Annotated in this window: 55 protein-coding genes and 1 pseudogene (1 of these 56 only partly in view); 22 read left to right on the forward strand and 34 right to left on the reverse strand. The window is 62.6% G+C overall.

What is annotated here, in order from left to right; all coding sequences use genetic code 11:
- Window positions 1-241 precede the first annotated feature (241 nt).
- From WKW79_RS17335 to WKW79_RS17345, 3 genes and pseudogenes are all read left to right on the forward strand, one after another.
- Window positions 242-490 (forward strand): annotated as a pseudogene (locus tag WKW79_RS17335) (VOC family protein); the annotation flags it as partial.
- A gap of 79 nt (window positions 491-569) precedes the next feature.
- Complete coding sequence (locus WKW79_RS17340) at window positions 570-959, forward strand: VOC family protein (RefSeq protein ID WP_340336429.1); 390 nt, start codon at window positions 570-572, stop codon at window positions 957-959.
- A gap of 8 nt (window positions 960-967) precedes the next feature.
- Window positions 968-1,522 carry a hypothetical protein gene (locus WKW79_RS17345; protein ID WP_340336430.1) on the forward strand — a complete coding sequence of 185 codons (555 nt, stop codon included), beginning with the start codon at window positions 968-970 and terminating at the stop codon, window positions 1,520-1,522.
- A 21-nt stretch (window positions 1,523-1,543) separates the two neighbouring features.
- On the opposite strand, the gene WKW79_RS17350 is transcribed toward WKW79_RS17345, so the two are convergent.
- From WKW79_RS17350 to icd, 20 genes are all read right to left on the reverse strand, one after another.
- Entirely contained in the window at window positions 1,544-2,059 is a 516-nt protein-coding gene (locus tag WKW79_RS17350; RefSeq protein ID WP_340336431.1) for a GNAT family N-acetyltransferase, read from the reverse strand.
- A 2-nt stretch (window positions 2,060-2,061) separates the two neighbouring features.
- Window positions 2,062-2,367 carry a putative quinol monooxygenase gene (locus WKW79_RS17355; protein ID WP_340336432.1) on the reverse strand — a complete coding sequence of 102 codons (306 nt, stop codon included), beginning with the start codon at window positions 2,365-2,367 and terminating at the stop codon, window positions 2,062-2,064.
- Window positions 2,368-2,392: 25 nt separating this feature from the next.
- Window positions 2,393-3,835 carry an exodeoxyribonuclease I gene (gene sbcB, locus WKW79_RS17360; protein WP_340336433.1) on the reverse strand — a complete coding sequence of 481 codons (1,443 nt, stop codon included), beginning with the start codon at window positions 3,833-3,835 and terminating at the stop codon, window positions 2,393-2,395.
- A 2-nt stretch (window positions 3,836-3,837) separates the two neighbouring features.
- Complete coding sequence (gene cls, locus WKW79_RS17365; protein WP_340336434.1) at window positions 3,838-5,283, reverse strand: cardiolipin synthase; 1,446 nt, start codon at window positions 5,281-5,283, stop codon at window positions 3,838-3,840.
- Window positions 5,284-5,360: 77 nt separating this feature from the next.
- Entirely contained in the window at window positions 5,361-7,682 is a 2,322-nt protein-coding gene (gene clpA / locus WKW79_RS17370; protein WP_340336435.1) for an ATP-dependent Clp protease ATP-binding subunit ClpA, read from the reverse strand.
- 54 nt (window positions 7,683-7,736) lie between these two features.
- Window positions 7,737-8,096: an ATP-dependent Clp protease adapter ClpS gene (clpS, locus tag WKW79_RS17375; RefSeq protein ID WP_213959357.1), complete on the reverse strand. Its 360-nt coding sequence runs from the start codon at window positions 8,094-8,096 to the stop codon at window positions 7,737-7,739.
- Window positions 8,097-8,753: 657 nt separating this feature from the next.
- A complete protein-coding gene (locus tag WKW79_RS17380) occupies window positions 8,754-11,459 on the reverse strand; it encodes a DEAD/DEAH box helicase (protein ID WP_340336436.1) in 2,706 nt (901 codons plus the stop codon).
- Window positions 11,460-11,479: 20 nt separating this feature from the next.
- Window positions 11,480-13,174, reverse strand: coding sequence for a site-specific DNA-methyltransferase (locus tag WKW79_RS17385; protein WP_340336437.1), 1,695 nt, complete (start codon window positions 13,172-13,174; stop codon window positions 11,480-11,482).
- Window positions 13,175-14,002: 828 nt separating this feature from the next.
- Window positions 14,003-14,614 (reverse strand): hypothetical protein, encoded by a 612-nt coding sequence (locus WKW79_RS17390; protein ID WP_340336438.1) that lies wholly within the window; start codon window positions 14,612-14,614, stop codon window positions 14,003-14,005.
- Between the two features lie 14 nt (window positions 14,615-14,628).
- Complete coding sequence (locus tag WKW79_RS17395; protein WP_340336439.1) at window positions 14,629-14,829, reverse strand: hypothetical protein; 201 nt, start codon at window positions 14,827-14,829, stop codon at window positions 14,629-14,631.
- 13 nt (window positions 14,830-14,842) lie between these two features.
- The gene (locus WKW79_RS17400; protein ID WP_340336440.1) at window positions 14,843-15,544 is read right to left on the reverse strand and encodes a hypothetical protein; all 702 of its coding nucleotides are present in this window, start codon (window positions 15,542-15,544) and stop codon (window positions 14,843-14,845) included.
- Between the two features lie 466 nt (window positions 15,545-16,010).
- Window positions 16,011-16,352, reverse strand: coding sequence for a hypothetical protein (locus WKW79_RS17405; RefSeq protein WP_340336441.1), 342 nt, complete (start codon window positions 16,350-16,352; stop codon window positions 16,011-16,013).
- On the reverse strand, window positions 16,352-16,921 hold the full coding sequence (locus tag WKW79_RS17410) for a hypothetical protein (RefSeq protein ID WP_340336442.1): 570 nt from the start codon (window positions 16,919-16,921) through the stop codon (window positions 16,352-16,354). The genes WKW79_RS17405 and WKW79_RS17410 overlap by 1 nt, the downstream gene beginning before the upstream one ends.
- A gap of 2 nt (window positions 16,922-16,923) precedes the next feature.
- Window positions 16,924-17,421 (reverse strand): hypothetical protein, encoded by a 498-nt coding sequence (locus WKW79_RS17415; RefSeq protein ID WP_340336443.1) that lies wholly within the window; start codon window positions 17,419-17,421, stop codon window positions 16,924-16,926.
- Window positions 17,422-17,883: 462 nt separating this feature from the next.
- Complete coding sequence (locus tag WKW79_RS17420) at window positions 17,884-19,779, reverse strand: primase-helicase family protein (RefSeq protein ID WP_340336444.1); 1,896 nt, start codon at window positions 19,777-19,779, stop codon at window positions 17,884-17,886.
- A 763-nt stretch (window positions 19,780-20,542) separates the two neighbouring features.
- Window positions 20,543-20,740 (reverse strand): helix-turn-helix transcriptional regulator, encoded by a 198-nt coding sequence (locus tag WKW79_RS17425; protein WP_340336445.1) that lies wholly within the window; start codon window positions 20,738-20,740, stop codon window positions 20,543-20,545.
- Window positions 20,737-20,925 (reverse strand): hypothetical protein, encoded by a 189-nt coding sequence (locus WKW79_RS17430; RefSeq protein WP_340336446.1) that lies wholly within the window; start codon window positions 20,923-20,925, stop codon window positions 20,737-20,739. The genes WKW79_RS17425 and WKW79_RS17430 overlap by 4 nt, the downstream gene beginning before the upstream one ends.
- A gap of 240 nt (window positions 20,926-21,165) precedes the next feature.
- Window positions 21,166-21,462, reverse strand: a complete 297-nt coding sequence (locus tag WKW79_RS17435) for a hypothetical protein (RefSeq protein WP_340336447.1) — start codon at window positions 21,460-21,462, stop codon at window positions 21,166-21,168.
- A complete protein-coding gene (locus WKW79_RS17440; RefSeq protein ID WP_340336448.1) occupies window positions 21,459-22,784 on the reverse strand; it encodes a tyrosine-type recombinase/integrase in 1,326 nt (441 codons plus the stop codon). The genes WKW79_RS17435 and WKW79_RS17440 overlap by 4 nt, the downstream gene beginning before the upstream one ends.
- A gap of 191 nt (window positions 22,785-22,975) precedes the next feature.
- Window positions 22,976-24,235, reverse strand: a complete 1,260-nt coding sequence (icd, locus tag WKW79_RS17445; RefSeq protein ID WP_340336449.1) for an NADP-dependent isocitrate dehydrogenase — start codon at window positions 24,233-24,235, stop codon at window positions 22,976-22,978.
- Window positions 24,236-24,435: 200 nt separating this feature from the next.
- Between icd and WKW79_RS17450 the strand changes: the two genes are divergently transcribed.
- The gene (locus WKW79_RS17450) at window positions 24,436-24,774 is read left to right on the forward strand and encodes a cell envelope biogenesis protein TolA (protein WP_340336450.1); all 339 of its coding nucleotides are present in this window, start codon (window positions 24,436-24,438) and stop codon (window positions 24,772-24,774) included.
- A gap of 194 nt (window positions 24,775-24,968) precedes the next feature.
- On the forward strand, window positions 24,969-25,421 hold the full coding sequence (locus WKW79_RS17455) for a DUF192 domain-containing protein (protein WP_340336451.1): 453 nt from the start codon (window positions 24,969-24,971) through the stop codon (window positions 25,419-25,421).
- 65 nt (window positions 25,422-25,486) lie between these two features.
- Here the strand turns inward: WKW79_RS17455 and WKW79_RS17460 are convergent, their stop codons facing one another.
- Together WKW79_RS17460 and xseA are read right to left on the reverse strand one after the other, a co-directional pair.
- Entirely contained in the window at window positions 25,487-26,068 is a 582-nt protein-coding gene (locus WKW79_RS17460; RefSeq protein ID WP_340336452.1) for a superoxide dismutase, read from the reverse strand.
- 84 nt (window positions 26,069-26,152) lie between these two features.
- Window positions 26,153-27,433, reverse strand: a complete 1,281-nt coding sequence (xseA, locus tag WKW79_RS17465) for an exodeoxyribonuclease VII large subunit (protein WP_340336453.1) — start codon at window positions 27,431-27,433, stop codon at window positions 26,153-26,155.
- Window positions 27,434-27,756: 323 nt separating this feature from the next.
- Between xseA and WKW79_RS17470 the strand changes: the two genes are divergently transcribed.
- From WKW79_RS17470 to adk, 6 genes are all read left to right on the forward strand, one after another.
- Entirely contained in the window at window positions 27,757-28,389 is a 633-nt protein-coding gene (locus WKW79_RS17470; protein ID WP_340336728.1) for a MotA/TolQ/ExbB proton channel family protein, read from the forward strand.
- Window positions 28,390-28,473: 84 nt separating this feature from the next.
- On the forward strand, window positions 28,474-28,899 hold the full coding sequence (locus WKW79_RS17475) for an ExbD/TolR family protein (RefSeq protein ID WP_340336454.1): 426 nt from the start codon (window positions 28,474-28,476) through the stop codon (window positions 28,897-28,899).
- Window positions 28,900-28,902: 3 nt separating this feature from the next.
- Entirely contained in the window at window positions 28,903-29,883 is a 981-nt protein-coding gene (gene lpxK, locus WKW79_RS17480) for a tetraacyldisaccharide 4'-kinase (protein WP_340336455.1), read from the forward strand.
- Complete coding sequence (locus tag WKW79_RS17485; protein ID WP_213959820.1) at window positions 29,864-30,046, forward strand: Trm112 family protein; 183 nt, start codon at window positions 29,864-29,866, stop codon at window positions 30,044-30,046. Before lpxK ends, WKW79_RS17485 begins: the two co-directional genes overlap by 20 nt.
- A 35-nt stretch (window positions 30,047-30,081) precedes the next feature.
- A complete protein-coding gene (kdsB, locus tag WKW79_RS17490) occupies window positions 30,082-30,873 on the forward strand; it encodes a 3-deoxy-manno-octulosonate cytidylyltransferase (RefSeq protein WP_340336729.1) in 792 nt (263 codons plus the stop codon).
- Between the two features lie 132 nt (window positions 30,874-31,005).
- Window positions 31,006-31,662, forward strand: coding sequence for an adenylate kinase (gene adk, locus WKW79_RS17495; RefSeq protein ID WP_340336456.1), 657 nt, complete (start codon window positions 31,006-31,008; stop codon window positions 31,660-31,662).
- A 46-nt stretch (window positions 31,663-31,708) separates the two neighbouring features.
- Here adk and WKW79_RS17500 read toward each other — a convergent pair whose 3' ends face one another.
- On the reverse strand, window positions 31,709-32,701 hold the full coding sequence (locus WKW79_RS17500; protein ID WP_340336457.1) for an asparaginase: 993 nt from the start codon (window positions 32,699-32,701) through the stop codon (window positions 31,709-31,711).
- Between the two features lie 74 nt (window positions 32,702-32,775).
- On the opposite strand from WKW79_RS17500, the gene lexA reads away from it, so the two are divergent.
- The 4 genes from lexA (at window position 32,776) to WKW79_RS17520 (ending at window position 36,176) form a co-directional block, all read left to right on the forward strand.
- Complete coding sequence (gene lexA / locus WKW79_RS17505) at window positions 32,776-33,462, forward strand: transcriptional repressor LexA (RefSeq protein WP_340336458.1); 687 nt, start codon at window positions 32,776-32,778, stop codon at window positions 33,460-33,462.
- A 112-nt stretch (window positions 33,463-33,574) separates the two neighbouring features.
- Complete coding sequence (locus WKW79_RS17510) at window positions 33,575-33,889, forward strand: hypothetical protein (protein ID WP_340336459.1); 315 nt, start codon at window positions 33,575-33,577, stop codon at window positions 33,887-33,889.
- 125 nt (window positions 33,890-34,014) lie between these two features.
- Window positions 34,015-35,022, forward strand: coding sequence for a D-2-hydroxyacid dehydrogenase family protein (locus tag WKW79_RS17515; RefSeq protein WP_340336460.1), 1,008 nt, complete (start codon window positions 34,015-34,017; stop codon window positions 35,020-35,022).
- On the forward strand, window positions 35,019-36,176 hold the full coding sequence (locus WKW79_RS17520) for an MFS transporter (RefSeq protein ID WP_340336461.1): 1,158 nt from the start codon (window positions 35,019-35,021) through the stop codon (window positions 36,174-36,176). The genes WKW79_RS17515 and WKW79_RS17520 overlap by 4 nt, the downstream gene beginning before the upstream one ends.
- A 145-nt stretch (window positions 36,177-36,321) precedes the next feature.
- On the opposite strand, the gene WKW79_RS17525 is transcribed toward WKW79_RS17520, so the two are convergent.
- Window positions 36,322-38,613 carry a tetratricopeptide repeat protein gene (locus WKW79_RS17525; protein ID WP_340336462.1) on the reverse strand — a complete coding sequence of 764 codons (2,292 nt, stop codon included), beginning with the start codon at window positions 38,611-38,613 and terminating at the stop codon, window positions 36,322-36,324.
- Between the two features lie 85 nt (window positions 38,614-38,698).
- Between WKW79_RS17525 and WKW79_RS17530 the strand changes: the two genes are divergently transcribed.
- The 5 genes from WKW79_RS17530 to WKW79_RS17550 are packed head-to-tail and all read left to right on the forward strand — an operon-like array spanning window position 38,699 to window position 44,176.
- Complete coding sequence (locus tag WKW79_RS17530; RefSeq protein ID WP_340336463.1) at window positions 38,699-40,219, forward strand: 3-hydroxyacyl-CoA dehydrogenase; 1,521 nt, start codon at window positions 38,699-38,701, stop codon at window positions 40,217-40,219.
- A gap of 8 nt (window positions 40,220-40,227) precedes the next feature.
- Entirely contained in the window at window positions 40,228-41,007 is a 780-nt protein-coding gene (locus WKW79_RS17535; protein WP_340336464.1) for an oxepin-CoA hydrolase, alternative type, read from the forward strand.
- A 57-nt stretch (window positions 41,008-41,064) separates the two neighbouring features.
- Entirely contained in the window at window positions 41,065-41,784 is a 720-nt protein-coding gene (locus WKW79_RS17540; RefSeq protein WP_340336465.1) for a Crp/Fnr family transcriptional regulator, read from the forward strand.
- Between the two features lie 4 nt (window positions 41,785-41,788).
- Window positions 41,789-42,874, forward strand: coding sequence for a phosphotransferase (locus tag WKW79_RS17545; protein ID WP_340336466.1), 1,086 nt, complete (start codon window positions 41,789-41,791; stop codon window positions 42,872-42,874).
- Between the two features lie 30 nt (window positions 42,875-42,904).
- Window positions 42,905-44,176, forward strand: coding sequence for an acyl-CoA dehydrogenase family protein (locus tag WKW79_RS17550; RefSeq protein ID WP_340336467.1), 1,272 nt, complete (start codon window positions 42,905-42,907; stop codon window positions 44,174-44,176).
- A gap of 84 nt (window positions 44,177-44,260) precedes the next feature.
- On the opposite strand, the gene WKW79_RS17555 is transcribed toward WKW79_RS17550, so the two are convergent.
- From WKW79_RS17555 to WKW79_RS17575, 5 genes are all read right to left on the reverse strand, one after another.
- Window positions 44,261-44,740, reverse strand: coding sequence for a GNAT family N-acetyltransferase (locus tag WKW79_RS17555; RefSeq protein ID WP_340336468.1), 480 nt, complete (start codon window positions 44,738-44,740; stop codon window positions 44,261-44,263).
- A gap of 13 nt (window positions 44,741-44,753) precedes the next feature.
- The gene (glmM, locus tag WKW79_RS17560; protein ID WP_340336469.1) at window positions 44,754-46,088 is read right to left on the reverse strand and encodes a phosphoglucosamine mutase; all 1,335 of its coding nucleotides are present in this window, start codon (window positions 46,086-46,088) and stop codon (window positions 44,754-44,756) included.
- On the reverse strand, window positions 46,085-46,939 hold the full coding sequence (gene folP, locus WKW79_RS17565) for a dihydropteroate synthase (protein WP_340336470.1): 855 nt from the start codon (window positions 46,937-46,939) through the stop codon (window positions 46,085-46,087). Before folP ends, glmM begins: the two co-directional genes overlap by 4 nt.
- 64 nt (window positions 46,940-47,003) lie before the next feature.
- Entirely contained in the window at window positions 47,004-48,923 is a 1,920-nt protein-coding gene (ftsH, locus tag WKW79_RS17570) for an ATP-dependent zinc metalloprotease FtsH (RefSeq protein ID WP_340336471.1), read from the reverse strand.
- Between the two features lie 172 nt (window positions 48,924-49,095).
- Window positions 49,096-49,764, reverse strand: a complete 669-nt coding sequence (locus WKW79_RS17575; protein ID WP_340336472.1) for an RlmE family RNA methyltransferase — start codon at window positions 49,762-49,764, stop codon at window positions 49,096-49,098.
- Between the two features lie 82 nt (window positions 49,765-49,846).
- On the opposite strand from WKW79_RS17575, the gene WKW79_RS17580 reads away from it, so the two are divergent.
- Entirely contained in the window at window positions 49,847-50,326 is a 480-nt protein-coding gene (locus WKW79_RS17580; RefSeq protein ID WP_340336473.1) for a YhbY family RNA-binding protein, read from the forward strand.
- Window positions 50,327-50,356: 30 nt separating this feature from the next.
- Entirely contained in the window at window positions 50,357-51,097 is a 741-nt protein-coding gene (locus WKW79_RS17585; protein WP_340336474.1) for a glycosyltransferase, read from the forward strand.
- A gap of 4 nt (window positions 51,098-51,101) precedes the next feature.
- Here the strand turns inward: WKW79_RS17585 and WKW79_RS17590 are convergent, their stop codons facing one another.
- The 5 genes from WKW79_RS17590 to carA form a co-directional block, all read right to left on the reverse strand.
- Window positions 51,102-51,536 (reverse strand): DUF4149 domain-containing protein, encoded by a 435-nt coding sequence (locus WKW79_RS17590; RefSeq protein WP_340336475.1) that lies wholly within the window; start codon window positions 51,534-51,536, stop codon window positions 51,102-51,104.
- 5 nt (window positions 51,537-51,541) lie between these two features.
- Window positions 51,542-52,018: a transcription elongation factor GreA gene (gene greA / locus WKW79_RS17595; protein WP_340336476.1), complete on the reverse strand. Its 477-nt coding sequence runs from the start codon at window positions 52,016-52,018 to the stop codon at window positions 51,542-51,544.
- Between the two features lie 64 nt (window positions 52,019-52,082).
- Window positions 52,083-52,952 (reverse strand): Kdo hydroxylase KdoO, encoded by an 870-nt coding sequence (locus WKW79_RS17600; protein WP_340336477.1) that lies wholly within the window; start codon window positions 52,950-52,952, stop codon window positions 52,083-52,085.
- Between the two features lie 170 nt (window positions 52,953-53,122).
- Window positions 53,123-56,347 carry a carbamoyl-phosphate synthase large subunit gene (carB, locus tag WKW79_RS17605; protein ID WP_340336478.1) on the reverse strand — a complete coding sequence of 1,075 codons (3,225 nt, stop codon included), beginning with the start codon at window positions 56,345-56,347 and terminating at the stop codon, window positions 53,123-53,125.
- On the reverse strand, window positions 56,340-57,120 hold the 3' portion of the coding sequence (gene carA / locus WKW79_RS17610) for a glutamine-hydrolyzing carbamoyl-phosphate synthase small subunit (RefSeq protein WP_340336479.1). The gene runs 404 nt beyond the window's last position; only the last 781 of its 1,185 coding nucleotides appear in the window; its start codon lies off the right edge, out of view; the stop codon is at window positions 56,340-56,342. The genes carB and carA overlap by 8 nt, the downstream gene beginning before the upstream one ends.

Here is a 57,120-nt window from a genome sequence, read left to right on the forward strand (position 1 = left end):
GTGACGCGCTCGATCTCCCGTTGGCTCGCGCCGGCGGCTAACAAGGTCCAGATGGTCGTCTGCAAATGCGGCTTCAAGACATTCACTCCGTCACCCCCTCAGTGCTGAGGAGGCAGAAAGTAGCGTCTTGCCCGCAGGTGACTCCGGCCAATGCCGGCGCCGCCTACACCCTCACAGCTCGATGGCTGGGGTGGAGGAATTTACGTGTCGATGGGTGGGGGAGTTTGGGTGTCGTTCGGGGGTGCCCGTCGATGGTGAACTGGGCCGCGCCGGCGGTGCAGCACCCGGAAAGGAGGCGCGCAACCTCGATCACTTCTGCGTGCGCGTCGAGCCCTTTGACGAGGCAGCGATCCGCGAGCACCTCCGCGCGCACGGCGTCGAGGCCGGGCCGGTCGAATCGCGCTACGGCGCGGAAGGCGACGGCCTTTCGCTCTACCTGGACGACCCCGAAGGCAACGTCGTCGAACTCAAGGGCCCGCCCTCGACATAGCGGTACCCGGAAGACTCTGTCGCACCCCACATTCCCTCCCAAAAGCGCAGAATGAGCGCCGCAATGAAAGGGGAATGCCATGCTCCTGAATGATGCGCCCGTGACAACGATGCTGCCGGTCAAGGACCTGGAACGTGCCCGGCAGTTCTACGAAGGCAAGCTCGGCCTCAAGCCCGAGGGATTGAAGCCCGATGGCAAGTTCACCTACCGCTGCGGCGGCACCACCCTGGCCTTGTTCCCCAAGGACGGGGGCACCAAGGCCGACCACACTACGGTGAGCTTCCAGGTCGAGGACATCGCGAGCGCCATCGCCGGCTTGAAGCGCGCCGGCGTGGTGTTCGAGGACTACGACTACCCCGACTTCAAGACCGTCGAACACGTCTGCGTGCTGGGCTCCGAGAAAGCGGCGTGGTTCCTCGACACGGAAGGCAACATCCTCTGCCTGCACGAAGACATTCCGCAGCATTGACTCCTGCGATGACGATGAATTCACGGCTGGCTTCGATCCTCTGTGCTCTCGCCCTCGCGGCCATCCCCGCGTGCGCCATGGCCCAGGACGGCATCTGGAAGGACCGCTACGGCCGCCCCGTCCCCCAGACCGAATCCCGGCGCACGCTCAATGGCCTGGGCGGCTGGGTCGTCGTCACGCCCGACACTGACTGGGAAGAGAAATGGGCCAGGCCATCGGTCATCGGCCCCGTGTTCACGCAGGCGAAGAAAGTCCCCAAGGGCAAGCCGGTGTTCGTCCTCGTTTTCCTCGGAAATCCCGAGGTAGGTGCGGACGGCCGGGCGGACGTGAGTTGCGACCTCAATGTCACCGGGCCGGACGGCAGAAGCCTCGTGCAGCAAAGCATCGCCTGCTTCCAGGGCGTCCCGGGCGGTGCGCGAAACAGCATGTACCTGTCCAAGCCCGTGCTAGGCATCACCAGCGAGCCCTCGGACCCGAGCGGCACCTGGACGGTTCAGGTCTCCCTCAAGGACAAGCTGAGCGGCACGGCGCTGCCGCTGAAAACCACGTTCATCGTGGAGTGATCACCGCTGCCACAGCGCCCGTCATTCGTGCAGCAGAAGCCACATGTGGACCTTCGACACGAAGCCGCCGTCCACCGCCACCGCCATCGGCTCCACGCCGAAAGGCACGAAGCCGACGCGCTCATAGAGCGCCTGCGCCGAGGCATTGCCTTCGGTCACCGTGAGCTGGACCAGCCGGACACCGTCGCGCTGGCGCGCCGCATCGATGGCCGCGTCGACGATCAGCCCCCCGAGACCGAGCTTCCGAAATGCCGGCGCCACGTACATGCCGAAGAAATCGGCCTTGTGGCGCGCCTTCTCCCGTGTCTCGAAAGACAGGCCCGCCACGCCTGCCAGCGTGTCGTCTGCGAACGCGCCGAACACGACGTCCTTCGCAGCCGGCTCGACAGACAGGCGCGCCTCCCACCATGACATCGGCAGCGCCGCGCGCTCGCCGACACTGGACGTGAAAGCATCCGGATGCCGCGCGTAGCCGTCGAGCATCAACGCCCGGTAGGCCGGCGCATCCGACGGCACCAGCCGCCTGACCACTGGCACCGTCACAGCTTGGCAGGCTCGACGGGCTGGGCGTCGTAGATCTCGATGCTCGGCGGCTCGACCGCCAGCGCGCCGACCGCCTTGGCAAAGGCGCGCGATGCCGGCACCACGAAATGCGCCTTCAGCGCCGCCGCATCGGCCCATTGCTCAAAGAACACCAGACGCTGCGGATTCTCGGTATCGCGGAACACCGCATGCGAGATGCAGCCCGGCTCCGCCCGCGAGCGCTCGACGTGCTCGTTGCTCAGCCGGAGCACTTCATCGAAGGTCGCGGCGCTTGCGACGATGGCGCCAGTCACGAGGATCACGTTGGTGTCTCCTTGGAAAGTTTCTTCAATGCTCGGGGGCAATGGCTTCCGCGTATTCGTACAACTCGCCCAGGATCGCCTCGGCCCGTTCATCCGCCGTTGCCGCCAGCGTGTCGATCTCGGCAAAGTACTGGTCGACGTTGAGCGCCCCGCCCTCACCCTCGATCAGCTTGGCCGCCCGATGCGCTTCCCAACGCTCGCTTTCCTCTGCATCGAGGGTGTCGGCGAAGTTGCGTGCCCGGTAGCGGAACAGCAGTTCCTCCAATCGCGCATCGTCGAAGCCGGTCCGCGCATGGGCAAGATCGGCCCCCGAAAGGCTGCGCAACTGGTTCAGCCGGCGGCGATCGGCATTGCCGACGAAGCCGCCGTACAGATCCTCGTCAACATCCGGCTTGCCCTCGACCGACGGGCGTTTGAAGACTTCCGGCCAGATCGCGCTCATGTCGGGCAGCCCCGCCGCGATCTCGGCATGCCGCATCGCCTGGTCCATGTCGATCTGCCAGCGCTGTGCCATCTCCGGCACCAGCGTCTTACGATTGCCGACCACCATCGGCGACTTGTTCAGATGGATCGACTTCACCGGCAGCCGGGTCATGCCTTCGGGCAGGTCTGCGGTGCGCGAGAACAAGCGCTGGCGCAAGATGGCCACGTCGATGTTCGGCAACTCGCTCGGATCGTGGGCCAGGTCCCAGGCCAGCAGTTCGTTCTTGTTGGTCGGATGGCTCGCCAGCGGCCACATCACGGCCAGGCAACCGCGCTCGACCGGGAACATGCCCGACACATGCAGGAAGGGCCGCGCCGTCTCACGCGTCGTCGGAAAGCCCAGCTCGACGGCAACCTGGTCCTTCTTGTGCAGGCGCAGCGCGAAGTCGAAGAGACGCGGCTGTCTTGAGCGGATCAGCCGGGCCAGCGCGATGGTGGCGCGCACATCGGACAGGGCATCGTGGGCCGCCTCATGCACCAGGCCATTCGCACGCGCCAGGTCTTCCAGCTTGAAGCTCGGCTTGCCATCCGCCTTCAGCGGCCACTGGATGCCATCCGGACGCAAGGCATAGGTCAGCCGCACCACATCCAGCAGGTCCCAGCGCCCGCAATCGTTCTGCCACTCGCGCGCATACGGGTCAATCAGGTTGCGCCAGAACATGAAGCGCGTGATCTCGTCGTCGAAGCGGATCGTGTTGTAGCCCACGCCGATGGTTCCGGGCTGCGAGAACACCTGCTCGATGCGCGCCGCGAACTCGTTCTCCGGAATACCACGCTCCAGGCAGGTTTGCGGCGTGATGCCGGTGATGAGGCAGGACTCCGGGCTCGGCAGGAAGTCCGGCGCCGGCTTGCAGTAGAGCATCAGCGGCTCGCCGATCTCGTTGAGTTCCGCATCGGTGCGGATGCCGGCGAACTGCGCCGGTCGGTCGCGACGCACATTGGCCCCGAAGGTTTCGTAGTCGTGCCAGAGAAAGGTGTGGGGCATGGTCAGAGAAGAGGTGAAAACAGTCGCGCCGTGGCATCGCCAAGGCGCCTCCAGAAGGCTTGGCGCCGCGCGCTGCGCACGGGTGACGAGCTGTGCAGGTCGGTCTCGAATTGCGCCGCCAGGGGCTTCAGCAATGCCGGGCCATAGACCACCGCCATCACTTCGTAGTTCAGGCGGAAGCTGCGATTGTCGAAGTTGGCGGTGCCCACCATGGCGCAGTTGTCATCGACCACCAGCGTCTTCGAGTGGAGCATGCGCTCCTTGTATTCCCAGACCTTCACGCCGGCAGCCAGGAGTTCGTCGAAATACGACCGCGCGGCGGCGCTCACGATCAGGGAATCGCTGCGACGCGGCACCAGCACGCGCACATCCACGCCGCGCAGCGCCGCACTGGTGAGCGCCATCAGCGCCGGCTCGCCCGGCACGAAATACGGCGTGGTGAGCCAAGCCCGGTGCGTCGACGAGTTGATCGCGGACAAGTGCACGCGATGGATCGCCTCCAGCGAGTTGTCCGGCCCGCTCGTGACGATCTGCACCGGGATCTCGCCGGGCTCGACCTCCGGCATCAGGTCGACCAACTTTTCATGGAGTTGCCGCAGGTGCTCTCCCGTGGCGTAGGTCCAATCCTCGATGAAGGTGATCTGCAGCCAGCGCACCGCCGTGCCCTCGATGCGCACATGCACGTCGTGGTACGCATCGGGGCGCGTGCGCCTGTCCTCCGCATCCGTGATGTTGACGCCGCCGGTGAAACCCACCAGCCCGTCGCACACCACGATCTTGCGGTGGGTGCGGTAGTTGGTCACCGGACGCAGCCGCCGGCCGATGCGCGTGTCGTGGAACAGCGCCACGTGGATGCCTGCCTCCAGCATCGGCGCCATGAACTTGCGCCCGATCCGCTTGGAGCCCAGCGCATCCAGCAGCAGGCGCACCGCCACGCCCTCCTTCGCCTTGCGGATCAGCAGGTCGCGCAACGCGGTGCCGATGTGGTCGGGCTCGAAGATGTAGTACTCGATGTGCACATGGTGGCGCGCCGCCGCGATGGCTTCGAAGATCGCGTCGAAGGTCTGCGCACCGCCCGACAGCAGGTCGACCGACTTGGCGCTCGACACCGGTAGGCCGCATGCGGCAGTGCCCAGCGCCGCCATCTGGCGCAATGCCGGCGGCGCCGATTGCACGACATGCCCGAGCCGCGCCAGGTCGTCCGTGCTGTAGGAACTGACCCGGCTGCGCAAGCGCTTGATCCGCTGCTTCCTCAGCCGCTGCGGCCCCAGGAAGTAGTAGATGACGAAACCGCCGAAGGGGATGAACGCCAGCGACAGGATCCACCCCAGCGTCGACACTGGCGCGCGCTTCTGCATCACGATCCACACCGACAGCACCGCGATATAGCCGCTCCAGGCCAGCGAGAGGCCGGTCTTCCATTCGTGGCTGAGTTCGGGCAGGTTCAAGGCAGTAGGTCGCAGGCGGCAAAGAAAAAGGTCGGGAGCGAATGCTACCGACCTTGGGTCCGAGCGCTGGGATCGTATCAGCCGGTCGCCGCTTCCTCGGCTTCAGGCTTCGACTTGCCTTCCTTCTTCGGCAGCGGCGTGATGTCGAGCACCACTTCTTCCTTGTCGTCGAGGTCCACCGTGAGGCGGCCACCGTCGATCAGGCGTCCGAACAGCAACTCGTCGGCCAGCGCACGACGGATCGTGTCCTGGATCAGGCGTTGCATCGGGCGGGCGCCCATCAGCGGATCGAAGCCCTTCTTCGCCAGGTGCTTGCGCAGCACGTCGGTGAAGGTGACATCGACCTTCTTCTCGGCCAGTTGCGTTTCCAGCTGCAGCAGGAACTTGTCGACCACGCGCAGGATGATCTGCTCGTCCAGCGCCTTGAAGCTCACCATCGCATCCAGCCGGTTGCGGAATTCCGGCGTGAACAGGCGCTTGATGTCGCCCATTTCATCGCCCTGCTGGCGCGGGTTGGTGAAGCCGATGGTCGCCTTGTTCATGGTCTCGGCACCCGCATTGGTGGTCATCACGATGATCACGTTGCGGAAGTCGGCCTTGCGCCCGTTGTTGTCGGTCAAGGTGCCATGGTCCATCACCTGCAGCAGCACATTGAAGATGTCCGGATGCGCCTTCTCGATTTCGTCGAGCAGCAACACCGCGTGCGGCTTCTTCGTGATCGCCTCGGTCAACAGGCCGCCCTGGTCGAAACCGACGTAGCCCGGAGGCGCGCCGATCAGCCGGCTCACCGCATGGCGTTCCATGTACTCCGACATGTCGAAGCGGATCAGCTCGATGCCCATGATGTAGGCCAGTTGCTTCGCCGCCTCGGTCTTGCCAACGCCGGTCGGGCCGCTGAACAGGAACGAGCCAATCGGCTTGTCCGCACGGCCGAGGCCCGAACGCGCCATCTTGACCGCCGAGGCCAGCACTTCGAGTGCCTTGTCCTGGCCAAACACCACGCTCTTGAGGTCGCGCTCGATGTTCTGCAGCTTGCCGCGGTCGTCGTTGCTGACGTTGGCCGGTGGAATGCGCGCGATCTTCGCGACGATGTCCTCGACCTCGGTCTTGCTGATGGTCTTCTTGCGCTTGTTCGGCGCGAGGATCCGTTGGGCAGCACCGGCCTCATCGATCACGTCGATCGCCTTGTCGGGCAGGTGACGGTCGTTGATGTACTTGGCGCTCAGCTCGGCCGCAGCCTGCAGGGCCGCCACCGCGTACTTCACGCCATGGTGCTCTTCGAAGCGCGACTTGAGACCCTTGAGGATTTCAACAGTTTCCTGCACGGTCGGCTCGCCCACGTCGACCTTCTGGAAGCGCCGCGACAGTGCCGCGTCCTTCTCGAAGATGCCGCGATATTCGGTGAACGTTGTCGCGCCAATGCACTTCAGCGCGCCGCTCGACAGCGCCGGCTTCAGCAGATTCGATGCGTCCAGCGTGCCGCCCGATGCCGCACCGGCGCCGATCAGCGTGTGGATTTCGTCGATGAACAGGATCGCGTTCGGCTTGTCCTTCAGCGACTTGAGCACGCCCTTCAGGCGTTGCTCGAAATCACCGCGGTACTTGGTGCCAGCCAGCAGCGCGCCCATGTCCAGCGAGAACACGTTCGACTCGGCCAGGATTTCCGGCACTTCGCCCTGCGTGATGCGCCAGGCCAGGCCTTCGGCGATCGCCGTCTTGCCCACGCCGGCCTCACCGACCAGCAACGGGTTGTTCTTGCGCCGGCGGCACAGGATCTGGATCACGCGCTCGACTTCGTAGTCGCGCCCGATCAGTGGATCGATCTTGCCGTCCTTGGCCGCCTGGTTGAGGTTCTGGGTGAACTGCTCGAGGGGCGAAGACTTCTCGTTCTTCTCGCCGCCGTTGTCCTCGCTCTCGTTGGAGGACGATTCGCTGCTGCCCTTGGCGGCTTCCGGCGGATCGCTCTTCTTGATGCCGTGGGCGATGAAGTTCACCACATCGAGGCGCGTCACCCCTTGTTGGTGCAGGTAGTACACGGCATGCGAGTCCTTCTCGCCGAAGATCGCGACCAGCACGTTCGCGCCCGTCACTTCCTTCTTGCCGTTGCCGGTGGACTGCACATGCATGATGGCGCGCTGGATGACGCGTTGGAAGCCCAGCGTCGGCTGGGTGTCCACGTCGTCCGTGCCCGCGACCTGCGGCGTGTTGTCCTTGATGAAGTTGGTCAACGAGGCCCGCAGGTCGTCGACGTTCGCAGAGCAGGCCCGCAGCACCTCGGCGGCACTTGGGTTGTCCAGCAGGGCGAGCAACAGATGCTCCACGGTGATGAACTCGTGGCGCTGCTGCCTGGCCTCCACGAAGGCCATGTGCAGACTGACTTCCAGTTCTTGGGCAATCATGTGATTTCCTTTTTGCCTTGCTGTAAATAGGTGCCAGATGGGTTGGATTGCAATTTATTCAACGGGTTCGCTGACGCACTGCAATGGGTGGCCCGCCTGGGCCGCCGCTTCCATCACCTGATTGACCTTTGTCGCCGCCAGGTCGCGCGAGAACACGCCGCACACACCCCGGCCATCGAGGTGGATCTTGAGCATGATCTGGGTCGCGGTCTCGCGGTCCTTGTTGAAGAATTCCTGGATCACGACGATCACGAACTCCATCGGGGTGTAGTCGTCGTTGAGCATGACCACCTGGTACATCTGCGGTGGTGCGGTTTTCTGCGGGCGCCGCTCCAGGACGACCGCGTCGCCGTCGTCGCGCGCCGGCTTGCGCACGGGGGGCGTTTTCGGAGTCGAGGGGATTCTGGTTGCCATAAAAATGATTCTATAGATCGAGCAAGCGCCATGCCGGCCCAAGAGGAATTGGTGGCGTCTTCCCGACATAACAAGGGCCGGGTCGCGTGAAAGACGGCACGGGTGGACTGAATGTTCACAAAAAAACCCCGGTCCCTTGCGGGCCACCGGGGTGTCTTGAGCGGTGGTTGCCGACGAACGCCGGCAACACTTGTCTCACATGTTCTCGATCAGAACCTATGGTTCCACCTGACGGAGGTGGCGCCTAGACCTGTTCCCCTCCGGAAGCCCCTCGCCGTGTTCGGAGGATCGTTTTGCCGCCCCCTCCGTCGCGGCCCGCCGATCCGTACACAGGCCCTAGTCGCGAAGTCGGCGCGCGGCGGGCGGTAGGAGTCGTGTAGCCGCCTCGCGAGGCAGCGCTCGGAGCGCGTCCGGATCGTGTCGGGCAGGTCTACCTACTAGCCGCAGCCGTGCGAGGGCTCCTACGCGGGCGGCGGAATGCACAAGCACACGGAGCCGCCCACTTGTAGCAACGTAGGCCATCTGTGCTGGATGGCCTTGCAGGCGGTGGTCCAGAGCGACCGGCGTTTCTGTTTGCAGGCTGTGCCCCTCGTGCGTTTTCTGATCCAGCACGAAGCATTCGCCATCGAACGTCTCACGCGCAGCCCCCCCCCCAGATCAAAGCTGCTCAACCAACTTGAGCGCCTCGCCGGTCGTCATCGCTCCAGCAATCGGATTACTTTCGAAAACCATCATGTAATGATAGCGAAAGCCAGTTTCGTGTGTTAATTGATTGGCATGGTCCGCCCAAGCGCGGCCAAGTTTTAGTTTGTCTTTTGAATCAGAATTGTCACGATCATCGCCCTTCGTCTCAATCAAAATAATGGTTTTGCCTTGAGTCAGGACGACAAAATCAGGGTAATGGTTAATGAAACCATTGAGAACAAAACCCTTTCCGCGCTCAAGATTACGATGCCACCAAACTATATTCTCCAATTCAGCAACGCCGCGAATAACTTTAGCCTCGAGGTTATTCAACCCACCTTCTGTAACGTACAGGCTCTTGCTGATCGAAGGGGCGTTGTCGCTGGGGGTGATGCTCTTGAGGAAAGAAAAACTTGGTTGGAGCTTGATCTTCTGGATTGCTAGACAGTTCCCGAACTCCTTCTCAGCAAATTCGTTCGCCAAGCTTTGTATCTTTTCCTTTATGACCTTCACATACGAATAATCTCGCTCAAGACAATCCGAACGCTGTTCTGCGCTCATCGCTTGAACGATGCGAGAGAGATAGATTTTTACGTCATTGTCTTCAATCGGATAGAAGGTATTCTTCCCGATTAGGCTAAAAAGCCTCGACACTATGGACCTAACTTGACCCGATGAAGGCTGGCCGCGGATGATTTGGTTGAGCTTTTCCTTCTCGGTTTTCTTGATGGCCTTGAACGCTAGAGCGCTTTCACCCTTGCCAATCTCCTCGGCATCAACCGAATAGACCTCCGAATCGATCGCGCTGAAGTTAACAGTCGCGTCAAGATTGGCTAAAACAAAGTCGCTAAGGAGATTCTCCTTTGCCAGCTTTTGCCAAGTATCTCCGGAATCAAAAAAACCGCCCGTAGATGGGATTTTTAAGAAGAACTGAGGAAGCTTTAAAAGAGTAGTGGCATCTTCGAACTTTGGCTTAATTTTGTGCTCGTTCATGTGCGCCTTTAACTCTTCGGGACAGTCTTGTGTGTCTGCCAGTAGCGCTTGATCCTCAAATTCCTGTGCCCGAACCAGCGCCTGCTCTTGGATGGCAGCAATGGTGGTGAGGCTCGACATTTCTACAGGATTTTCCTGCAAACCAACAGATTGACCCTGCTCAATCTTTACTGCGACTTCTTCCCATTGCGAGTCCAGCTTTCCTGTGTCGAGTCCGAGCGCCGCCGCATCGTCGGTGGCTGACTCGTCGGATGTGCCTTCATTAAACATGTCCTTGGTATCGGTGACCGAAGGAGCGACTTCCGGCAACGGCAAGGACGCCACATCCAGTTCCCGATAGTCGCGCTTTGAGAACCCCGCCTTGTTGAGGGCGGCCACCACTTGATTGAGAGTGGCTTGGAACTGGCTGGAAGCAGTAAAGACGTAGCTCAAATTCAAAAGCTCAGCGCTGTGCTTCCGCGTGTACGGCATACGCAGCACACGCCCCAAAATCTGTGTTACGTCCACCACCGACGATTTGTTGGCAAGCGTCGCTAAGATGTAGGCAAAGGGGCAGTCCCAGCCCTCCTTCAAAGCGTTCACCGTGATGATGTAGCGGACCGGGCAACTCTTCTCCAGTAACTGAACATCCTTTAGCTCATTCACCGCTGATGTTTTTATTGCGATGTGCTCTGGTGGGATATTGAGATCGACGAGAATTTTCTTGACCTTTTCGAAGGTCGTCGTGTCATCCTTATTCTTGGGCTCCGCCTGGAAGAGGACAATGGGTCGGATGTACCCAGCGCCATTGGCCTGCGCTGCCTTTGCCAGCACTTCTAGTTGTCTGCGCATATTTAGCGCGGCCATGATCACGTCTTCTTGACTGCGCTGGTTCGCCACAATCACGGGCAACTTCACCATGTTCTGCTTTTTAAGGCGGAGCGCGTCCACGTAGCTGATGATGTTGCTGTTGTCTCGGGGTGTGGCAGTGAGGTCAAAAATAAAGCTTGGGTTAAGGTTGCGAAGCATGTCCAATGACAAGCTACTCTCCGCGTTGTGACTCTCATCTACAACGACCACAGGATTCAGCGTGCGGATGACATTGATGAGCGACGACTTGTCGTACTCAGGCAGTAGTGAGTCATCGTGCGAGCCGTCCGACAAAAACGAAGCCAGATACCCGTTTTCCTGATAAGCCTTGCGATTTTCCTTGTTAGTTGCCTTCAATGAATCAAACGACATCACAACGACAGACAACTGCTCTCTCACGGAGTCTGCATTGAAACCGGCACCTTGCAGAACGTCTGTCTTCTCGTAGATTTGAACTCGACCTTGAAAGAGATCGTTCAGACGCTGACGATACGGATGATCAATGTTTGCAAGATTCTTGATCGTTTGCTCAAGAATAGTCAGCGACGGGACCAACCAGACTACAAACTTTGGCTTTGTCGGGTTGTACTCAGCAAAAGCAGTAAATATTCTGTCCAGCGCATTCACCGCAATGAACGTTTTGCCACCAGCAGTGGGAACCTTCACGCAGACATGAGGCACCTCCTGAATGTTATTCTTATATGACTGATTCAGTACACCTCGGTTTTTCCAGTAGTCGGTGAACGACTTGCTCAAGTGACCCTTGAAATCAAGAAGTGTTTGCAAATAAGAGCTTAGGTCCGAGAGAACGTCGGCTTGGTAGTCTTTAAGTTCCATAATCTATGCCGCCGAGGTTCTTAAAATCGGGTGATGTCACGCGGAATGCGTTTGAACGTAATACCGTGACTATACAAAAAATCTTTATCTAAGGCGCACTTGTCTGCGTAGATCACAAACAGTTCGGGGCGCCTTCCACCTGCGGCTAATAAGGCATTGATGTTGAGACTTGCGAGAAAATCCAAATTGAGCGTTGTTACTCGCGCGCGCTCATAGTAGAAAATCCAGAGCGCTGTTTCGGTGGCTCCCAGTGCGTAGGGGCTGATTTTTGAAGCAGGCCTTCCAACGTTCTGATCAACTTTCTCCTCTGGTGGAATGTTCTCCGTATAGGCCACATATTCCCTTATCGCGGCCTCGCCTACTTCTTCATTGAGATTTTTTTCTTCGTTGAAAAGGGCGGGACCCAATTCGTAAAAGCTAAAGGAGCCACCAAGCGCCGCACCCTTAGCATTCTCACCAAATCCATTAATTACCCGACGCACTCGTTCGGCCGTGACCGTCTCGGCGTAATCCATCGTCTCGCAAAGAATAAACTTTCGGCTACCCCCATCTTGGGCGTTGCTTTTCAGTACTGCCTGAGCTGTCGTGCCGCTTCCTGCGAAGCTGTCCAAGACAATGGCCTCATCGTTATCGCACAGCTCAAGGCAGTCCACAATGAGGTCAACGGGCTTTGGGAACTCAAAGGCCTGACCCAGCCCCAGGCGACCAAGCTCAGTAGTGCCCTGCTCGCTAATGTACTTAGTGTCAAACCAGATAGACTTCGCCTTGACGCTCTCTTTTCTATATTTTTCAAATACGCGCCACCCGCCCTCGCGGGTTTGCCTCGCAAACAGATATTGCGTGGTGGACGGTTCCGTGGCCTTCTTTACCTTTGGGTCACCCCATCGCCAGCAGCTTTCAATGCCTTCACTGTTGAACGGCTCAATGGCAATTGAGTCTGCGTGCTTCTCAAGCGAAGCAAAGTAGTTGCCCTCTTCATCCACTTCGCCGGGCCGCACGTAGATTGGATAGAAAAGGTTCGGACGATTGAATCGGCCAAACTTCGGGTTACGGTTTCGCAACTCCCGCGCCGAGTAGGGGCCGAATTTGTCCTTATTCGGAAGATTAGTACCCTCGGTCGACAACTCGCCCAATTCCGAAAGCGAAGATTTGCCAAAGCAAAGTAGATATTCGTGCGTCTTCGCAATCTGCTTATAGGTCTGGCCACGCTTGTTTGACTGAACGATGATTTGAGCCAAAAAGTTCGCTTCGCCGAAGATATCGTTCATCAGCAGACGAAAGTGATTTATCTCGTTTTCATCAAGACTGACGAAGATCACGCCACTCGAGTCAAGCAACCGATGAAGGAGCTTGAGACGAGGGTAAATCATGCAAAGCCATTTGTCATGACGACTCAAGTCCTCGCCTTCTTTACCAACCACATTGCCCAACCAACGCCGCATTTTCGGGTCATTGACTGCATCGTTATAAACCCAACCCTCGTTGCCTGTGTTGTAGGGCGGGTCAATATAGATGCAGTTGACCTTACCCTCAAATTCAGGAAGCAAGCTTTTCAAAACCTCCAGGTTATCTCCATGGATGATTCGGTTATCTCCGGAGTTAGGAGGTGCGGAGGCGTCCGCTTTAAATTCGTACTTCTTATCTAGCAGTCTGAACGCGACGTCATGATGATGATTAACGACTTTGTCTTTTCCTACCCAGTGAAGCGTTGGCATGTGGCTCAGTAACCTAAAAGTTCTTTCCGCTTCATAGCGGGTCCATGATCTGTGAAGCGCCAGTGGGCAGAGCCCTCTGCCGCAACATCGCTGGGAGCATTATCGAGTAGGCCATTCATCCAAATTTATGCCAGCATGGGGCATCAGGGACGCTGCGGCCTTGCTGCAAGCCGATGTTTGGCGCGGGTCTTTCGGAGGGGAGTTCAGCGCCGCACACGGCAAAGCACGATGCCGCCTGCGGTCATAGGTTCGAGCGAATAACCTATGACGAAGCCACAAGCGCCGTCACGACAAGCATCGCTGCGGCTATCGCCATCAAGGCAAAGACCGCGAGCCACGCGAGCATCCAGTTTACTTGCGCCTCCCATGCCGGAATCTGCCGCCCCTGTCTGCGGCTTTGAGCACGGACTGCGAGGCGAACGGCGGCGGAGCGAGGAGGCGGCTGGCGAGAGCGTCCACCGCGCGTTGACGATTCGGCGGTGTGTCGTCCAAGTCGAGTGAGCGCAGCGTTGCCGCGACCTGAGTGTCGGTGAGCCTGAGGGTCAAGAGGCGCGGCTTCATCTGCTTAGGCCAGTCGTCTGTAGCTCTTGCTTGGACGTGGTCCACGCGGCTGGCCCCATCTGACCAATACCATGTCGACAACCAGTCTGCGGTTCGCGCTCGTGTCCGGCAGGCGTGCCTTCGCCAACAACGCAGGCAAGCTCTCGGCAATCGTCAACGCGATCCCCTCAAGCTCAGGTAGAAAGTCAGGGACATTGCCGGTGAGCACGGCCTCCGCGACAAGCTCGCGCTCGGCTGCGGTGAAAGGTGTCCGACGAAGGACAACCGTCATTGGTCTTGCTTCCAAGGAGACGCGTGCCTTTCACGTGGCCGCTTCTGCGCAGGCTGTTCGAAGACAACGCGGCTCACGTCAAAGTTGCGCTTGATCACCTCGATGCATGCGTAGACGTTTTCGCCAGCAACGAGGATTGATTCATCGCTCCTGCCGATGCGTGCCTCCATGATCGGCAGATAGTTGTCGTCATCGTCGTCATCGTCAAACGGCTGGTGGATGAACAGCACACCAGTTCCGTGTTTGCCGCCCAGCGTCGCCCTGAACGAGATTGCGTCATCAGACTCTGCCGCAGCGGCAGTGATGGCGCGTGATTGGACGTAGACGCGATTGACCTTGCCGGATGGTTCGGACATCGCGAGGGATTCGAATTCAAGGCCTGCTTCTTGGGCGGCAAGAACAGCATCGATGAGAGAAGCGCCGTAGAAGGTGAGCATCTGAATGCCGCCCTTCGTATCAGTCGTGCCTATGCGGCTGATGCGAAGTGACGTTAGTCGATGCTGCTCAAGCTCGCCATCATTCCCATCCGTGGAGACAGCGAGCACAAAGCCAAGCAGGGATGCCCTGTACGGCTTTGCGTCTGACTCGTTCTGTTCGAAGTCGAACATGGCTGCGCGGCAGATCAGGCAGCAAGACGAACACGGACGCCGCCGCCCTGCTCGATGCGATGCGCATTGAGTGGAGAGTCAACGTCGATCGGTGTCGCGTCCGGTGGATGTCCTTCGCGCTCATCCAAGATCGCGCGGCGCTTTGCTGCTGCGACGGCCATCATCGTGCGATCCTCCTCTGTGAGTTCGGAGAACGGAACCCAAGTTGCTTCCATGGCGCGGCTCTCCTCAGCGGTCGTATGGCCGATCTTTGCGCGCAGGTTCGCTCTCTTCATAGAACGCATCCAAGCTGCTCGGCGCGTCTGGGCGTGGTGGAAGGCCGAATGCTGCTCTGGTCTTGTCCTCCGGCGTGTTCGCGGATGCGACTGCGGTGCGGCGGTTGGCTGCGGCTTCGGCGTCTGCCGACTGAGCGGCGCGGCGTTCGATGTCCGGTGCGGCGTTGTCTGCGAGGTATGTGGCGAACGTGCCGGTGATAGCCGCGTCTGCGCCTGGCATTCCGCTACCGCGCTTCGGGTCGTCCACGTGGTTTGCGCTTGGGCTCTCCGGGTAGTCGGCACCATGTTGCTCTTGATCGACGGGAGCGGCATTCGGATTGGTCTGGTCCGGATCGGCGTTTGCCGCAGCAGCAGTGGCGGCGGTGGGCTGAGCCGCAGCAAGCTTCTTCACATCGGCCAAGATGCCCTCGACGGCAACAGCCATCGCCTTCACGAACTCCTTGTTCGCCATGAGTCTGTTCGCAATCTCTTGCGATGCCGGGTCAGCGGAGTCCCTTGCTCTGACGATGGTTGCGATGGTGTCGGCGCAATCGATGCCGCGCTGGACGGCCTTAACCATCATCTTTGCGCGTGCGACGCCATAGACAGTCGGGTCGATCCCTGCCGCCATCGTTGCTCCAATGATCTGATCGCGAACTTGCTTCCGTGTGGTCATGCGTACTCCAGAAGAAAAGAACCCCACCGATGAGGGTGGGGCTGAAAGCTGCCCGATCCAGAGGCAACCTAGGGCGCGTCGAAGCCTTATCCTGCTACAGGTGCAATGTCCTGCGAGGGTGTTTTGTCGGCGCACCGGCCCAATGGTGTCCGCCCAGCGTCAAAGCGTTCGGCAGGGGCGCGAACACAAGCGCGAAACGCTCCGGACACTCCGTTCGCGCGAACGTCGCGCCGGGTCTGTCGAGGTCGGCGCGGAGGGGCTGTGGCAGAAGTCTGTGACAAGGCCCGCAAACACCTGTTTCAGCCGACTTTCCGCGCCGGGAATAGCCGAACCTGCCTCCGGGTCGAAAACGCCTCTGTCAAACGGCCCGAACAGGATCGGCAGACGGAGGGGAAAACAGGGGCTAAGCACATGCCGACGCGAGCGCGTCAGATGGACACATAGGTTCCGGAGGGGAACGCGTGACCTACGTGAAGAATGTCCGCTTGCGAGGATCGACGGTTGGAGCAGCCGCAGGTGCTTGCGGCCTTTGCTTCTTTGGTGCGACAGGAGCCGCAGCAGGACCACCGACAACATCAGCGATGCGTTCCTTGACCGCCTCAACGGCCTTCTCCAAGCCTGACCTCGCCGCCCTGCGCTGACGCTCGATGTACGCTGCGTATTCGGCATCGGGCACAACGTCATAGTTCATCGCAAGCCACTCGCGCTCTTCCATCGACCACTTGCCGCGCTGCTCGCGAAGCATCGGACCGGCGAATGGTCGCTTCATCTGCCGCGCCATCGACATGGAAATGATCTGCTTGGTCATCACGCGTGCCCCTTGATCCCATCGGCAATCCAGCCTGCGATGTCTTGCTGGGTCGTGTCCGCCGCGAACAACTTCGTTCCGAGCAGTCGCGTAGATGCCGCCAGGATATCTGCGGAGAGGTCGCTTGCTGTCGACGCATTGATGAACTTGTCGAACAGCGCGTCAATCTCGGCATCCAGCGCGCGGCTGGCTTCGGTGTCGTTGGGTTCTGCGATTGGCTCTGGCTCTGCCTTCGGGATCACCGACATTGCGCCCACTGATGCGCCTTCGCTCTCGGCCATACCCTCTGGCGCTGGGTGAAGCTCACGTGGCTTACCCGGTGCGTATTGCGAGAACCAGCCTGTCGGATCGAACTTGTTGATGAGTCCGGTCCAGCACATTTCGTTTTCTGAGAGGCCAGTCTCTGGCGCATAGCAGAGATAGAAGTCTTGGAGGGTGCGATGACTCTTGGGCAGGTGAGCAAGGGCAACGCGGTTCGCTACTCGCCGCCCGTGCGTCTTGAGTACCTCTACATACTCATCCTGGCGCATGGGCCTGTAGAGGCGCTTCTTGGTTATTGCCGCGGCCATGATCAGTGAGCCACTCCGCCAGCAGCAACCCATTCTTCGTGTGCGCGCTGGTAGTCCTTGAGGCTGCTGCCTGCCGATGGGCGGTCGTTGACATCGTCCTCCAGTACCACGTAGCCGCAGAGGATGTTCAGTCTGTCGATTGCTTGGAGTCGAACGCCATCGCGCACGGATGGGTCTTCAACCATCTTCAGGAGTTTATGGACAGCACGCTTCTCGCTCCACAAGTCAGTCTTGATGCTGGCTGCCTCCAACGCGGCATCAATCCTCTGCCGCACAAAGGGATTCGTCTCAATCGCCAGCGTGAGAGTGCTGATGTTCGATAGGTCAATGCCCAGCCGGATCATCTCGAATGCTTCGATCAAGGCCAAATCCTGAGATATGCCGCGCAGGCGCAGATCCACGTAGGTCTGGAAAGAGGTTGGGTGCTCCTCGGCAAGACCGCGTGTGGCGAACTTTTGCGGGTCAAAGGAGCAACCTTTGTATGCGCTATCGCTGCTCATATTTGACGCTCCTTTGCTCCGTTTATTTGCCTGAATTAAGACGACGAAGGATAGCTTGGCAGTTGTGTCCGTGTCTGCCGCACACACAAGCGAGGGATAACTGTGATCACTGTTGAAAACAGCCTAAGCTCAGCCGCAACACTGTTTAGGGTTAGGTCAGGGTGTCTGCCGCCACACAGTTAACCCTCAGTTAACCCTTCTGAAAATCGTTAGGAATCAGCTGTTTAGCTCCACATAGGGATAGAGGGATAAAGGGATAAAGAAAAAAGTTAAGTTAAAAAAAGAATGTCCTAACTGATGTCCGAGGGGCGGCGTTTTTTTTAGAAGTTGACACACCCTATCCCCCATCCCCGCTAACCCCGAAACATGTTAAGTCGTTAATTTCTAAGGGAAAAACACCCATTCGCCTGTTAACCCGCCCGTAACCCCCGTCACCCTTAACAAGAGCACGCGACATAGGCATCAGGCCGAATTTTTCTTCTTTCGATCTTGATAGTTCTTGTCTGCCGCGGCATCCTCCATGCCCGGAGCGTCGTACCAGTCCTTCTTCTTATCAACATACGTCGCGAATCCAGCAGTCGTCTCCCAATAGTCAGTCAGCACGTTCAAGAACTCTTTAGCCCGCTCGCGCATCGCAACAACCTTTTCGCCCGGCAATATCCTGTCCTTGCGGATGAACAGACGTGAGGTAGCAGCGCGAATGCCATCTGCCTTCTTCGGCTTTCTCGTGGACTTGAATTGCGTGCGGCCATCCTCTCGCACAATCTCCTGATACCCGGCAGTACTCATCTCGATGTTCAGCCAACCTTGGTTTGACACAAACTGCTTGAGCGGCTTACCGTCAACATCAAAGTCATAGTAGGCGTTCGTGTGCATCAGTTGCTGGCTTGAGACGAATTCAGGCCAATCCTCCATCTCCATATCAGAGAGCGATTTGCGCAACTCAGCCGCGACTTCGCGTTGACCAAAGGTGGCGGCAATCTCGTCCAGCGCAGCGGCCAATGCGGGCTGAATAGCAAAGCCCTTCTGTACTTCGTCATAGTCCTCCGCATCAGGCGGCAGGCGACTCGGATCAAAGCCGGTCAAATCAACGGTCATCAAGTAGTGCGCGAACGCATCGCCGCGACCATCTTCGATCCACGACGCAAGGTTTGTTTGCGGCCCAATTCTCCCTCCCACGAATTCGCGCACCTGCTCTTTCGTCGCGTGGCTCTTCATGACGTAAAACCTGCGGTCGCCGTTCTCGCGCTTGAAGCGGTCCTCCATATTCGTTGTGATATGAACGCGGTGGATATTGCGCACCCGACGAAGCAAGCTGTACTTGATGTCGATCAGAAACTCATTTGGTGGTGCGGCGCAGTACGCTTTGAACCGAACGATCATCAATCCATCGTCACCCTTGTACTGATGGAACTCGTTGACGATGATGATCGGATTGAGCAAGAACTCTTCGAAGTTGCCGTCCAACTGGTTGTGCTTGATATTGGACACCCGCCGCTGACTCGCCAGCACGTGGAAGCCTATCGTGAGCAGCGTGTCTTTGCCGATGCCTTGATTGCCGCCCCACACGAAGCCGACATTCTGTTTCTCGGCTGGGCGCTGGTAGGCGTGTGCCCACGACTTGATGATGAACTCTCTGCGGCCTGGATAGATCAGGTCTAACCAATCCTCGACAAACTTCACAATCTCGAATCTGTCTTCTGCTGGTCGAGGCGGCATAACGTATGGCCGCCATTGGTTCAAAACAAGATCATCGTCCATGTCCCGAAACAGGACTGCCTTTGTCGGGTCATCGGCAAACTTCTTCACCTCGAATTCGGCGCGGCTGAGATGCGACACAGATGGCTTGATCTTCTTGTTGCCGTTCTTCTCCCAAAGGAATTGGTTGACGCGCTCATCCATGACCTTTGCTGGATAAGCACGATATGGGTCTGCTATGTGGTAATACTCGATGCCCTTTCTAACGACTGCGTACACCCAGTCCTTGGGCTTCGTGTCGATTGATGAGGTGCCGGTGTATCCCCTGAGGGCTGGATTGACCTCGTTCGGGTCACGCTCCTTGAGGAGTGCCGCGGCAGTCGCGTCCATCTTGCTTTTGACCTTCGCAGCGTCAAGCGAACGTGCGAAGGCCATTTGTTCTTGGCTCAGCTTGGACCAGATGCCCGAAGCCAATTTGACTCGCTTGCTTCGAAGCTCAACATCATCGGCAAACGGATCATTTTCCCTGCTTGCTTCGAACTTTACGCAATCAGCGATGTCGACCAGAATGCGCCCATCGGTGATATTGCCCTTCCATTCAGGCGGTATGTCGTCCCATGTATAGCTCGCGTCCGGGTAATAGATTCTTGGCTCGGACACTCCATCCTTAGGCATAATAGAAAGACCTCTTACGGTAATTGACGCCGTCCCAGCAAGGGCCCTTTCTTTCTGAGGTTCTTTCTAGTGCGCGGCAGCGCGGCAATTGCTATCGACGCATAGCTGCCTCCTCGCGCGCCGGTCGGCCAACCTTCAATCGGGCGCGACGGCCAATAAACTCTGGCGGTAGGCCATGCTCAACCAGATACTCAAACGCGATGCGTATGTATTCGCTTGATCCATCCAAACCACATCGGCGCGCGGCCTCGCGCGCTGGCTCGATTAGCTCTGGTTTGACGACGCACTTGAAATTGGGATTGGTCATAGCCCTCTATTAAGGCCCGCTTTTTGGTGTCCACTCGCGAGAGGACATCAACAGGACACTCGCGGCGCAGGTATCGTCGGACCGTCTGCGCACCTGGCTACACCGCGCCTGTGTGTGGTCGGCATTGGACGGACACTGAAGCCGCCTTTGGTCGCGTACCATGGGCGGCTTCTTTCATTCAGCGATGAACGTTGCCTTCTGCCGATTGCCTTTTGCCGCGCCCTCATCGTGTGTCGCGGCAGACGGAGGGAACTGCGAGGGGAAACGCATCGTCTGCGCCGATAGCACGCGCCGCTCCTACGGGTCGAAGTTCCCGCTAGTAACGCGTGACCGTTCGCGAACGTGGCCCGCGTAGGACGCGCGAGCGCGGCGCCCTACCTCCGCCGTCGCCGTCGCCCGAAACACGCCCGTACAACGCGCTACAGGCCTCGCCACAGCCCTCTACACAGCGCCGGTTCGGGCTACGATCCAGCCGCGCACCGCCGCGACATCCCATCCGACGATGCGCGGTCCAAGGGCAACGGGCTTGGGGAAGTCGCCAGCGAGCATGCGGCGTCTCAGCGTGGATTTGGAGAAGCCGGTCGCGGCAAGCACCTGCGGTCTGCGCGCGAAGCCTTCGGGCGGTAGGTGATGTTTCATTGCGCGGACTCGTCATCTGCCGCGGCAACATACGGCTCTCGCGCAATGACCATCATGCTTGCTACGCGATACCCATAGTTGACGATGCGTTGGTAGCCATCGCCGCCGCCATCGGACGTGTAGTCCATGAGGTAAGCAAGTGCTATGAGGTCGAGCGGCTTGATTTGTTCATTTTCCGGTTTCACGGTTGGTCCTTTGTGGTGAGGAGCAGAACCGACCAAGCAAAAGAAAAGCCCGGACGGATTTGCCCTGTTAAGGGAATCAAATCGGTCCGGGCTCTGGGGTGCGTCCCGTTGGCTTAGCCAACCGTGTTCACCAGCGGCCTCAGCCCTATCGTTCCGGCCTCTCAACTGAAGAGACTGCCGCTGGTGTGCCTACATACTAGCTGCCTCGTCAGAACGCGGTGTGATGGGACGAACCCTATGTCAATGGAGCAGTTCGACACGCGCGTTGAAGATGCTTAGGGCATCGCGCATTGCGGCTGCGAAGGTGCCGAACGAATCGAACGCCTCACCGTCAACGAGCACATCGAACTTGCTGCTGTCGTCGGCATTGCTGGCGACGATGACGGTGACGACTGCGGGCGCAGAGAGGGTAATCAGTGGGGTGGTCATAGGAATCGTTCGGGCAAAAAGAAAGCCACCCGTGTGGGTGGCCTTGGTTGTGGGCTGCTGCTGCGCTTCGTTGTTGCGAAGGACAGCGGTTGGTCGTCGGTTCGTCATGTCGTCGCCTCCTCTGCCGCAGGTTGCGCGGCTGGTTGCTTTGCCTCCTCTGGCTTTGCCGCAGCCGCAGCAAGACGGTCGATCTCATCGGCCAGCAACTGGAGGGCTTCTGCCCGCTCCTCGAATAGGTCTTGGCGCTGATAGCGACCAGCAACGCCGGTCATCGTATGCGCGAGCAACATCTCAACCACGTCATATTCCACGCGCTTCTCACGTCGCACGCCGTCCGGATCAACGGACTCGATACGAAGATTGCGCAGTAAGGATGCCGTTGTGCTTCGAGTTCCATGAGGAGAAAAGTCAGGACGGATATCCATGCGCTTGAACAGATGGTTGAGCGTCACTTCGGCCAGCGGGCAGTGGTTGCGGAATGCGGATGGAAAGACGTACTCCAGCTTGCCGCTGATGACCTTCTGCTCCTCAAGCAATGCCTTTGCCTGGCGGCTGAGAAAAACGATGTGCTCCTTTTTCTTCTTCATGCGTTCCTTGGGGATGGTCCAGGTGCCCGCCTCAAGGTTGAACTCCGTCCACTTTGCCTTCAGCGTTTCGTTCTTGCGGGTCATCGTGTAGACCAAGAACTTTGCCGCAGCGATGGTCGTGCGATGCGCTCCGGTCTGCTTGTCCAAGGTCTGCCAGAACCGGCCCAACTCCTCAGGACTCAGCTTTGGCGTCTCCTCAGACGGCGGCACGTCAACAATGCCGCGCAGCGGTCGCGCAGGGTTCGTTTCGACCAGCAGCTTTGCGATTGCGTAGTCGTAGATTGCTTGGACGATCTTGCGGACGCCTTCCGCCGTGTTGGGCGTGGCGATCTGGAGCGGCTCGATGATCGCTAGAACGTCGCGTGGCGTTACTGCCGCGAGCGCCTTGTGGCCGATCTCAGGGAACACGAAGCGGTCAAGGCGGCTCTGTATCTGCGCCTTGTAGCTATCCGCGCGCTTTGCTAGGCGTTCCGTCTGCCACTTCTCAGCGAACAGGGCGAACGCCGATTCAGGCGGCGGAGGCGCATGCTTGGCCTTCTCTGCCGCCTTCGCGGCTTTGGTCGCTGCGGCTGGGTCCTTGCCGCGCTCGACATCAGCGCGCATCGCCACGGCCTTCGCGCGGGCCTCCGCCAGCGACAACCCGTTCGGGAAGCGGCCCAGCGTTACCTCCTTGCGCTTGCCATGGAGCGTGAAGCTGAAGACGAACGACTTTGTGCCGGCTGGCTGGATCAGGGCGAACAGCCCTGGCACAACCGAGCCGTCCGACATCTTGTAAGACCCCTTGGGATCGGGCTTGGCCGCGCTCAGGAGCGACGGCGTGAGTTTGAGTTTTACCTCTGGCATTTCGGCAGGTTCCTTCCGTTCCCCTCTGACGTGGCAGAGGGCGGAGGGGATTTGCCGCAATTTCCTCTGATTCCCCTCGCACGGAGTGGAATTCAGAGATTTTACTTTGACCGTCTTGGACCTTCGATTCGCGCCTAAGTCCTTGATATGCCTAGGTTTTTTACGGTTCAAGAAGGGTCATGAAGGGGTGCCTATAAGTTATCGATCATCACCTGGCCGAAACCCGAGCAGCTCACCTGCGTGGCGCCATCCATGAGGCGGGCGAAGTCGTAGGTCACCTTCTTGCTGGCGATCGACTTCTCGATCGAGCTGATGATCAGGTCGGCCGCTTCCTTCCAGCCCATGTGGCGCAGCATCATCTCGGCGGAAAGGATCTCCGAGCCGGGGTTGACGTAGTCCTTGCCGGCGTACTTGGGCGCCGTGCCGTGGGTGGCCTCGAACATGGCGACGGTGTCACTCAGGTTCGCGCCGGGGGCAATGCCGATGCCGCCGACCTGGGCGGCCAAGGCGTCGGAGATGTAGTCACCATTCAGGTTCAGCGTCGCGACCACCGAGTACTCGGCCGGACGCAACAGGATCTGTTGCAGGAACGCATCAGCGATGCTGTCCTTGACAGTGATTTCCTTGCCGTTCTTCGGGTTCTTGAATTTCATCCACGGGCCGCCGTCGACGAGTTCCGCGCCGAATTCCTTGGCCGCCAGGGCATAGCCCCAATCACGGAAGCCACCTTCGGTGAACTTCATGATGTTGCCCTTGTGCACCAGGGTCACGCTCGACTTGTCATTGTCAATGGCATATTGATATGCCTTTCGGACTAGCCGTTCGGTGCCTTCTCGAGAAACGGGCTTCACGCCAATACCCGAGGTATTGGGGAAACGAATCTTCTTGACGCCGAATTCGTCTTGCAGGATCTTGATGAGCTTTTTGGCCTTTTCGCTTTCGGCCTCGAATTCGATGCCGGCGTAAATGTCCTCCGAGTTTTCCCGGAAGATCACCATATTGGTCTTGTGCGGCTCCTTCACCGGGCTGGGCACGCCCTGGAAATACTGGACCGGGCGCAGGCACACATAGAGATCCAGTTCCTGGCGCAACGCAACGTTGAGCGAACGGATGCCGCCTCCGACCGGCGTGGTCAACGGGCCCTTGATGGAAACCACGTAGTCGCGCACGGCATGCAGGGTTTCCTCGGGGAGCCAGACGTCCGGGCCGTAGACTTTGGTGGACTTTTCGCCGGCGTAGACCTCCATCCAGTGGATCTTCTTCTTGCCGCCGTAGGCCTTGGCCACCGCCGCGTCCACCACCTTGATCATCACCGGCGTGATGTCGAGACCGGTGCCATCTCCCTCGATAAACGGGATGATCGGCTGGTCGGGCACATTCAGAGAATTGTCGGCGTTGACCGTGATCTTCTGGCCTTCGGTCGGGACTTTGATGTGCTGGTAGCTTGGCATGTGATCGGGAGCTCCGGGGAGAATTAGCGAGGAGTGGCGGCTAGGAGACAGTTTGTTCCCAGCCGGCTGAATAGCCGTAGAATTTTAAACGCAACCGGCAAAGGCTTCGACATCTGTCAACCGCAGATCTGGCGCCTTCGTTGTTGGCAGACCTTCTGCTGGCCGGGAGGCGTTTTCAACCATCCATGAGGAAATCAGTAATGAGCAAGATTCTCGCAGTCATGATCGCCGGCCTGTTCGCAGTTGGTGCGTACGCCCAGAACCCGGCCGGTACCTCGCCGGAACAAGGCAACGCCACCAATAGCAAGTCACAGCAGCGCGCCGAAGCTAAGAGGTCCTCGAAGGCCCAAGGCCAGGTGAAGGCACCCGCCGGCGACATCGCCAAGACGCCCGAAGGCGGCGCGATCGGCACCGACAAGGCTGCCATGAGCGGCGAACAACGCGCCGAAACGCGCGACACCCGCCGTCGCAACAAGGACGGCAGCAAGAAGCGCCGTTCGACCCAAGGCGGCACGCCTGACATGCCGGGCGCGAAGTAATTCCCCCTGCGTGTCCACCGAAAGCGCCCTGCGGGGCGCTTTTTTGTGGGCGATCGCGGGCTGTCAACCTGCCGTTGGCAAGGGCGCCCCATCGAACTCAAGCCGCAAGATGTAAGCTTCGCGGCCCGAACGGATTCCCTCAAGGTCGGGCCTCCTTCATTGGCCGCACCCATCGTTTCACTCAAGAGTTGTCCATGTTCCAGCGCCTTTTTGCACTTCTTGCCCTGTCGTTGACGGCGATGTCCCCCGTCTTGGCTCAAGAACCGCAGATGAATCTGCAGCGCGTGCGCCTCACCGCCGGGATGTACCAGATCGATGCCCAGGTGGCGCAGCAGCCACGCGAACGCGAGATCGGCCTGATGTTCCGCAAGGAGATGCCGCAACAGGAAGGCATGCTGTTCGTGTTCGAAGAACCGACCACCCAGTGCTTCTGGATGAAGAACACGATCCTGCCGCTCACTGCCGCATTCGTGGCCGATGACGGACGCATCGTGAACCTGGTCGACATGCAACCGCAGACCACCAACACGCATTGTTCCGAGGCGCCGGTACGCTATGTCCTGGAAATGAACCAGGGCTGGTTCGCCAAGAAGAACATCAAGAAGGGCGTCAAGTTGGGTGGCGCGCCGTTCGAGACGCATCGCTGATTCGCCGCGCCCATGAAAAAGGCCGACCTCGCCGGGTCGGCCTTGCCTGATCTCGCAGCTTCGGATCAGCCGAAGTTCTTGGCGGCGAAATCCCAGTTAGCCAGCTTGGCCAGGAAGGTTTCGACGAACTTCGGGCGCAGGTTGCGGTAGTCGATGTAATAGGCGTGTTCCCACACGTCGATGGTCAGCAGCGCGGTGTCCGCGGTGGTCAGCGGCGTGCCGGCAGCGCCGGTGTTGACGATGTCGACCGTGCCGTCCGGCTTTTTTACCAGCCAGGTCCAGCCCGAACCAAAGTTGCCGACGGCCGACTTGGTGAAGGCTTCCTTGAACGCGTCAAAGCTGCCCCACTTGGCGTCGATGGCCTTGGCCAGGGCGCCGGTGGGTGCGCCGCCGCCTTGCGGCTTCATGCAATTCCAGAAGAACGTGTGATTCCAGATCTGGGCGGAGTTGTTGTAGATGCCGCCGCTGGACTTCTTGATGATCTCTTCGAGCGTCATGGACTCGAACTCGGTGCCCTTCTGAAGATTGTTCAGGTTCACCACGTAGGCGTTGTGATGCTTGCCATAGTGGTACTCGAGGGTTTCCTTCGAATACTCGGGGGCCAGCGCATCCATTGCATACGGCAGCGGGGGAAGTACGTGTTCCATGATTCTTGACTCGTGGGTTGGTTGTGGGAGTGCTGCATTCTAGAAAGGATTGGCGCGCCGCATGTCGGACGCGGGCGTCACCATTCAGCCGGCATCGACAGTCATTGAAACCGTACCGTCCGCCAGGCGCGCGCGCACCGCGTCGCCGGGCCCAAGTTGGGTTGCGCTGGTGATCGCACGCCCTTGCGGATCGGCCAGCCATGCATAGCCGCGCTGCAACACCAGGGCCGGGTCGAGCAGTTGCAGTCGATCGCCGATGCGCCCCAGGCGATCCTGTCGCTGCGCCAGCGAGCGCGCGACCTTCAACGGAAGGTCGGCTTGCAATACACGCTGCGCCTGTGCGAGTCGCTCTGTCCGCGAGACGACGGCATGGTGCATCCGCTGGGCCTGATGCGCCAGGCCGAGGCGCTGGCGGGCGACCAGGCCGGACGGCCGGCCGAGCCGGCCTGCAGCCAGGTCGAGCCGCTGGCCGAGCACGTCCAGCCGTCGGCCGAGCGCGTCATCCAGGCGCTCGCCCACGAGGCCGAGCGCTTCCAGCCACAGCGCCTGCGGGGCCGCCGCGAGTTCGGCCGCCGCCGTGGGCGTGGGGGCGCGCACATCGGCGCAGAAATCGGCAATCGTGAAGTCGGTTTCATGACCGACACCGCTCACCAGGGGCATCGGGCTGGCCGCAATCGTGCGCGCCAGGATCTCGTCATTGAAGGCCCAGAGGTCTTCGATCGAGCCACCACCTCGAACCAGCAGGATCACGTCCGGTGCGGGCGTCAGTACGTAGAGCGCTCGCAGCGCCGCCACCAACTCGGCCGGCGCCTGCGCGCCTTGCACTGCCGCGGGCGCCAGCACCACTTCGACATGCGGTGCGCGGCGACGCAGCGCCGTGACGACGTCATGCAATGCGGCCGCGCCCAACGAGGTCACGAGGCCGATGCGCGTCGGCATCACCGGTATCGGGCGCTTCCGGGCGGGATCGAACAAGCCTTCCGCCTCCAGCCGCGCCTTGCGTTGCAGGAACTGCTCGAACAGCGCTCCCTGCCCGGCGCGGCGCAGGCTTTCCACAACAAGTTGCAGGTCCCCCCGCGGCTCGTAGACCGCGAGCCGGCCGCGCACTTCGACCTGGTCGCCATCTCGCGGCTGGAAGTCGAGCAGGCTGGCGGCACGCCGGAACATCGCGCAACGCAACTGGCCCGCTTCATCTTTCAACGAGAAGTAGCAGTGCCCGCTCGAGGCGCGCGAGAAGCCAGAGATCTCTCCGCGCACGGTGACCGGGTTGAAGCGCGCGTCGAGCGCATCGGCCACTGCGCGACACAACGCGCCGACCGGCCAGACACGGCGCGCGAGCGCCGGATTCTCATTGAATTCACTCACACGAAACCCATGAAAAAGCGAGCTGGCCCAGTGATTGCTCCACAGCAGCTTGCACCAAGTGTGGGCGACTTGCCGAAGACGCCACACATACAGGCTCCGCCGTGCAAGTTATTGATTTTGTTGAAAAATATGCTGCTCAAAATTAAGTCGATCTAATGGAAGCCCCTCTGCATGCGGCTCCGGATGCCTTTCCAGCGCAGTTACTCACAAAGTTGTCCACAGAAACTGTGCGTCGGGTCTTACAGGGTTGGCGCTCCCTTCGCAGACCGGTCCCTCGGAGATAATCGCGCCGGTTTTTGCAATCCACCCGGCCGGAGAATCATTTGTTATCGATCATAGTTGCCGCGGGCTGGCCAATCTGGCCGCTGCTCGCTTGCTCGGTGCTGGCGCTTGCGCTGGTCATCGAGCGTTTCGTCAACCTCAAGACCATTCGCGTCCTGCCTCCCAAGTTGCTCGACGAAGCGATCACGGTATCTCATTCCGCGATCCCGGGGCCGGACGTGGTGACCAAGCTGGAACAGAATTCCGCGCTCGGCCAAGTTCTGGCCTCGGGCTTCCGCGCGCTCAACGCGAATCCGCGCTGCACCGAAGACGACCTGCGCGCTGCCATGGAAGCGGCCGGCCGTACCGTTGCGCACAAGCTGGAGCGCTGGCTGCCGGCGCTGGCGACCATAGCTTCCGCCGCGCCGTTGCTGGGGCTGCTCGGAACGGTCATCGGCATGATCGAGATCTTCGGCTCGCAGTCGCCGGCGAGCGGCGGCGTGGGGTCGGGTAACCCGGCGCAGCTGGCGCACGGCATCTCGATCGCGCTCTACAACACGGCCTTCGGTCTGATCGTCGCGATTCCGACACTGATCTTCTGGCGATACTTCCGCACGCGCGTCGACGAGTACCTGCTGAACCTGGAACTCGCCGGCGAGCGATTCGCGCGGCACTTGAACGCGCTGAGGAAATAGCCGAATGCCCCGTCACTTCCTGAACTCGCTGCCCCTCGCTCTTGTGGGCTGGCGCTGCGATCGCCTGTCATGACGCGGGACCGCATGCATTTCCGCCACGGCGCGCGCGACGAGCCGGAGATCAACCTGATCCCGTTCATCGACGTGCTGCTGGTGGTGCTGATCTTCCTGATGCTGTCGACCACCTACAGCAAGTTCACCGAGATGCAGTTGCGCCTGCCGGTGGCCGACGCAGACGCGCAACGCGACTACCCCAAGGAAATCATCGCCGCCGTGTCGGCCGACGGCCGCTACTCGATCAACAAGACCGTCCTGCCCGACCGCAGCGTCGAGACCGTGGCCGCCGCGCTCTCTTCCGCTTCCCGCGGTGGCAAGGATTCGGTGGTGGTCATCAGCGCCGATGCCAACTCCTCGCATCAATCGGTGATCACGGTCATGGAAGGTGCTCGCCGCGCCGGCCTGATGCAGATCACCTTCGCAACGCAGTCGGCCGCGCAGGCCGGGCGCTGAGTCTTGGATCTGCAGCAGGCATGGCTCGGTCGCGGCCCGCTGGCGTCGCTGCTGTGGCCTGTCTCGCTGATCTTTGGTGCGTTGGCTGCCGTCCGGCGCTGGCTCTTTCGGATTGGCGCGCTGCGCACCGAGCGCGTGGGCGTGCCGGTGCTGGTGGTCGGCAACGTCATCGCTGGAGGGGCGGGAAAGACACCGGTGGTGATTGCGCTGGTACGGCATCTTCGCGCGCGCGGCATCGAGGTCGGTGTCATCTCGCGAGGCTACGGCCGCAAGACGAATGATTGCCGGGAGGCGCTGCCCGGCGCCGATCCACGCGATGTCGGCGACGAAGCCGCGCTGACACGCCGCCTCACCGGCGTGCCGGTCTTCGTCGCGGCGAAACGCATCGAGGCCGCACGCGCATTGCTGCAGCACTATCCGCGAACCAGGCTCATCGTGAGTGACGACGGCCTTCAGCACCTGGCCCTCGCACGGGACATCGAGCTTTGCGTGTTCGACGACCGCGGCATCGGCAACGGTTGGCTGTTGCCGGCAGGGCCTTTGCGCGAGCACTGGCCGCGACGCTGCGACCTGGTGCTGCACACCGGCGCGCAACCGGCATTCGCCGAAGGCTTCCGCTCACAGCGCATGCTGGCCGACCATGCATTGCGCAGTGACGGCAGCCACGTCCCCCTCTCGGAAATGGTGGGCCAGCCCGTTGTCGCGTTGGCTGCCATTGCGAAGCCCGAGGGCTTTTTCGAGATGCTGCGGACGCGAGGCATCCGGCCCGATCGCTGCTTCCCATTGCCGGACCACTTCGACTTCGACGGCTGGCAGCGTCCGGCCGGAAACCAACTCCTCCTCTGCACTGAGAAAGACGCCGTCAAGCTCTGGCGCGTGGCGCCGGAGGCACTGGCCGTGCCGCTGGTGTTCGTACCGGAGCCCGCGTTCTATGCTGCGCTCGACGCAAAGCTATCATCGCTCGATGGACACCAAGCTGCTTGAATTGCTGGTCTGCCCCGTGACCAAGGGGCCGCTGACCTGGAACCCGGAGAAGCAGGAACTCTCCTCCCGCTCCGCACGCCTCGCCTATCCGGTGCGCGACGGCATTCCGGTCTTGCTGGAGAACGAGGCCCGAACCCTCACCGACGACGAGTTGGGGCTTTGAGCAACATCGGATCGATTCCGGGCGCCGCGGCTCCCGTGAGAAGCCATGAGGACGGCGCGAAGCCTCCGTTTGTCGTGCTCATCCCGGCGCGCCTCGCATCGACGCGCCTGCCGGACAAGCCGCTGGCCGACATTGGCGGGATTCCGATGGTGGTCCGTGTCGCACAACGCGCGCATCTGTCCAGCGCCGCGCGCGTCGTGGTGGCCGCCGATGACGCGCGCATCGTGGACGCTTGCCGGGCACACGGCGTCGAAGTGCTCCTCACCCGCACGGATCATGTGAGCGGCAGTGACCGATTGGCCGAGGCCTGCGTGCTGCTCGGACTGGCCGACAATGAAATCGTGGTCAACGTCCAGGGCGACGAGCCATTGATCGATCCGTCGCTGATCGATGCGGTCGCAATCACGCTGGCCAACGAACCTGACGCGTCCATGAGCACTGCAGTGCACGCCATCGATTCGACCGAAGACTTTCTGAATCCGAACGTGGTCAAGGCCGTGCTGGATGCGCGCGGTCATGCGCTCTACTTCAGCCGGGCGCCGATACCGTGGTGGCGCGACGGCCTTGCCAACAAGTCCCTGAGCGCCTTGCCGTCGCCGGCGCCTTTGCGGCACATCGGCATCTATGGCTATCGCGCCGGTTTCGTGCGCCAGTTTCCGACGCTGCCGCCCGCGCCCATCGAATCGACCGAGGCGCTCGAGCAACTGCGCGCCATGTGGCACGGACATCGCATCGCGGTGCACGTGAGCGACCATGCGCCGGGCCCTGGCGTCGACACGCCCGAAGACCTGGTGCGCGTGCGTGCGCGCATCGCCTCGATGGCATAGGCCGAGACCGGCTTTCCCCGAGGAAACACGGCAAATGCCCATGCTATCCTCGACGCAGTCATGACCCTGACCTTGCCCGAGCGGCATGCGTGGGGCGTCAATCGATATCCCAAGAACCCTTTCGAGGACACCATGAGACTGATTTTGTTGGGCGCCCCCGGGGCAGGTAAAGGCACGCAGGCGACTTTCATCTGCAAGAAGTACGGCATTCCGCAAATCTCGACCGGCGACATGCTGCGCGCAGCCGTCAAGGCCGGCACGCCGCTCGGGCTGCAGGCCAAGTCGGTCATGGAATCGGGTGGACTGGTTGGCGACGACCTGATCATCAACCTCGTCAAGGAACGCATCACGCAGCCGGATTGCGCCAATGGCTTCCTGTTCGACGGCTTCCCCCGCACCATCCCGCAAGCCGAGGCGATGAAAGCCGAAGGCGTCAAGCTCGACTACGTGCTCGAGATCGAAGTGCCCTTCTCCGACATCATCGAACGCATGAGCGGCCGCCGCTCGCATTCGGCATCGGGCCGGACCTACCACGTCAAGTTCAATCCGCCGAAGGTCGAAGGCATCGACGACGTGACCGGCGAGCCGCTGATCCAGCGCCCCGATGACAAGGAAGAGACGGTGCGCCACCGGCTCGACGTCTACAGCCAGCAGACCCGACCGCTAGTGGACTACTACGCGACCTGGGCCAGGACGGAGCCTGGCGCCGCGCCCAAATACCGCGCGATTGCCGGTGTGGGCAGCGTCGATGACATCACGCAGCGCGCCTTTGCGGCCCTGAGCAGCTAAGCGTTCAGAAGGGTCCGGCGTCGGGCCCCACTTCTGCCGTACCGCTTCAGCGCGGTGCTTGACGAGACAGCAGTTCGAGCATCAGCGCGATGCGCGCCTTGACCGGACTCAAACTGCCGGCGTCGCGCAACGCATCCCCGGGTTTCGGCAAAATACGGCCACTCGTGCAGCGGGTGGCGCGCAACACCGCGATGCCGGCTTCCTGCGCCCTGAAGGCAGCCGCTTCGAGCGCATGGTGCAGCGTTCCATTGCCAGTGGCGCCCAGCACAAGTCCCTTCACCGCGGCATCGCCTTCAAGTGCCTGCTCCTGGACCAGCGCATCGACGATCGCGCCGCTCGCACCGGCATGGCTCAGGATGATCTCCACGCGAGGCGCAGCACTGGCGCGTGAGATGGCATCCATGTCCGCAGCAGACCACTGCGTGTTCATCGAAGGCCACGCGCGCACGGAGCGAACCGCGCTCTCCTCGACGTAGCCGATCGGTCCCGCGTCACCGGAGGCGAACGCGTCAAGCCGATAGGTGTGCACCTTCTGCACATCGATCGCCCCGTGGATCACGCCAGCGCACACCGCCAGCACGCCGCGCGCATCCGCGGTGGCGGCCGTGACCACCGCATCCCGCACATTCTGTGGACCGTCCGGCGACAGCGAGGTCGCCGGTCGCATCGCACAGGTCAGCACCACGGGCTTCTGCGAGCGCAGCACCGAATGCAGAAAGAACGCCGTCTCTTCCAAGGTATCGGTGCCATGCGTGATCACGATGCCGGCGACATCGGATTGCTCCAGCCAATGGGTGCAGCGCGCAGCAAGGCGCTGCCAGATCGCGAAGTCCATGTCCTTGCTGTCGACCTGCGCCACCTGCTCCGCGTGCAGCGAGACGCCAGCCACGTCGATGCCACCCAGCAGATCTGCTACGCCGACCTCCGCTGCCGTGTAGCCAATGTTGTCGCCAGGCTGCGCGGCGCGGCCGGCGATGGTGCCTCCCGTGCCGAGCACCACCACCCGCCTGGACCCCTTCGCTGACTTGCTCGCGACCATGCTTGCCATCTTTCAGAAACTGGTTAAAAATACAGCTACTGGATATTCAGCCAGTGCCGCTAGGAGTCAAGCGCATGCTCAACCTGTCGAACTTTGCCGTCAAGCTTACCGCCCGCCAGCAACAGATCCTGGACTTGATCCAGAGCGCGATTGCTCGCACCGGCGCGCCGCCAACACGTGCAGAAATCGCGGCTGAACTCGGCTTCAAATCCGCCAACGCGGCCGAGGAACACCTGCAGGCCTTGGCACGCAAGGGCGTCATCGAACTGGTCAGCGGCACTTCCCGCGGCATCCGCCTGAAGGGCGAGGTGCTCCGCGCCATCAACGAAACGCGTTCCAGCCAGTATTCGCTGGGCCTGCCCGGCATGGCGCAACTGGCGCTCCCACTCGTCGGCCGTGTCGCGGCAGGTTCGCCCATCCTTGCGCAGGAACACATCGACCAGACCTACTACGTCGAGAACACGCTGTTCCAGCGCCAGCCCGACTACCTGCTCAAGGTGCGCGGCATGTCCATGCGCGATGCCGGCATCATGGATGGCGACCTGCTCGCCGTGCAGGCCACCAAGGAAGCGCGCAACGGCCAGATCGTCGTCGCCCGCATCGGCGATGAAGTCACCGTCAAGCGACTGCGACGCAACAAGCAGGTCATCGAACTGCATGCCGAGAACCCCGACTACCCCACCATCATCGTGCAGCCCGGCGAGCCCTTCGAGATCGAGGGCCTGGCCGTCGGCCTGATCCGCAACACGATGCTGATGTAGCCAATTTCGACTGCCGCAGGTGGCGGGCGTATGGCGAAGAGGCCATCACCCTGTTGCAGTCGACCTGAAGAAATCCTGCCTGTGTTCAACCTCTGACCAAACTGGAGTTCACATGGGAATCGCTTTTCTGACCTTGGCCGAAATCTTCACGCCCCTTCAATCGCTGGCCAATCGCTGGATGCCGGCGCGCAACCGGACCGGCTTGCGCTACGTGGCGGTCCGCCCCGGCTGCACCGCCCGCGCATCCGCAGGCAAGGCGGCGCCAGCCGCCCGACCCTTGCGCGTGGTGCGCGTACTCGACGCGCAGCGCACCACCAGCGGCGCAGGCCGCGTCGTCATCTCGGGCCGCATGGCTGACGTCTGCGCCGAACTCGACCGGCTCGCCGCGCTGGAAGCCGCGGACGATGCCAGGCGCCTGATGCATTGAGTCAAGGCTGAACAAGTCCCCGAGCGTTGCGGGCGCTGATGCGCGCCACGCGAGGGGCATGCGGCCTTGCGAGCGCGAGACCGACGGCGCACGGCCGTCGAGGGGGCAAGGCACAATAACGCGCCATGAATATCGTGATCCTCGACGACTACCAGGATGCGGTGCGCAAATTGCGTTGCGCCAGCAAGCTCGACGCCTATGCCGCCAAGGTCTACACCAACACCGTCAAGGGGATCGGACAGCTGTCGGTGCGATTGCGGGACGCCGATGTAATCGTGCTGATTCGCGAGCGCACGCAGATCTCGCGGCAACTGGTCGAGAAGCTGCCCAAGCTCAAGCTCATTTCGCAAACCGGCCGGGTGGGCAGCCACATCGACGTGAACGCATGCAGTGAGTTGGGCATCGCGGTGGCCGAGGGCAGCGGCTCGCCACTGGCACCGGCCGAGTTGACCTGGGCATTGATCATGTCCGCGATGCGCCGGCTGCCGCAGTACATCAGCAACCTCAAGCATGGCGCCTGGCAGCAGTCCGGCCTCAAGTCGGCGTCGATGCCACCGAACTTCGGCCTGGGATCGGTGCTCAAGGGCAAGACGCTGGGCATCTGGGGCTACGGCCGCATCGGGCAACTGGTCGCGCGCTACGGTCAGGCCTTCGGCATGCAGGTCATCATCTGGGGCCGCGAGGCGAGCTGCGCCAAGGCGCGCTCCGACGGGCTGCAGATCGCGCCGAGCCGCGAAGCGCTGTTCGAGATGTCCGATGTACTGTCGGTCCACCTCCGGTTGATGGATGAGACGCGCGGCATTGTGACCTTGGCGGACCTGTCGAGGATGCGGCCGACCGCGCTGTTTGTGAACACGTCGCGCGCCGAGCTCGTCGAGTCCGATGCGCTGCTCGCGGCGCTCAATCGTGGCCGGCCGGGACTTGCCGCGATCGACGTCTTCGAAAGCGAGCCGCCGCTGCAGGGGCACGCACTGCTGCGCCTGGAGAACTGCATCTGCACGCCGCACATCGGCTACGTGGAGCAGGAGAGCTACGAGCTCTACTTCGGGCAGGCTTTCGACAACGTTGCCAGTTTCATCAAGGGCAATCCGACCAACATCGTCAATCCTGGCGCGTTGCAGGTTCGTCGTTGAGCCGCCCTCCGCTCCCAGCCGCGCTCTGGGCGTTGCTGGCGGGTAATTTCGTCATCGGCACCGGCGTCATGCTGGTCGCGGGCACGCTGAACGAGATCAGCGGGTCTTTCGGCGTGAGTGTGGCGGCCGCAGGGCAGGTGATGACCGCCGGCGCCTTGGTGGTCTGCTTCGGCGCTCCGCTGCTGGCGGCCTTGGTCGCGGGCTGGGATCGGCGCGCGCTGCTGGCCCTGACGATGGTCTGGTACGCGGTCTGCAACGTGGCAGCGTCCCTCATGCCTAGCTACATCGGACTGCTGCTCACGCGCATGCTGACGATGCTCGCCCCGGCCATCTTCACGGCGCAGGCCGCGGCATCGGTGGGCATGCTGGTGCCGGCGGACCAACGCGGGCGGGGCGTGACCTTCGTCTTCCTGGGGTGGTCGATGGCCTCGGTGCTGGGCCTGCCGCTGGGCGCGTGGCTGGGTGGCCACTACGGCTGGCGCACGGCCTTCGTGGCGATCGCGGTCGCCGCATTGTTCAGCGCCGCCACGATCTGGTGGACCATGCCGACCGGTATCCGCCCTGCGGCACTCACTCGGGCAGCCTGGGCACGCGTTTTCAAGAGTCCGGCCCTGATGGGCGTGCTGACGGTCACCGCGCTGCAGAGCACCGGCCAGTTCGTGGTGTTCGCCTACTTCGCGCCGCTGCTCAAGATGCAACTCGGCGCCGACGCGACGGCGCAAAGCTTCATGTGGGGCTGGTTTGGCGCCTGCGGGCTGGTCGGCAATCTGCTGGTCAGTCGGTATATCGATCGCATCGGTGCCGGGCGCGCTGCCCTGGTGACCACGGTGCTCATGGCAACGAGCCTGTTGCTGTGGCCCTTGGGCGTCACCTTCGTGGTTTTCGCCCTGGTGCTGCTGCCATGGGGCCTGGGCTGCTTTGCCGCCAATTCGGCCCAGCAGGCACGGCTGGTGGGGATGGCGCCTGCGATGGCGCCGGGGTCCGTCGCTCTCAACAGTTCAGGTATGTTCATCGGGCAGGCCATCGGCGCGGCCACCGGGGGCTGGCTTCTGGCGCACGATGCCGCAAGCTGGATGCATTGGGTCGGCTTCGGCACCATGCTCGCGGCGATGGTGCTCAGTATCGCGGTCGATCGCTTGCCCCGGCCGGAATAGCCCAGCCTATCCCATGCGCCTGCGGATCATGTAACCCGCGACGCATGAAACCAGGGCGAGCAATGCCTGTTCGCGAGAACCCGCGGAACGGCTTTGCCGGACCGCTGGGTACGCGCCGCAGGCGCATGCGGGGGTGGGACTGAATTCAGCGCTTGATGATGCGCTTTGGCGCGATCTCGGCTTCGGTCTCAGGATCGAACAATTCGAAATCGATGATGTGCGGGTCGGAGGACGGCGTCGGCGCATGCGCCGGGGGTTCGATGGGTGCCGCAATGGTTTCGAATGCGGTCTTGTCGAACTGCGCCAGGTCCATGTCGACGGCCGGCTTCGTCTGCGACGGTTCCACCGGACTCATCTCGGTCTGGGCGAGCAAGCCTTCATCGATGTCGCTGTAGATGGATGGGAAGGGTTCGACCGGCGGCTTGGACGTCGGCGGTGCCTTGGCCGGCGGCATCGCGGGCTCGGGGATCGATGCGGCAGGCATCGTCACGGTCGTCGGCTCGCTCATCAGCGTGGCGCGCGCAGTGGGTTGCATGTCCTCGCTGATGAGCGAGGCGCGTGCCGTCGGTTGCATGTCGTGGCTGAAGGTGTCGACGAACGGGATCGGCGTGATCGGTGCCGGTGCCGTGTCGGGGTCGACGACCTCCTTCGCGATTGCGTAGAGCAGCAGCAGTTCCTGGTAGGCGGCGAGGTCAAAGGCCTCGTCCTCATGGACACCTGGCTTGCGGAACACCAGTTCCTCGATGAGCGCGAGCGTGCCGGCGGTCGGCCATTGCGATTCGATGCGGGCGAGTGCGCTGCGATAGTGCTCCAGGCCGCGACCACCGAGCGAGAAGTCGTCGAACTCGGGGACTTCGGCATTGAACGCACGCTCGAAATCCGTCGCCAAGTGGGCGTACTCGTCCCGACGGCCCAGCGCGTGATAGATCTTGAACAGATCGAGATAGGCGAGCGCGCTGGTGTCCGGATTGGCTTCGATGTGTTCCACCAGCACGGCAATGGCCTGGTCATGCTGCCCCAGCGAGAGGAAGAAGTCCGATTGCTGCTGCACATCGAACAGCTCCTCGGTATTGACCGGACGCGTCGCGGCGACCTCGATGGGCGCAACGACCGGGACGCCGGTGGGGCCGTAGGTGGTGTCGGCGTTGGTCGCGGCCAGCAAGGCGGCATGGCGCGGATCGAGTTCCCGGCCGCCCAAGGGGACGCGCTGGGTCGGCTCGTGCTCGTCATCGTCCTCTTCATCGAGCTTGGTGGCGGCCGGCAGCACGGCAGGACCGCCGCTGGCCGGACGCGGTTCGGGCGCATCGCCCCACCAGGCCGGCGCGGTGGCACGACGCGACACGCGCCAGAGCAAGCCGATCGCGAGCAATGCCAGGGCCAGCAGCGCGACGAGCGCATAGACCAGCGGATTGCGGTAGCGGCTGTCGCGTGCATCGGCCAGTTCGCTGCGCATCTCGAGCAAGGCACGCTGGTTCTGCGCGGTCTGCTCGCGCAGGGCGGCAAGTGTGGCCTCGAGCGTCTGGATACGCTGGGATTCGCGCTGCGCGTCTTCCGGCGGCGCCGCGAGCGCCCGCCATTGGGCGGCGGCCTGGGCACGCTTGGCCAGGTCCTCGGTCGCGGGCACGGTCAGCTGGGGGGACGTCTTCAGGCCACCTTCGCGGGTCAGCGCGGGCTCCAGGGCTTCAAGCTTCAGGCGCGGGCCGGCCGGTGGTGCTTCGGCGGCCACCTGGGGAGCGGGCGGCGGCGTGACAGGCGCAGCGGCCACGGGCGCACGCACAGGCGGCGGCGGCGGAGGTGCGGGACGGACCACCGGCGCCTGGGCCGCGATGACGCGGCGCGGCGGTGGGGGCGGCGCCGCAGTGGTGCCGGTATCCGCGGGACGTGGACGCGGCCGTGGTGCAGCGCGGCGCACTGGGGCCGACGCTCCCGAATCGGATCCGAAGTCGCTGCCACCTGCGCCGCGCGAACCACGCCCACCCCGATCGGGGAAGCTCGAATTGGTCGACGAACCGGTGGATGGCAACGGAGTCGCCCCGAAGCGCGACGTGGAGGGCAGGCTCGCCGACTCCATCGGCACGTCCGCCAGTAAAACGAAAGTGCGGTTCGATCGCGCATCGCAGCCCGCGCGCACGGTGACGTTGACCACCGGCTCTTCGATGGCAACGGTGGTTCGGACATGCAATCGCGGTGCGCTCGCCGATGCACCCGGCTCAAGCGATAAAGTCACCCGCTTGTCGTCAATACGTGTATCACCCTGAACAACCTCGCCTTCGATGCACAGCGAATTGCCTTCGTTGTCACCCAGCGTCAGCGGAACCACCAGATCGAGCGGCTTGCCGATCCACGCCGCGCCTTGCGGGCGGCCAATCGTCAAGGCGAACGATGGGAGTGCGAGCCCCAACAGAATCAGGGTTGCCGCGGTGCGTCGATGTTTCAAGATTGGGTGGGTACTCTGCAATCTAAAGTAAACACATTTTGACACGGTGATACACCAAATTCTTTCAGCAGGAGACTTTTATCAAATGACCGTGAATTTTTCCAATGTCGCCATTGTGGGGGCTGGCGCCATGGGTCGAGGTATCGCCCAAATGGCCGCCCAGGCCGGCAGCGAGGTATGGCTTGTCGACAGCATGACCGGTGCCGCCGAGCGCGCCAAGGTGACGCTCACCGAGCAATGGGGCAAGCTGCACGACAAGGGCAAGATCGAAGCGACGGAACGCGATGCACTCATTGCGAGGGTTCATGCCGTCGCAACGACCCGGGACTTGGCGCATTGCGATCTGGTGATTGAAGCGATCATCGAAGACCTTGAAGTGAAGCGCCAGTTGTTTCGCGAACTGGAAGATATCGTCGCGCCTTCGGCGGTGTTGGCGACCAACACTTCGTCGCTATCTGTAACGGCCATTGGCAAGGCATTGGGCAAGCCCGAGCGATTCGCCGGTTTTCATTTCTTCAACCCCGTTCCGTTGATGAAGGTGGTCGAGGTCGTTGCCGGCTTCAGGACGGCCGCCGACGTCTGTTCGCGACTGGCGGGTTTTGCCGTGCAGATGGGGCACAAGGCAGTACAGACGAAGGACACGCCGGGCTTCATCGTGAATCACGCGGGCCGCGCCTACAACACCGAGGCCTTGCGCATCGCCAGCGAGGGCGTGGCCGATTTCGCGACCATCGACCGCATCCTGCGCGACCAGGCCGGCTTCAGGCTCGGACCGTTCGAGCTGCTGGACCTGACAGGTCTGGACGTGTCGCATCCGGTGATGGAGTCGATCTACCGGCAGTACTACGAAGAGCCTCGCTATCGCCCGAGCGCGATTGCAGCGCAACGCGTGGCGGCCGGTGTGCTCGGGCGCAAGTCGGCGGAAGGCTTCTATCGCTACCCGGATGGCGTCATGCAAGTCGCAGCCGAGCCGCCAGCGCCGGTCGTCGACACGCTGCCCTCGTTCTGGATCTCTCCGCGCGCCTCTCGCCGTGCCGAGTTGATCAAGCTCGTGCATGAGCTCGGCGGCCAGATCGAGTCGGGCGCCACGCCCTCCTCCGCTGCGCTGATCCTGGTCGCGCCGCTCGGCTTCGACGTGACCACGGTGGCGGCCGTGGAGCGTCTCGATGCTACGCGCACCGTCGGCATCGACATGCTGATCGACGACGCAGCGACCAAGCGCCGCGTGCTGGCGACCAACCCGGCCACGCGCATCGACATGCGCAATGCGGCGCATGCGCTGTTCGCCCGCGACGGCAAGCCGGTGAGCGTGATCCGCGACAGCGGCGGCTTTGTCACGCAGCGCGTGATCGCGGCCATCGTGAACATCGCGGCCGACATGTGCCAGCAACGCGTGTGCACGCCGGCCGACCTGGAAACGGCCGTGACGCGCGGCCTCGGCTATCCGCAAGGGCCGCTGGCAATGGGCAACCTCTATGGCCCGACCAACATCCTCGAAGTACTGTTCAACCTGCAGACCGTCTATGGCGATCCGCGCTATCGCCCCAGCCCGTGGCTGCGCCGTCGCGGCGCGCTGGGACTGAGCATGCTTCACGAAGAGGAATAGGGAGACACATGACCGCAGAACTCAAGAGTCGCACCGAGGGCCAGACCATGGTGCTGACGATCAGCAATCCGTCCATGCGCAATGCACTCGGGCCGGAGATGTACGCCGCAGGCGTGGAAGCGCTGAACGGGGCGGACAACAGCAACGACGTGCGCAACGTCGTGATCGTCGGCGAAGGCGCCTGGTTCTGTGCCGGCGGTTCGCTGCAACGCCTGGCAGGGAACCGTGAACGCGACCCCTCGGTGCAGGCCGAAAGCATCGATGGGCTGCACAACTGGATCGACTCGATCCGCGCCTTTCCCAAGCCGGTGATCGCTGCGGTCGAGGGCGCGGCCGCCGGCGCGGGCTTCTCGCTCGCACTGGCCTGCGACTTCGTGATCTCGGCGCGCGATGCGGTCTTTGCCGCGTCGTACAGCAACGTCGCGCTATCGCCCGATGGCGGCCTGAGCTGGCAGCTCGCGCAGGCACTGCCACGCCAGATCGCCAGCGAATGGCTCATGAACGGCGAACGCATCGCGGCGACGCGGCTGCATGAGTTGGGACTGGTCAACAAGCTGACAGAGCCGGGCCAGGCCCTGCAAGGCGCCATGGCACTGGCCGAGACGCTCGGCGCACGCGCGCCCAATGCGCTGGCCAGCATCAAGGAACTCCTCGATGAAGCCCGCGGCGCCACGCTGGTGAACCACCTGGCGCAGGAGCGCGACCACTTCGTGCGCAACCTTCATCATGCGAATGCCGGCATCGGCATCGCCGCATTCCTGGGCAAGACGAAGCCGCGCTACGAATAGCCGCGGGTCGCGACAGCGACAATCCGACCCCTTTTCAGTCGCCGACAGGACAGAACAATGGACGACCCCATTCTTACCATCGAAGAACGAGAAGCGATCAACTCCGGTCGCTGGTTCTCATCACTCTCACCTTCTCTTCGTCACGACATCCTCCGATGTGCTTTCGTCAAACGCTACAAGGACGGCGACCTGATGGCCGCACGCGGCGATCCGCCCGAGAGCTGGATCGCCTGCGCCAAGGGCGCGGTGCGCGTGAGCTCGACGGCGGTCTCGGGCAAGCAGGTCACGCTCACGTATGTGGAGCCGGGGATCTGGTTCGGCGACGTGGCGATGTTCGACGGGGACCGGCGCACGCACGATGCCTATGCACACGGCGACACGACCACGCTGAACGTGGCGCGTGCCGACTTCCAGAAGATCCTTGCAACGCACGTGGAGTTGTACGAAGCCTTGATGCGCCTGCAGGCGCGCCGCATCCGCACGCTGTTCGGACTGGTGGAAGACCTCAACACGCTGCCCTTGCGCGCACGCCTGGCCAAGCAACTGATTCACCTGGTGCGCAGCTACGGCGTGCCCAACCTGGAAGACGGCAGCCAGACACGCATCGGGCTGCAACTGGCACAGGAAGAACTGGCGCAACTGCTCGGTGCGTCGCGCCAACGGGTCAACCAGGAACTCAAGGCCATGGAGCGGGAGAACGCGATCCGCATCGAACCGGGCGGCCTGGTGGTACTCGATCGCAGCGCCCTGATGCGCATCTCCGATTCAGACATCTGACGAAATGACCGACTTCCAGAACTTCATCGGCACGCGTGCCGTATCGCCGCAGCATGCCTTCGACATCGATGCGCTGACCGCCTGGCTCGAGGCCAACCTCGATGGCTTCAAGGGTCCGCTCACGGTCGAGATGTTCAAGGGCGGCCAGTCGAACCCGACCTACAAGCTCATCACGCCGGGCCAGAGCTACGTGATGCGCGCCAAGCCGGGCCCGGTGGCCAAATTGCTGCCATCGGCCCATGCGATCGAGCGCGAATACAAGGTCATGAGCGGCCTCGCGGGCACCGACGTGCCCGTGCCGCGCATGTACTGCCTGTGCACTGATGAAAGCGTCATCGGCCGCGCCTTCTACGTCATGGAATTCATGGCCGGCCGCGTGCTGTGGGACCAGTCCTTGACCGGCATGAGCAATGCCGAGCGCGGCCAGATCTACGACGAGATGAACCGCGTCATCGCCGCATTGCATACCGTCACGTACGCAGAGCGCGGCCTGGCCGACTACGGCAAGCCTGGCAACTATTTCGAGCGCCAGATCGGCCGCTGGGGCAAGCAGTACGTCGCCTCCATCACGCAGCCCATCCCCGAGATGGACAAGCTCATGGAATGGCTGCCCGCCCATATGCCGGCCAGCGCGCGCGACGAGAACATGACCAGCATCGTGCACGGCGACTACCGTCTCGACAACCTGATGTTCCACGCGACCGAACAACGCCCGATCGCGGTGCTCGACTGGGAGCTCTCGACGCTCGGCCACCCGCTCGCGGACTTCAGCTACCACTGCATGTCCTGGCACATCCCGCAAGGCATGGCGCGCGGCATCGGTGGGCTCGACCACAAGAGCCTGGGCATCCCGACCGAGAGCGAGTACATCCAGATGTATTGCGAGCGCACCGGGCTCACCACGCCCGAGGCGCTGGCGCCCGACTGGAACTTCTACCTGGCCTACAACCTGTTCCGCATCGCCGCGATCCTGCAAGGCATTGCCAAGCGGGTCGAGGCCGGTACCGCATCGAGCGAGCAAGCCGTGGCCTCGGGCCGCGGGGCGCGCCCGATGGCCGAGATGGCCTGGGCCTTCGCCCAGCGCGCCTGACGACCCTTTTCACCCCTGGAGACAGCAAAGATGGACTTCGAGTATTCGGCCAAGACACAAGAACTGCAGAAGCGCGTGCGCGCTTTCATGGACGAGCATATCTATCCGGCCGAGGCCGAGTACACCGCCGAACTGGCCGCCAACACGGCGGCCGGCAAGCGCTGGTCCGCCTTGAAGACCGTCGAGAAGGTCAAGGAAAAGGCCAAGGCCCAGGGCCTCTGGAACCTGTTCCTGCCGGTGGACAGCGCGCATGTCGCGGGCTATGCCGGCGCCGGCCTCACCAACCAGGAATACGCACCACTCGCCGAAATCATGGGCGCGGTGCCGTGGGCGAGCGAGGCCTTCAACTGCTCGGCGCCCGACACGGGCAACATGGAAACCATCGCACGCTACGGTTCCGAAGCGATCAAGGCACGCTGGCTCAAGCCGTTGCTCGACGGCGAGATCCGCTCGGCCTTCGCGATGACCGAGCCGGCCGTGGCTTCGAGCGACGCGACCAACATCTCGACCCGCATCGAGCGCCAGGGCGACGAGTACGTCATCAACGGCCACAAGTGGTGGATCTCCGGCGCGGCCGATCCGCGCTGCGCCGTCTACATCACCATGGGCAAGACCGACCCGGACGCGCCCAAGCATTCGCAGCAGAGCATGGTCATCGTGCCGGCCGATGCGAAGGGCATCCGCATCGTGCGTCCGCTCAACGTCATGGGCTATGACGACGCACCGCACGGCCACGTCGAGATGCACTTCGAGAACGTGCGCGTGCCGGTCGACAACATCCTGCTCGGCGAAGGTCGCGGCTTCGAGATCGCCCAGGGCCGCCTGGGCCCGGGACGCATCCATCACTGCATGCGCCTGATCGGCGTGGCCGAGCGCGCACTGGAACTGATGTGCAAGCGTGCCTCTTCGCGCGTCGCCTTCGGCAAGACGGTCGCCTCGCAGACCGTCACACAGGAACGCATCGCCGAAGCGCGCTGCAAGATCGACATGGCCCGCCTGCTCACGCTCAAGGCCGCCTGGCTCATGGACGTGGCCGGCAACAAGGTCGCCAAGAACGAGATCGCAATGATCAAGGTGGTGGCGCCGAACATGGCCTGCCAGGTCATCGACTGGGCCATGCAGGTGCATGGCGGCGGCGGCATGAGCGACGACTTCCCGCTCGCGATGGCCTATGCCCACGCCCGCACGCTGCGCTTCGCGGACGGTCCGGACGAAGTGCACCGCAATGCGATCGCCAAGTGGGAGCTGGGCAAGTACTCGGCCGACAAGCGCGAAGCGGAGATGCCCGTCACGCGTTTCTGATCCGACTTCCTCCCTCTCCCCACTGGGGAGAGGGCTGGGGTGAGGGGCCGACGGCGATCGATGCGCCCTCGGCCCCTTTTCTTGTCAGAGCTTCTTTTGCATGAACACGGCCGTACCAAAGGCCGGATCGAGCGCATACGGACCGAACCCTTCGCGCTCATAGGCCCGAATCGCACTGGTATTGCCTGAAAGGACTTCGAGGGTCAACTTGCAAGCGCCACGCGCCCTCGCCTCCTCCTCCACGCGCTCCAACATCAGTTGCGCAACGCGCTGGCCCCGATAGCGCGGCAGCACCACCACGTCATGCACGTTGACCAGCGGCCTGCAAGCGAAGGTCGAAAAGCCTTCGATGCAGTTGACCAGCCCGATCGCCAGGTCGCCGTCAATGGCCAGCACCGTGAAGGCCTGTGGCCGCTTGGCCAGTTCGCCCGGCAGCCGCGTCAACACCTTGAGCGGAATGGCTGTGCCACCGCCCGCCGGGTCGCGCGCATAAGTGTCGAGCAAGGAAATGACGGCGGCGCCATCCGCCGAATCGCCGTAGTCGGCCAGCCGGATCTCGATCACAAGAGCTCCCGCTTCAACCCGCTTCGACCGTGGCCACGAGCCGGCGCGCGCAGCTCTCCGCCTGGGCCGGATCGCGCGCCTCGACCATCACGCGCAACAGCGGCTCGGTGCCACTCGGGCGGATGAGCACGCGCCCGCCGTCGCCGAGTTCGGCCTCGACGCGCTTCGTCTCGTCCGCCAATGACGCGTTGCTGCGCCAGTCCTGTCCATCGCGCAGGCGCACGTTGATGAGCGTCTGCGGAAACAGGGTCACATCGGTGAGCAACTGCGCCAGGCTCTTGCCAGACCGCACGCACGCCTGCAGCACCTGCAAGGCGCTCACGATGCCATCGCCCGTGGTGTGACGGTCGAGCGCCAGCAGGTGACCGGAACCCTCGCCACCGAGCACCCAGTCGCGCTTGGTCAGCTCTTCCAGCACGTAACGGTCGCCCACCTTGGCCCGCACGAAGTCGACGCCCTTGGCGCGCAGCGCGACTTCCACCGCCTTGTTGGTCATCAGCGTGCCCACCACGCCTTCGAGCCGTTCGCCGCGCGCGAGGCGTTCATTGACCATGAGGTAGAGCAGCTCGTCGCCATTGAACAGGCGACCGCTGGCATCGACCAGTTGCAGCCGGTCGGCATCGCCGTCGAGCGCGATGCCGTAGTCCGCCTGCTGCGCCTTGACCATGTCGATCAGCGCCTGCGGATGCGTCGCACCGACACCCTTGTTGATGTTGAGCCCGTCCGGCGCGCAGCCGATGACCGTGACGTCGGCGCCCAGCTCATGGAACACCTGCGGTGCGACCTGGTAGGCCGCGCCATGGGCCGCGTCCACCACCAGCTTGAGGCCGCGCAGCGTCAGGTCGTTGGCAAAGGTGCTCTTGCAGAACTCGGTGTAGCGGCCGGTCGCGTCATTGAGCCGGCGCGCCTTGCCGAGGTTGGCCGAATCGGCCCACACCGGCGGCTCCTCGACCGCGGCCTCGACCGCCAGCTCCCAGTCGTCGTCGAGCTTGGTGCCCTGCGCGCTGAAGAACTTGATCCCGTTGTCCGGAAAGGCGTTGTGGCTCGCGCTGATGACGACGCCCAGGCTGGCGCGTTGCGCGCGCGTGAGATAGGCGACGCCAGGTGTCGGCAGCGGGCCGAGCAGCACGACGTCGACGCCCGCCGAATTGAAGCCGGATTCCAGCGCGGACTCCAGCATGTAGCCGGAAATGCGCGTGTCCTTGCCGATCAGCACGGTGGGGCGCGATTCCTTCTGCTTCAGTACGCGGCCGACCGCATGCGCGAGGCGCAGGACGAAATCAGGCGTGATCGGCGCAACGCCGACCTTGCCGCGGATGCCATCGGTGCCGAAATATTGGCGTGTCATGTTGGGTTCTTCCTCAGTTCTTCTTGATCCATCGCTCGCCACACGGCGAGCGCTTCCACGGTTTCGCGCACGTCGTGCACACGCACGATGCGCGCGCCGCGCTCCACGGCGAGCACCGCTGCCACCACGCTGGGCAGCAGCCGTGCCGATGCGTCGGCAATGCCGGTCACCGCGCCGAGCGAGGACTTGCGCGACCAGCCCGCCAGCAGCGGGTAACCAGACGCAAGCAATTCCTGCTGGCGCGCGAGCAGCGCGAAATTCTGCGGCACGGTCTTGCCGAAGCCGATGCCCGGATCGAGCACGATGCGCGAGGCATCGATGCCCAGCGCCTTCAATTCGTCGGCCGCGTCGACCAGGAACGAGCGCACCTGCGGCACCACATCGCCCTCCATCGGCGAGACCTGCATGGTCTGCGGATCGCGGTGCATGTGCATCAGGCACACGCCGCAGGCTGGGTGCGCGGCAATCGCTTCGCGCGCGCCGGGGCGGCGCAAGGCCCAGATGTCGTTGACGATGTCCGCGCCCAAATCCAGCACGGCGCGCATCACCTCGGGCTTGTAGGTGTCGACCGAGATCGCGACACCGAGCTTGACCGCCTCGCGCACGACCGGCAGCACGCGCGCCAGTTCAAGCTCGAGCGGCACCGCCGGGCTGCCCGGCCGGGTCGACTCGCCGCCGATGTCGAGCATGTCGGCGCCCTGCGCGATCAACGCCTCGCAATGGCGCAAGGCGGCAGCGGTATCGGCATAACTGCCACCGTCCGAAAACGAATCGGGCGTGACGTTGACGATCCCCATCACGCGTGGTTGCGCGAGGTCGATACGAAACCGCGAGGTCTGCCAGAAGCTCATGGCCGACCGATCTCCATACGAAAAAACGGGGCCAATGGCCCCGTTGCTTGTCGACGCAAAGCGCTCACGCTGCGGTCGGTGCCGGGTCTGGCTTGACGGCCGTACCACCGGTGCCGCCACCGCTGCTGCCCGACGGCGGAATGCGCGGCGTCCAGTCCTTGGGCGGACGCGGCTCCTTGCCGGCCATGATGTCGTCGAGTTGCTCGGTGTCGATGGTTTCCCATTCGAGCAGGGCCTTGGCCATGGCGTGCATCTTGTCGCTGTTCTCCTCGATCAGGCGGCGCGCCAGGGCGTACTGCTCGTCGATGATGCGGCGGACTTCGGCATCGACCTTCTGCATGGTCGATTCGCTCATGTTGGTCGTCTTGGTGACCGATCGGCCCAGGAACACTTCGCCTTCGTTCTCGGCGTAGACCATCGGGCCCAGCGATTCGGTCATGCCGTAGCGCATCACCATGTCGCGGGCGATCTGCGTGGCACGCTCGAAGTCGTTGCTGGCGCCGGTGGTCATCTGGTGCATGAACACTTCCTCGGCGATGCGGCCACCGAACAGCATGCTGATCTGGTTCAGCATGTAGTCGCGGTCGTAGCTGTAGCGGTCCTGCGCCGGCAGGCTCATCGTCACGCCGAGAGCACGGCCGCGCGGGATGATGGTGACCTTGTGGACCGGGTCGCACTTGGGCAGCAGCTTGCCAATGAGCGCGTGGCCGGACTCGTGGTAGGCCGTGTTGCGGCGCTCTTCCTCGGGCATGACCATGCTCTTGCGCTCGGGGCCCATGAAGATCTTGTCCTTGGCCTTCTCGAAGTCCTGCATCTCGACGACGCGGGCGCTGCGACGGGCGGCCATCAGGGCGGCTTCATTGCAGAGGTTGGCCAGGTCGGCGCCGGACATGCCGGGCGTGCCGCGGGCGATGATGCTCGGATTCACGTCCTGGCCCAGCGGCACCTTGCGCATGTGCACGCCGAGGATCTGCTCGCGGCCACGGATGTCCGGCAGCGTCACATAGACCTGACGGTCGAAACGGCCGGGGCGCAGCAAGGCGGCGTCCAGGATGTCCGGGCGGTTGGTCGCAGCCACGACGATCACGCCGAGGTTGGTTTCGAAGCCGTCCATCTCGACCAGCATCTGGTTCAGGGTCTGTTCGCGCTCGTCGTTGCCGCCGCCCAAGCCAGCGCCGCGTTGGCGACCGACCGCGTCGATTTCGTCGATGAAGATGATGCAGGGCGCGTTCTTCTTGGCGTTCTCGAACATGTCGCGCACGCGGGCCGCGCCCACGCCGACGAACATTTCCACGAAGTCGGAACCCGAGATCGAGAAGAACGGCACCTTGGCTTCGCCGGCGATCGACTTGGCCAGCAGCGTCTTGCCGGTGCCGGGAGGGCCGACCAGCAGCAGGCCGCGCGGAATGCGACCGCCGAGCTTCTGGAATTTCTGCGGGTCTTTCAGGAAGTCGACGACTTCCTTCACTTCTTCCTTGGCCTCGTCGCAACCGGCGACGTCGGCGAAGGTGACGGTGTTGTTGTTCTCGTCCAGCATGCGGGCCTTGCTCTTGCCGAAGCTGAACGCCCCGCCCTTTCCGCCGCCCTGCATCTGTCGCATGAAGTAGACCCAGACGCCGATCAGCAGCAGCATCGGGCCCCAGCTCACCAGCAGCGTCATCAGCAGCGAGCCTTCTTCGCGCGGACGCACGTCGAACTTGACGTTGTTGTCGATCAGGTCGCCGACCAGGCCGCGGTCGAGGCCGGTGGAATTGGTGCGGATCTTCCGGTCATCGGTGCTGACCGCAACGATCTCGCCGCCCATCAGGCTTTCCGGGATGGACGCGGACTTGATCTGCTTGCTGCGGACCATGTCCAGGAATTCGGAGTAGCTCACTGCGCCAGCCCCGGCGGCACCGCGGGTGTCGAATTGCTTGAACACGGTGAACAGCACCATGGCAATGACGAGCCAGACGGCAATTTTCGAAAACCACTGATTATTCAAACCGAAGCTCCAGTCAGGCGGTGCGTTGTCACAAGGCGGGAAATCCGCGCACCAGGCAGGCAATTGGCGCTCATTTTAGGCTTTTCAAGCTGCGAAATGGCCTTGAATGACCCCAGCAGCCACAGGCAAAGCACGGTTATGTCCTTAAATGAGGCGATATTCGTCGGACGTATCAAGCCGTATCTGTAGTCCGAAGCCCGATGCCCACCAGGAAGGTCTCGGACGATTTGTCCCGCGAAGCCTTCGGTTTCACCTTCTTGACCACCTTGAACGTGTCCTTGAACAGCTTGTTGAGCGGGTCGTAGCTGCTGCCGTGGAACAACTTGGTCACCAATGCACCTTCCGGCCTCAGGTGCTGATTCGCGAAGTCGACCGCGAGTTCCACGAGGTGCGCGACGCGCGCCGCGTCGGCTGAGGCGATCCCCGAGAGATTGGGCGCCATGTCGGACACCACCACGTCGGCCTTGCGCCCTTGCAGCGCCGCTTCCAGTTGCGCCAGCACCTCCGGCTCACGGAAGTCGCCGAGCAGGAAGGTCACGCCCTCGATCGGTTCCATAGGCAGCATGTCCAGCGCGATGATGGTGCCGTCCAGCTGACCCGATGCCGCCCCACCCGGGGCCATGCGGCGGCGCGCGTACTGGCTCCAGGCACCGGGGGTGGAGCCCAGGTCGATGACGAGCTGGCCGGGCTTGATCAGCCCGAGGGTCTCGTCGATTTCCTTGAGCTTGTAGGCGGCCCGGGCACGGTAGCCCTCGCGGGTCGCGAGCTTGACCCAAGGGTCGTTGATGTGGTCGTGCAACCAGGCCTTGTTGACCTTCTTGCCGGTGGATTTCGTACTCATGGGAAACAGTTCTCGGGGACTGCGCAGCGTCGAAAAGCAGGGAATGCAAGGGATCGTTTCACAGAGGTTCGATAATACGGGCATGCCCGCCATTCAATTGACCCCCGCCCAACGCAAGGAGCACCGCTCCGAAGCGCACCATCTGAACCCGATCGTGATGATCGGCAGCGACGGGCTCACCCCCGCCGTCACCAAGGAAGCCGACGCCGCGCTCAAGGCCCATGGCCTGATCAAGATCCGCGTGTTCTCGGACGACCGGCTCGCGCGGGACGCCATGCTGCACACGCTGGCCAACGAACTCAACGCCGCGCCGATCCAGCACATCGGCAAGCTGCTGGTGCTGTGGCGCCCCAAGGTCGAGAAGGTCAAGGAAATCGACGAGGACCGGATGCCCGGCCCGCGCGACATCAAGGTCGTCAAGTACAGCAAGCGTGCCGGCCAGCGCCCGGAGATCAAGACGCTGCGCGTGCTGGGCAACCAGCGCCTGACGGCCGGCGGCAACATCAAGCGCGCCAAGCCGCGCAAGCCGCTCTCGGTCAAGAAGCAGCGCCAGGCGGATTGAGCGATGGGGGCGGAGCCAATGGCGCAGCCGATGCGCCACGTCGTCTGCATGAAGTGGGGCACGAAATACGAGGCCACCTACGTCAACAAGCTCTACGCGATGGCGCGCCGCCATCTGACGGGGGACTTCCGTTTCATCTGCCTCACGGATGACAGCGTCGGCATCCGCAGCGAGGTCGAATGCTTTCCGATCCCGCGCCTCGACATTCGTCCTGAGGCTGCCGGCGTGCGTGACCGCGCCTGGCGCAAGCTCACCACGCTGAGCCGTGATCTGCCCGATGTCTACGGCTTGCAGGGCCAGGCACTGTTCCTGGACTTGGACATCGTGGTGGTCGGCAGCCTGGACGAGTTCTTCACCTATCCCGGCGAGTTCGTGATCATCAAGGACTACCGGCGTCCATGGCGCGTGACCGGCAATTCATCGGTGTACCGCTACACGATCGGCGCGCATGCCGACGTGCTGGACTACTTCCGCGCGAACGAAACCGCCATGCGCGAGAAGTTCCGCAACGAGCAGACCTACCTGTCGGACTATGTGCATGCGCAGGGCAAGCTCAGCTACTGGCCGAGCGACTGGTGCCCGAGCTTCAAGTACGGCGGGATTCCAATCTGGCCGACCAACTACTGGCGCCGGCCCTTCGTGCCCGAAGGTGCGCGCGTGATGATCTTCCACGGTGAATGCAATCCGCCGGATGCGCTGGCCGGGCGCCGCAACCGCCGGTTTCGCTTCATTCGGCCGGCCACCTGGGTGGCCGACCACTGGCACGAATAGGCGTTCAGCTTGCCTCTGGCCGGGGCTGTTGCAGCACGCGCCAGAGCACCACCGCCGCGCAGACCCATTGCAGGAGGTACATGCCGCTGCCCACGGCATGCCACAGCGGCAGGTTGTCGCGGGCCACGATGCGTGGCGCGACGCCAAACTCGCCCAACAGGGCAAGCAGCAGCCCCAGCAGCACGAACGGCAAGGCCGCGTGCACCCTTGCGCCCACTTCGGGCAGGCGGGCCGAGCGGCTCACCATCAGCAGCAGCATCGCGCAGCCCAGCGAGACCCAGGTCTGCGCCGTGAACAGCCGGGCCGCCATGCCACCCGCCATCGCAGGCGTCGGCAGGTTCTTGAACAGGAGCGGCACGACCAGGAAACCGATCGTGCCCAGGCTGCCCCACCACAGCGCCGCGACAAACCCCGGCAGGCGCGCAACGAGGCTGTTCATCGCCGTCAGACGTAGTGGACCGCGACGATCTCGTAGCGCTTGAGGCCGCCGGGTGCCTGCACTTCCGCGGTGTCGCCCTCTTCCTTGCCGATCAGTGCGCGGGCGATCGGGCTGGAGATGTTGATGAGGCCCAGCTTCAAGTCCGCCTCGTCCTCTCCGACGATCTGGTACTTGACGGCTTCGCCGGTGTCTTCTTCCTCCAGTTCGACCGTGGAGCCGAACACGACACGGCCGCCGGCATCGAGTTCGGCCGGGTCGATGATCTGCGCGGCCGAGAGCTTGCCTTCGACCTCCTGGATGCGGCCTTCGATGAAGCCCTGGCGGTCCTTGGCGACTTCGTATTCGGCGTTCTCGCTCAGGTCGCCCTGGGCACGGGCCTCGGAAATGGCGTTGATGACCCAGGGGCGGTCGACGGTCTTCAGGCGGTGCAGTTCTGCGCGAAGTTTTTCGGCGCCGCGCTTGGTGATCGGAATAGTGGCCATGGTTTGTTGTCTCAAAAAGCGAAACCGCCGAACGTCGCCGTCCGGCGGTGTCAATGGTGCGAAATCAGACGAGGGTTCGTCCGGTCAGCCGGCTCAGGATGGCCAGCGGACTTGCCTGCGGATTGTATTGGCTTGCAGCGGGCAAATGAAGGGTCTGCTCGGCCATGAACTGGCCGGACATCACCGCATGCGAAGTCTGGTCGGAGAAGCAAACCCACACCGACCCCGGGGGAAAGGGCACCGTCTCCTGCGGCGACGATTTCTGGTAGTCCATGTCGGACTTCATCGCGTCGTGGAGTTGCAGCATCAGGTGGTCGTATTCGCTGCGGAAGGACTTGGTGACGTGCAGGATCTTCAGCACGCTGGCCTGCATGTGCGAGTAGGGCTTGGCGCGCGGCAGGAAGCGCTTCGCCACGGTCTCGAAGGGCTCGCCCACGCGCCAGACGCGCGGCGCACCCTCAGGGTTGAGGTTGGTGAACACGCGCAGGATGCGCTCACCGTAGTTGGGCCGAGACGGGAAGGAATCCACGTGCAGCCTCCGGTCATCGGCGCGCCAGGATTGCACGCGCGTCTCGACCTGGGCCGGCCTGAAGCTGGTCGGCGCCATGCGCAAGGCGGGGCTGTAGTGCGGCAGCAGTCCGTCGATGAGTTGGCGTGCCTGCGAGCGGAAACGCCCGATCATGGCCGCGGCGGCCTGCTGCACAAATTCGTCGCCTTCCACGCCCTTGAGCTTGCCGCCGCCGTCCAGGCTGATGTTGCGCACGCCCTTGGCGAGCAGCGCTGGGTCCAGCAGCTTTTTCTCGGACGGCAGGAGTTCGAAGCCCAGGCGCGGGAAGTACAGGACCTTGCCGGCTTCGAGTTCCGCGATCAATGCGTCGTTAGGCTTCGCGCCGGCCCAATCGGCCAGGTCGACTTCTACGAGTTGAGATTCCATAGGGCTGGTACTCCGTCCAGGACCAACGCGGAACCGGCGCCGCCGGTCCGCTGATGTTGCTCGCGGGAGTGCGAGCAGATGCCGAGGTTAATGCACGGCGCGCAGCGCCGCGATACGCGCAGGTATCGTCAGAGTTTGCACGCGGCAGCGCGGGCTGCCGCGATCCGACCTCAGTGGACGAGTTGCGCGTGCATTTCCTGCACCGAGATCACGCTCAGCTCGTTCATGTGCTTCATGCCTTCGACGGCCGCTTCGGCACCGAAGATCGTCGTGATCGTCGTCACGCGCGCCAGCAAGGCCGAGGTGCGGATCTGGCGCGAATCGGTGATCGCGTTGCGGCGTTCCTCGACCGTGTTGATGACCAAGGCAATCTCGTTGTTCTTGATCATGTCCACGATGTGCGGCCGGCCTTCGGTGACCTTGTTGACCACCGCGCAGGTCACGCCAGCCGCGTTGAGCGCAGCGGCCGTGCCCTTGGTCGCGATCAAATCGAAACCGAGCGTTGCCAAACCGCGCGCGACCTCGACGGCACGCGCCTTGTCGTTGTTCTTCACCGAGATGAAGACCTTGCCCGACTTCGGCAGGTGGGTGCCCGCGCCGAGTTGCGACTTCACGAAGGCTTCGCCGAAGGTCTTGCCCACGCCCATCACTTCGCCGGTCGACTTCATCTCGGGGCCGAGGATGGTGTCCACGCCCGGAAACTTGACGAAGGGGAAGACGGCTTCCTTGACGCTGTAGTACGGCGGCGTCACTTCCTTGGTCACGCCCTGCGAGGCCAGCGACTGGCCGGCCATGCAGCGCGCCGCGACCTTGGCCAGTTGGATGCCGGTGGCCTTGCTCACGTAAGGCACGGTGCGCGAGGCACGCGGGTTGACTTCCAGCACGTAGATCACGTCCTGGCCGTCCTTCTCCTGGATCGCGAACTGCACGTTCATCAGGCCGACCACGTTCAGCGCCTCGGCCATGGCGGCGCTCTGGCGCTTGAGTTCGGCGATCGTCGAAGCCTTGAGGCTGTACGGCGGCAGCGAGCAGGCGGAGTCGCCCGAGTGCACGCCGGCCTGCTCGATGTGCTCCATCACGCCGCCGATCAAGGTCGCTCCGGTGGCGTCGCGGATGCAATCCACGTCGCACTCGACGGCGTCGTTGAGGAAGCGGTCCAACAGCACCGGCGAATCGTTGCTCACCTTTACGGCCTCGCGCATGTAGCGCTCCAGGTCGCGTTGCTCATGCACGATTTCCATGGCGCGGCCGCCGAGCACATAGCTCGGGCGCACGACCAACGGATAGCCGAGTTCGGCCGCCTTGTTCAGCGCTTCGGGTTCGGCGCGCGCAGTGGCGTTCGGCGGCTGGCGCAGGCCCAGCTTGTGCAGCAGTTGCTGGAAGCGCTCGCGGTCTTCGGCCGCGTCGATCATGTCGGGCGAGGTGCCGATGATCGGCACGCCGTTGGCTTCGAGGCCCAGCGCGAGCTTCAACGGCGTCTGGCCGCCATACTGCACGATCACGCCAACCGGCTTTTCCTTGTCGACGATTTCAAGCACGTCTTCCAGCGTCAGCGGCTCGAAGTACAGGCGGTCCGAGGTGTCGTAGTCGGTCGACACGGTCTCGGGATTGCAGTTGACCATGATGGTCTCGTAGCCGTCCTCGCGCATCGCCAGCGCGGCATGCACGCAGCAGTAGTCGAACTCGATGCCCTGGCCGATGCGGTTGGGACCGCCGCCGAGCACCATGATCTTCTTCTTGTCGGTGGGCGCGGCTTCGCACTCGTCCTCATAGGTCGAGTACATGTAGGCGGTGTTGGTCGCGAATTCGGCGGCGCAGGTGTCGACGCGCTTGTAGACCGGGCGCACGTTCAAGGCGCGGCGTTTCTCGCGCACGGCGGTGTCGGTGGTTTTGAGCTGGAATGCGAGGCGGCGATCCGAGAAGCCCTTCTTCTTGAGCGCCAGCAGCGTGTCGCGATCGATGTCGTCGAGCGACTTCGTTTCCAGTTCGAGTTCGATCTTCACGATCTCCTCGATCTGCACCAGGAACCACGGGTCGATCTTGGTCAGCGCGAACACTTCATCCACGCTCAGGCCCATGGCGAAGGCATCGCCGACGTACCAGATGCGCTCGGGACCGGGCTCGCCCAGTTCCTTCTCGAGCACTTCGCGGTCCTGCGTCTTCTCGTTCATGCCGTCGACGCCGACTTCCAGGCCACGCAGCGCCTTCTGGAACGATTCCTGGAAGGTGCGGCCCATGGCCATCACTTCGCCGACCGACTTCATCTGCGTCGTCAAACGCGAATCGGCCTGCGGGAATTTCTCGAAGGCGAAGCGCGGGATCTTGGTGACCACGTAGTCGATCGACGGTTCGAACGACGCGGGGGTTGCGCCACCCGTGATCTCGTTGCGCAGTTCATCCAGCGTGTAGCCCACGGCCAGCTTGGCCGCGACCTTGGCGATCGGGAAGCCGGTGGCCTTCGATGCCAGTGCAGACGAACGCGACACACGCGGGTTCATCTCGATGACGACCATGCGGCCGTCCTCCGGGTTGATGGAGAACTGCACGTTCGACCCACCCGTGTCCACGCCAATCTCGCGCAGCACGGCCAGCGAGGCGTTGCGCAGGATCTGGTATTCCTTGTCGGTCAGCGTCTGGGCCGGTGCCACGGTGATCGAGTCGCCGGTGTGCACCCCCATCGGGTCCAGGTTCTCGATCGAGCAGACGATGATGCAGTTGTCCGCCTTGTCGCGGACCACTTCCATCTCGTACTCTTTCCAGCCGAGCAGCGACTCTTCGATCAGCAACTCGTTGGTCGGCGAGGCTTCCAGGCCGCGCTTGCAGATGGTGTCGAACTCTTCCGGGTTGTAGGCGATGCCGCCACCCGTACCGCCGAGCGTGAAGCTGGGGCGGATCACCGTCGGGAAGCCGACGTTCTTCTGCACCGCCCACGCTTCGTCCATCGAATGCGCGATGCCCGAGCGCGCCGAGCCCAGACCGATCTTGGTCATCGCGTCCTTGAACTTCAGGCGGTCCTCGGCCTTGTCGATGGCCTCGGGCGTCGCGCCGATCAGCTCGACCTTGTACTTGTCGAGCACGCCGTTGCGCCACAGGTCCAGCGCGCAGTTCAGCGCGGTCTGGCCGCCCATGGTCGGCAGGATCGCATCGGGGCGTTCCTTGGCGATGATCTTCTCGACCGTCTGCCAGGTGATCGGCTCGATGTAGGTGACGTCGGCGGTGGCCGGGTCGGTCATGATCGTCGCGGGGTTGCTGTTGATCAGGATGACCTTGTAGCCCTCCTCGCGCAGGGCCTTGCAGGCCTGCACGCCCGAGTAGTCGAACTCGCAGGCCTGGCCGATGATGATCGGGCCGGCGCCGATGATCAGGATGCTCTTGAGGTCTGTGCGCTTAGGCATTCTTGTTCTCCGTCTTGTGCTTTTCCATGAGTGCCGTGAAACGGTCGAACAGGTAGCTGATGTCGTGCGGGCCGGGCGAGGCTTCCGGGTGGCCCTGGAAGCAGAAAGCCGGCTTGTCGGTGCGCGCCAGGCCTTGCAGCGTGTTGTCGAACAGGCTGATGTGCGTGGGGCGCAGGTTGGCCGGCAGCGACTTCTCGTCGACCGCGAAGCCGTGGTTCTGGCTGGTGATGCTCACGCGGCCGTTGTCGAGGTCCTTGACCGGATGGTTCGCGCCATGGTGGCCGAACTTCATCTTGAAGGTCTTCGCGCCGGAGGCCAGCGCCATGATCTGGTGCCCGAGGCAGATGCCGAAGGTCGGGATGCCGGTCTCGATCAGTTCCTTGACGGCGCTGATCGCGTAGTCGCAGGGCTCCGGATCGCCGGGGCCGTTGGCCAGAAAGATGCCGTCCGGCTTCAGCTTGAGCACGTCGGCCGCGGGCGTCTGCGCCGGCACCACGGTGATGCGCGCGCCGCGCTGGGCGATCATGCGCAGGATGTTCTTCTTGACGCCGAAGTCGTAGGCGACGACGTGGAAGCGCGGCGTGATCTGCACGCCATAGCCCGCGCCGAGCTTCCACTCGGTCTGGTTCCACTCGTAGGTCTGCTTGACCGAGACGACCTTGGCCAGGTCCAGGCCCGACATGCTGGGCGCGGCCTTGGCGGCGGCGATCGCTTTGTCGATGAGCGCCTGCGTCACGGTCTCGCCTTCAGCCAAACCCAGGATGCAGCCGTTC

This window comes from Variovorax robiniae (assembly GCF_037889955.1).
Lineage (GTDB): Bacteria > Pseudomonadota > Gammaproteobacteria > Burkholderiales > Burkholderiaceae_C > Variovorax > Variovorax robiniae.

Bases quoted from the DNA above. Each gene is read 5' to 3' on its own strand.
- WKW79_RS17340 (WP_340336429.1), top strand. From the start codon at position 570: ATGCTCCTGAATGATGCGCCCGTGACAACGATGCTGCCGGTCAAGGAC.
- WKW79_RS17345 (WP_340336430.1), top strand. From the start codon at position 968: ATGACGATGAATTCACGGCTGGCTTCGATCCTCTGTGCTCTCGCCCTC.
- sbcB (WP_340336433.1), bottom strand. From the start codon at position 3,835: ATGCCCCACACCTTTCTCTGGCACGACTACGAAACCTTCGGGGCCAAT.
- clpA (WP_340336435.1), bottom strand. From the start codon at position 7,682: ATGATTGCCCAAGAACTGGAAGTCAGTCTGCACATGGCCTTCGTGGAG.
- clpS (WP_213959357.1), bottom strand. From the start codon at position 8,096: ATGGCAACCAGAATCCCCTCGACTCCGAAAACGCCCCCCGTGCGCAAG.
- WKW79_RS17380 (WP_340336436.1), bottom strand. From the start codon at position 11,459: ATGGAACTTAAAGACTACCAAGCCGACGTTCTCTCGGACCTAAGCTCT.
- WKW79_RS17385 (WP_340336437.1), bottom strand. From the start codon at position 13,174: ATGCCAACGCTTCACTGGGTAGGAAAAGACAAAGTCGTTAATCATCAT.
- WKW79_RS17390 (WP_340336438.1), bottom strand. From the start codon at position 14,614: ATGTTCGACTTCGAACAGAACGAGTCAGACGCAAAGCCGTACAGGGCA.
- WKW79_RS17395 (WP_340336439.1), bottom strand. From the start codon at position 14,829: ATGGAAGCAACTTGGGTTCCGTTCTCCGAACTCACAGAGGAGGATCGC.
- WKW79_RS17400 (WP_340336440.1), bottom strand. From the start codon at position 15,544: ATGACCACACGGAAGCAAGTTCGCGATCAGATCATTGGAGCAACGATG.
- WKW79_RS17405 (WP_340336441.1), bottom strand. From the start codon at position 16,352: ATGACCAAGCAGATCATTTCCATGTCGATGGCGCGGCAGATGAAGCGA.
- WKW79_RS17410 (WP_340336442.1), bottom strand. From the start codon at position 16,921: ATGGCCGCGGCAATAACCAAGAAGCGCCTCTACAGGCCCATGCGCCAG.
- WKW79_RS17415 (WP_340336443.1), bottom strand. From the start codon at position 17,421: ATGAGCAGCGATAGCGCATACAAAGGTTGCTCCTTTGACCCGCAAAAG.
- WKW79_RS17425 (WP_340336445.1), bottom strand. From the start codon at position 20,740: ATGAAACATCACCTACCGCCCGAAGGCTTCGCGCGCAGACCGCAGGTG.
- WKW79_RS17435 (WP_340336447.1), bottom strand. From the start codon at position 21,462: ATGACGAACCGACGACCAACCGCTGTCCTTCGCAACAACGAAGCGCAG.
- WKW79_RS17440 (WP_340336448.1), bottom strand. From the start codon at position 22,784: ATGCCAGAGGTAAAACTCAAACTCACGCCGTCGCTCCTGAGCGCGGCC.
- icd (WP_340336449.1), bottom strand. From the start codon at position 24,235: ATGCCAAGCTACCAGCACATCAAAGTCCCGACCGAAGGCCAGAAGATC.
- WKW79_RS17450 (WP_340336450.1), top strand. From the start codon at position 24,436: ATGAGCAAGATTCTCGCAGTCATGATCGCCGGCCTGTTCGCAGTTGGT.
- WKW79_RS17455 (WP_340336451.1), top strand. From the start codon at position 24,969: ATGTTCCAGCGCCTTTTTGCACTTCTTGCCCTGTCGTTGACGGCGATG.
- WKW79_RS17460 (WP_340336452.1), bottom strand. From the start codon at position 26,068: ATGGAACACGTACTTCCCCCGCTGCCGTATGCAATGGATGCGCTGGCC.
- WKW79_RS17475 (WP_340336454.1), top strand. From the start codon at position 28,474: ATGCATTTCCGCCACGGCGCGCGCGACGAGCCGGAGATCAACCTGATC.
- WKW79_RS17485 (WP_213959820.1), top strand. From the start codon at position 29,864: ATGGACACCAAGCTGCTTGAATTGCTGGTCTGCCCCGTGACCAAGGGG.
- adk (WP_340336456.1), top strand. From the start codon at position 31,006: ATGAGACTGATTTTGTTGGGCGCCCCCGGGGCAGGTAAAGGCACGCAG.
- WKW79_RS17500 (WP_340336457.1), bottom strand. From the start codon at position 32,701: ATGGTCGCGAGCAAGTCAGCGAAGGGGTCCAGGCGGGTGGTGGTGCTC.
- lexA (WP_340336458.1), top strand. From the start codon at position 32,776: ATGCTCAACCTGTCGAACTTTGCCGTCAAGCTTACCGCCCGCCAGCAA.
- WKW79_RS17510 (WP_340336459.1), top strand. From the start codon at position 33,575: ATGGGAATCGCTTTTCTGACCTTGGCCGAAATCTTCACGCCCCTTCAA.
- WKW79_RS17515 (WP_340336460.1), top strand. From the start codon at position 34,015: ATGAATATCGTGATCCTCGACGACTACCAGGATGCGGTGCGCAAATTG.
- WKW79_RS17530 (WP_340336463.1), top strand. From the start codon at position 38,699: ATGACCGTGAATTTTTCCAATGTCGCCATTGTGGGGGCTGGCGCCATG.
- WKW79_RS17535 (WP_340336464.1), top strand. From the start codon at position 40,228: ATGACCGCAGAACTCAAGAGTCGCACCGAGGGCCAGACCATGGTGCTG.
- WKW79_RS17540 (WP_340336465.1), top strand. From the start codon at position 41,065: ATGGACGACCCCATTCTTACCATCGAAGAACGAGAAGCGATCAACTCC.
- WKW79_RS17545 (WP_340336466.1), top strand. From the start codon at position 41,789: ATGACCGACTTCCAGAACTTCATCGGCACGCGTGCCGTATCGCCGCAG.
- WKW79_RS17550 (WP_340336467.1), top strand. From the start codon at position 42,905: ATGGACTTCGAGTATTCGGCCAAGACACAAGAACTGCAGAAGCGCGTG.
- glmM (WP_340336469.1), bottom strand. From the start codon at position 46,088: ATGACACGCCAATATTTCGGCACCGATGGCATCCGCGGCAAGGTCGGC.
- folP (WP_340336470.1), bottom strand. From the start codon at position 46,939: ATGAGCTTCTGGCAGACCTCGCGGTTTCGTATCGACCTCGCGCAACCA.
- WKW79_RS17575 (WP_340336472.1), bottom strand. From the start codon at position 49,764: ATGAGTACGAAATCCACCGGCAAGAAGGTCAACAAGGCCTGGTTGCAC.
- WKW79_RS17580 (WP_340336473.1), top strand. From the start codon at position 49,847: ATGCCCGCCATTCAATTGACCCCCGCCCAACGCAAGGAGCACCGCTCC.
- WKW79_RS17585 (WP_340336474.1), top strand. From the start codon at position 50,357: ATGCGCCACGTCGTCTGCATGAAGTGGGGCACGAAATACGAGGCCACC.
- WKW79_RS17590 (WP_340336475.1), bottom strand. From the start codon at position 51,536: ATGAACAGCCTCGTTGCGCGCCTGCCGGGGTTTGTCGCGGCGCTGTGG.
- greA (WP_340336476.1), bottom strand. From the start codon at position 52,018: ATGGCCACTATTCCGATCACCAAGCGCGGCGCCGAAAAACTTCGCGCA.
- WKW79_RS17600 (WP_340336477.1), bottom strand. From the start codon at position 52,952: ATGGAATCTCAACTCGTAGAAGTCGACCTGGCCGATTGGGCCGGCGCG.
- carB (WP_340336478.1), bottom strand. From the start codon at position 56,347: ATGCCTAAGCGCACAGACCTCAAGAGCATCCTGATCATCGGCGCCGGC.